Origin of the sequence: Pedobacter sp. (assembly GCF_041645105.1) — a bacterium.
Lineage (GTDB): Bacteria > Bacteroidota > Bacteroidia > Sphingobacteriales > Sphingobacteriaceae > Pedobacter.
In genome coordinates this window covers 1-57,671 of record NZ_JBAZQQ010000001.1, presented here as the reverse complement: position 1 = coordinate 57,671, position 57,671 = coordinate 1, and the positions used below count along the sequence as shown (strand labels likewise).

Genomic DNA, 57,671 nt, shown 5'->3' with positions numbered 1-57,671 from the left:
ATTTGCCTAAATAGGTAAAATCAATAAAATCATTCATTAATTCTGTTTTTCGCCTTTTTGAGAGGTGTATTTTGCTCGTGTTTATCATTCTGTCTAAAATTTAATCTCATTTTAGGTCAATTGGTGATTTTGTTTTGTTGTTTTTGTGTTTTTTATATCTTTTGTTTGTTGTTTTTGGTCTTTTGGCAGAATATTTTTCAATAAATATCTCAATTAGTGTGATTTTTATTTATTTATCAAAAAATAACTCCATTTTTTGCTATAATGTTATGTTGGTTTTGATTTTTGCCATATAAATTACTATAGTTTTATAGTTTTTGCAATTTTTATGTGTAAAAATTATTGATTTTACTGTGTTTTTGTTGGTGTGTTTTGAATTTTACAAAAATAAAACGCTTTATTTGTGGAGTAATTAGACAAACAAACATTATTAACAATAAAAATCAAATATTATGGCAAAAGTTTTATTCAAACAGTGGGGTCCCTTTGCAGTTTTACTTGCAATTGCAATTATTGCACTATTTATTCCCCTGCTTCCGAACTTTGACGAAGGAAAATACAGCGGACCAGACATTGCATTCGTCCTAATTGCATCAGCTTTAGTGTTTTTAATGACTCCAGGCTTAGCATTTTTCTATGGTGGTATGGTTCATCGTAAAAATGTACTCTCTACAATGATCAAAAGTGTGGTTGCTGCAGGAGTTATAACTGTTTTATGGATAGTTGTAGGTTTCAGTCTTGCTTTTGGGGATTCAATCGGAGGTCTTATTGGTAATCCTTTAACATTCCTTTTCTTTCAGGGAGTAAATTCCGGACCAGCATGGGGAACGATTCCTCTTTCATTATTTGCAGTATTTCAACTGATGTTTGCAATCATCACTCCAGGACTGGTAGTTGGTGCAGTTGCAGAACGTATTCGTTTTACTTCTTACATTCTATTTATTGTACTATTTGCATTGTTTGTATACTCGCCGTTAGCACACTGGACATGGCATTCAGATGGTCTACTATTTAAGATGGGAGTACTTGATTTTGCGGGAGGTACTGTGGTACATATTTCTGCTGGTATGGCAGCCTTAGCTGGTGCTTTAGTACTTAAAAGAAGAAAAAGCCATTTGGAACACAAAGAAGTGCCACCTGCTAATATACCATATGTATTAATTGGTACAGGATTACTGTGGTTCGGTTGGTTTGGTTTTAATGCAGGATCAGCATTGGGTGCAAATGCATTGGCTGTTTCAGCATTCTTAACAACTAACATTGCAGCTGGTTCTGCTGGTTTATCCTGGATGTTTTTTGATGTGTCAAGAGGGAAAAAACCATCGGTGTTAGGTTTCTGTATCGGTGCTGTGGTTGGATTGGTAGCAATTACGCCAGGAGCTGGCTTTGTGAGTATTCCTTCTAGTATTTTCATCGGCGTATTTGCTGCTGTAATATCGAACCTTGCCGTTTCATGGAAACAAAAAACTTCATTGGATGATACATTAGATGTGTTCCCTTGTCATGGTGTAGGTGGTATTGTTGGGATGTTGCTTACTGGTGTATTTGCAACTAAAACTGTGAATGCAGCAGGAGTAGACGGCTTATTGTACGGGAATGTAGAATTCTTTTTAACTCAGGTAAAAGGTGCTGCAATAGTTATTGTGTTCAGCTTTGTGATGTCGTTTATCATCTTCAAACTAATTAACCTTGTACAGCCAATTCGCGTTACTTCTGAAGAAGAAGAAGAAGGATTAGATGCTAGTCAGCACAATGAAAAATACTCACAAGGTACCTTGATCGTGGAATCAACCGGTGAGGAGCTTCAGAATGCTTTTTAAGAAATAATGAACAAGGATTAAAGAGTAAGCTAGTCTTTAGTCCTTGATTCTTAATCATTACGCTAACAAAATCAACCTAAACCCAAACCAAACCTAACAGATTATGAAATTAAGATCAGTATTAACTTTAGCATCTTTAACATTGGCCTCTGCTACTTATGCACAAGAGACGACGGAAGCACCGCTTCAAATTTCCGGATCAGTAGATACGTATTTCAAATACGATTTTGCTAAAGCGCCTAATATCAGTACGTATTTTGCAAATGAGCATAATTCGGTTTCTATCGGCATGATTGATCTGGCATTAAAGAAAACTACCGGTAAAGCATCATTTGTTGGGGAATTGTCTTTTGGACCACGAGGACAAGCCCAGTCACTTGTACCGAGTGCTGATGGTGAATCGTTTCATATTCAGAATTTGTATGTAAACTATGCCTTTACTGAGAAGTTTAGTATGACTGCAGGTTTTATGGGGACTTTCATTGGGTACGAAGTGATTTCCCCTGCAGCTAACTTCAACTATTCTACCTCTTACTTATTTGGAGCAGGACCTTTTCAGAATGCCGGTGTTAAAGGTACCTATGCATTCTCTGAAAAGGTCAGCTTAATGTTGGGTTTGTTTAATGAATGGAACACTTATTCCGCATCTCGTGGGGTGTCAAGTGTTGGTGCACAACTAATGGTGTCTCCTGTTGAAGGCTGGACAGCCTATATCAATGGTTTACATGGCCTGGATGCATATGGAAATTATAGTACAATTGTTGACCTGACTACAGCATATCAGGTTGATGAGAAAATTAAAATAGGTTTAAATGCTGCAAATCTTAGCGCTGGTGATGATAAGGTAGGATATACAGGTGTAGCTTTGTATCCACAATATGCCTTTACTCCTTCAGTAGGTCTGGGAATAAGAGCAGAGTATATGAATTTCAAAGGGATTTCAGGAGCCCCGGATGCGAGTGTATTATCTGGAACCTTATCTGCAAATATTAAAGCAGGTGGGTTGACTTTTATTCCAGAGGTTCGTTTTGATAATGATAAAGATTTATCACAGGGTTTTCTTAAAAGTGATGGAATTACAGCTACAAAATCAGCTTCACAATTCTCCCTGGCTGCAGTATACGCATTTTAGTCTCGATTATATTATCTTGAGCCACCGGGATATATCCGGTGGCTCTTTTATATCTTTATGTTATGAAACTTTCAACTCTGATTATTTTATTGTTTTTTACAGCGACAGGATTTGCACAGGAAAAAGCATTGTCTACTGATGACAGGGGTAAGCTCATCTATTATGAAGTGGTGAACTTAAAAGAGGTGTCAGCTGATTCTTTAAAATCCAGAGTAAAAGCTTTTCTAAAAAAAACACCGAAAACATTAAAACTGAAGTCGGCCGATACGGATTCATTGATGTATATCACGGGAAAACTGATCATCAATAAAACAGCGTTGGTTTTGAGTCGCCCATCAGGCGAAGTTCTTTATAACTTTTATGTAGAATCAAAAGACGGCAAATACCGTTTTTGGATGACTGATTTCAATTTTATCTCCTACCAAAGGGATCGGTATGGGAATTTTGTGCCATCCACTGCAGTAGGAATCCCATTAGAGACTAAACCTGGCAAATTGAATTCAGCAGAATGGAATGGCTATGTAAAGGCCACAGCCAAAGAGCTAAATGTTTTTGCCGAACGTTTTAAAGAAGCGATGATGAAAAAAGTCATAACTCCAGCAGTGGTTGCGCCATCGGCTGTTGGCCCTCATCAAAAATGGTAAGTTCTAATGTACCATTTTATCAGCACAAGTTGAGCTGGCAAATGCTTCTGGCTTAGCCTTAAATATAAAACCCATACTTAAAATATACCCCATTGCTTCATTTAAGGCTTTGTTGGATTTGAACATCGGATTGGTGTTGATGTCTGCATGAACTTCCAGATCAACACGATATAAGTCTAATAAGTCGCAAATAGAGTATGCCGTTTCAATTGATTTCTGTACTTCAAACAGCATTCTCTCTTTGATGCTCATTTTATGAGCCGTTTTTTCCTGGTGGATGTACATAAACCCTCCATGGTGTTCTCTTAATAAAACAATTACAGTAGCAAAATCTGTGTAGGCACCCTTTACCTGTGAGTCAGTTCCGATGCAAACTTTAAGCCGGTAACCGTTGTCACTCTCTCTGATGATGGCATTTTCTACTTCTTCTAAAATGGACGAGTGGATAACTTCGCCGCTAAATTTCTTCCAGGTCATACGTTATTGGTGTTAATATTTAAACAACCCGTATACAGGTTTCCTAAAAATAGGTGGATAAAATTAAAAACGTGTTAAGTTGTTATTGTTTAATTGCTAACAAATATCTAGTTGTCAACACTTTAATTTATATTTAAACTCTTTTGATGTAGAGTTGTTACAATAAGGCGGGGGTGCTCCCGTTAAATAAACAGAACCATTAACTAAATATAAGCATTATGAAAGCAGAATTGTTAAATGAATTTACTTTATTGCAACGTAGCCTGGCTTCAGTTGATTATGATGAAATGGTAGAAGAGCAGGTTTATGTACCAATTAAGCGGGTTAATAATAAGATGCATACCTGGATTTCTGAAAGAGGGCACATGCTGATGAACCTGGATGCCCGATTAAACAGTTCTTTGAGGTATCTAAGGAAGAAATATCTAAAATTTTAATGCTCTAATTCCACTATCTTTACCAAATGATGGTAGAAAAGATATTGGAGAAATTAAAGATTACTTCCCTGAATCAAATGCAGCTGGATACATTAGCAGCGGGAAAAAATGGGAGTGATGTAGTTTTGCTGGCACCTACAGGTTCTGGTAAAACACTAGGTTTTTTACTTCCGGTATTAAACAACCTAAATGCGCAGTCTCAAGGTGTACAAGCTTTAATTCTTGTGCCATCCAGGGAGTTAGCCTTACAGATCGAATCTGTGTTCAGACAAATGTCTACCGGATTTAAAGTGAACTGCTGTTATGGGGGCCATCCTGTAAAAACAGAAAGAAATAACTTTGAAGAACCACCTGCGGTATTAATCGGCACACCAGGAAGGATTGCATATCATTTGCGACATGAAAATTTCGACGAGTCGGCCGTTACTACATTAGTGTTGGATGAATTCGATAAAGCATTGGAGTTTGGTTTTCAGGAAGATATGTCTTATATCATTCGTAAGTTACTTTCCTTGAAACAAAGATTCTTAACTTCAGCTACTGCCATGGATGAAATTCCTGATTTTACAGGGATCGGTAAACCAGTAGAGATAAACTATCTGCAAAATGCAGAGGTCGCACCAGATTTAAAGCAAAAAAAAGTAACAACTACTGCAGAGGATAAGTTGGCAACTTTGTTAAAGTTGATCTGTAAAGTTGGCAATAAAAACATGCTGATCTTTTGTAACCATAGGGAGACTGTTGATCGTATTAGTGATTTGTTAATAGATCAGGATCTTGCACATGATATTTTTCATGGTGGTATGGAACAGGATGAACGTGAGCGTGCATTATTGAAATTTAGAAATGGCAGCATCAAAATTTTGATCACGACTGATCTTGCTTCAAGAGGTCTGGATATTCCAGAGGTGGAGTGTATTATTCATTATCAATTGCCCTATACAGAAGATGCCTTTTTGCACCGTAATGGGCGTACCGCACGTATGAATGCAAAAGGTACGGCATATCTGATTATTGCTGATGATGAGAAATATCCATTCTTAAAAGCTGAAATCGAAACAGAAAGTCTTAAAGGTGATTTTAAATTGCCTCGCGATAGTGAGTGGCAGACCTTATACATTGCCGCCGGTAAAAAGGATAAAGTAAACAAGATAGATATTGTAGGCCTGCTCTTGAAAAAAGGAGGCTTGCAAAAGGAAGATGTTGGCTTGATTGAAGTAAAAGATCAGGCTTCTTATGTAGCTGTAAAGCGTAAAATGGTAAATAATATTTTAAAGGCGCTGGCTAACGAGAGAATAAAGAACAAAAAGGTTAAGATTGAAATAGCAATGTAAAATGAGTAATAACGATATTTTTAAAAAACTCCGTGTAGCGTTATCGCTAACAAATGACGATATCATTAAGATAATGGAATTGGTACAATTTAAGGTGAGTAAAAGTGAGCTTGGTGATATTTTCAGAGCTGATGATCATCCCAATTTTAAGAAATGTGGAGATCAGATTTTACGTAATTTTTTAAATGGACTGGTGATTTATAAAAGAGGACCAAGGCCTCCAAAACAAGAAAATCCAGTGCTAAAAGGTTAATCTAGTTCTTCCTTTTTATTTATTCTCAATCGTTCTGAAAGTAAGATTTACTCTGGCTTTGTGCGTTTGTTTGGTAGGGGGGAGTCTGTGCAGCCAATGGCTTTGGGTTTCATCTTTCATTACAAGTAAGCTACCGTGTTCTAAGATTAAGGAGACGGTTTGCTTATTCTCTTTGTGTTTAAAGGCAAACTTTCTTTCTGCGCCAAAACTCATAGATCCAATGGCACCATTTTTTTTCAAGTCTTTTTCACCATCGCTATGCCATGCCATGCCCTCTTCTCCGGTATGATAAAGATTAAGGAGGCATGAGTTGAATTTTTCTCCTAATGTTTTTTCTGCAATTTCTTTCAATTCAAGCAATGCGGCAGTCCAGGGTAACGCTCTTTTCGTGGTATTAGAGTATGTGTATTCAAATTCTTTATCACCGTACCAGGCAACCTTTCTCTTTGTTAATATGTGTTTACCAAAAATGACAGCCTCATCATTTTTCCATTCTATATTGTTCAATAATTCATCCAGATAATGATTGGCAGTTTGAGTTGACATTAATCTGCCATAATAGATTACCGTACCATTGTATGGTAGTAAGTTGCGTTGTTCATCTGTTTCACTGCTGAATAAGTCCATTTTTTTAATTCAGGTCATTTTTGTAAAGTTATTATATTTCTATGATTGACCTTGTTTTAATTATCTAACTTTCGTTAGAACTGCTATGCATTAAGGCGTCAATAAATTGATGATTGAGTCGATTATTTGTATAAAAGGTTAAAGAATTAATTTAAATGTAATTTTATATTTATATAAGTTGTTTTATCTATGTTTGAGAATGATGTTGATACGAGTTTTATGTTGTTCACATCGAGATTTATATGAATATTATGAAAATGACATTAGGGGAGAAATTCAGGCTTTTAAGAGAACGTGCTCAAAAAGATGAAAGGGAGATTTCTGAAATTTTAATGCTATCGTTAACAACATATAAGAGGATAGAGGATGATTTTATTTATCCTAAGGATTATTTGATCAGGAAGGCTGCTGAATTGTATGGTTTGGATTATGATGGTTTTCTGAAAATTGGTGAGGAATAAATTGATATTGGAATTAATTTACTGAGAAAAAGCTTAAAACATTTTAATAAAGCGGTTTAAATTACTTTATTTGAAGACGTAACCAACCAACAATAGTTTTTATGAAGAAAATTCTTTTTTTATGCTTTATTACGCTATTCAGCGTCCAACTTTCTTTTGCTGCTAAGGTAGATACAGTAGTAACCTATAGTGCCGCAATGAAGAAAAATATTAAAGCTGTAGTTATTACTCCTGATGGGTATACGCAGGCTAATAGTATGCCGGTCGTATATTTATTGCATGGTGCTGGAGGTTCATATTCAAATTGGATTTTAAAAGTGCCTGCTCTACAGCAGCATGCTGATGATTATAAGACAATAATTGTATGTCCTGACGGTAATGTAAGTAGTTGGTATTTTGACAGCCCAGTTGATCCGGAATGGAAATACGAAACTTATGTGGCCACTGAGCTTGTCAATTGGATTGATAAAAATTATAAAACAATTAAAGATCGTAAAGGTAGAGCTATCACAGGATTAAGTATGGGCGGGCACGGTGCATTGTATCTTTCCTTCAAACATCAGGATGTTTTTGGAGCAGCAGGAAGTATGAGTGGGGGTGTGGATATTACTGGTTTTCCATTAAACTGGGCTCTAGCAAAAAGATTGGGGGACTATGATAAAAATGCGGCACGATGGAAAGAAAATGCTGTTGTGAATATGACTCATTTGTTGGTTCCCAATAGATTGGCCTTAATCATAGATTGTGGTAAAGATGATTTCTTTTACAATGTAAATATGAAATTACATGAGGAATTGCTTTACAAGAATATTCCGCACGATTTTATCATCAGACCAGGTGCTCACAATTGGGAGTATTGGGACAATGCAGTAAAATATCAACTTCTGTATTTTAACAGTTTCTTTAACCGTAAATAAAGGATTAGTATTCTGTAATCCTTTATTCAACTTATTGATTTGTTACTAAATAGATCAATTTTATAAAGACTACTGATAGATAGTTTTTCTTAACTGTAATGACAAAAAACGATTGCTAAAGTATATTTTTAATTTTATATTGTCCGAATTTAGAAAAATATTATACTTATTTAAAATAAAAACATATATCTTGCACCTTCAAATATGGGGGTTTTGGACTTTATTTCAAGTGTAAGTTGTTTTTTCTTGCTCTTGCTTCCGCTTCACTTGTTTTTTGCGAAACGTGGGGTGAAATTATTAAACCGTTTACTCTCAGTTATTTTTATTTCAAGATTTGGGCAGGTATTAGTCTTCTTGGTAGTAAGCTCTAATGAAAAGGCTATTTATCCTTTTTTTTGCCAGCTTTTTATTCCGGTTTATTATGCTGCCCCTGCTTGTTTTTATCTGTATGCGACTGGCTTTATTGCTGGTCGTACTCGACTTCAGAAATTTGAGTGGTTTCATTTTGTTCCATTTTTTCTGGCAATTGTACATGTATTACCCTGGTCTTTTTCTCCCGCTGTTAAATGGGATGCCATTGTCGCACAAATTCTGGAAAATAAACAGCTTTTTATCACAGAACAGAGCGGACTATTTCCATCCTGGTTTTATTACCTCGGTAGGCCTTTTCTATTGCTGGCTTATTTGGTTGCGACCTGGGTTACTGTTTTGAAGTCAAAGGTTATTGATGAAAAGGTTAGTGCTGATGGTAAAAAATGGATCTACTTTTTTTTAAGGACGGCGACTTTTTTTCAGTTGACAAGCTTTTTCCCTTTGGTCATCTGGAACTCAGAAGAACCTTTGTTTAATGCCTTGTTTATACTGTTTAATTGTGTGGCTCTTCTGGCAATTGTAATTTTTGTCATGCATCAGCCGAAATTATTTTACGGCTACTTGTTTGTAGCTGTGGACATGGAGGATAATGAAACTGTAGTAGGGGATGATAGAGAAGAAGTTAAGAAGCTCGCTAAGCCTGTCGTGTCAGCTAAGAAATTAAATCTCATGCCTGATCAGCTATCAGCCTATTCAGATTTGATGAAATCTTTTATGGAAAATAAAAAGCCATATCTTCAACCTAATTTTCAAATTGTTGATCTGGCTAATGAAATTAATATTCCTGTTCATCAGTGTTCTTTCGTAATCAATAATTTTTTGAAAAGGAATTTTCGCGACTGGATCAACAGCTATCGTATTGATTTTTTTATCAAGGAATATCCCCTTAAATCTAATAGAATGACTATTGAAGCTGTGGCTTATGAATCTGGTTTTAAGAGTCTGACTACATTTTATAATGCCTTTAAGAAGGAAACAGGCTTGATGCCAAAAGCTTTCTTTTCTCAGAAATAGGAGGTATAAATATCCCCGTTTTTATATAACCATTGAATCGTTGAATATTTCAGACTTGTAGATTTAACTGTTGTGATATTTTGGTAGATATATTTGTTCAATTTTCCTCGTATGGGTATTTATAGAGCCTAATTGAGCTTTATGCCGGCGCGTTAAAGATCAAGATCAGATACGAAATTAATAGGTTAGATGATATGATTATTGAAGAATTAAGACAACGGATAATTTTAAAAACAGGGTTATCAAATATTACCCCCCGCGACTGCCATTATATTTCAATGGATATCTATGAATCTTTAAATAGAAATATTAGTGTGACCACTTTAAAACGAGTGTTTGGCTTTGCCAAAAGTAAGTACCTTCCTTCTAAGTATACGATTGCAATCTTAAATGATTATGTCGACCAACCTGTATCAATTTCAATTTCTAGTATACCTGAATCTGAACATATTCGCTCATTTATCTTACCACCAGAAACTTCTTCTTTTCAATTAAGTGATGATATTGGTTTACATCCTCAAATAATGGTACTGGACGCTTTGGATGTTTTGCTCAAAAAGAATCAGGAGAGTTCGCCGCTTATCATTGCAGGAAAATGCTTGGGTATGGTTTATTTTAAAGACCTTATTCGTTTCTTAACCAGCGAGGATAAAATGAATGGAACGCTTTACCATAAATTTAATTTTAGTTTGCAAAGTGCTATAAATTTGCTGCAAACTGGGAATGTTGGGGCAATGCTGTAAAATATTAACTTCTGTATTTTAACAGTTTCTTTAACCCTAAATAAGAGTCTGAAATATTGTTGTAATGCGAAGTAATAGATAATTGCAAAAATTAATATCTTGTAGACCTTAAACATAAATGATGACAACAGATCGCAGAAGTTTTTTAAAAGATTTAGGTTTATTAACCGGTGCAGCGGCATTTGGTTCAATAATTCCATTAGAGGCATTTAGTGCAGGTAAAAAGGAGTTTTTCAAGATATCTCTGGCCGAATGGTCTTTGCACAAAACCTTATTTGCTAAGAAATTGAATAACCTTGATTTTCCTTTGAAAGCCAAAAAGGATTTCGGGATTGATATTGTAGAATACGTTAGTGTTTTTTTCGAGAATAAAGAAAAAGACCCTGCTTATTTAAAAGAGTTGAAAACCAGAACCAAGAATGAGGGCATCCAAAATCACCTTATAATGGTTGACCGAGAAGGTAATTTAGGAGATACTAATGATGCTGCCAGATTAAAAGCTGTTGAAAATCATTATAAATGGGTTGATGCGGCTAAATACCTGGGCTGTAAAACAATACGTGTAAATGCCGGAGGTAAAGGGACTGCCGAACAAGTAAAAGCCGCTGCTATAGATGGTTTAGGAAGACTAACGGAATATGGTAAGAAGCAAAAGATCAATGTGATTGTTGAAAATCATGGTGGCTATTCATCTGATGGTGCATGGTTGGTTGATGTGATTAGACAAGTAAATAGTTCTTATTGTGGAACATTACCTGATTTTGGAAATTTTGCATTAGGTGGTGGAAAAGAATATGACAAATACAAAGGTGTAGAAGAGATGATGCCTTATGCTAAAGGTGTAAGTGCTAAATCAATGAACTTTGCTGCAAATGGTGATGAAAGTGATATTGATTATTATCGTATGTTCGAGATCATTAAAGCTGCAAAGTGGAGCGGACTTGTTGGAATTGAATATTCTGGTAAGGGGCCTGAGGATGAGGGCATCTTAAAGACAAAAGTCTTATTAGAGAAAATATTACAACGTTATAAATAAGAAAAACATAAAAGACCGGTACCGCTTATAAGCAATACCGGTCTTTTGGTATAAATGGAGATTTAAACCAGTTTTTTATATCTGATACGATGAGGTGTTACATCACCAAGGCGTTTTTTGCGGTTTTCTTCATAATCGCTATAATTCCCTTCAAAGAAGTAAACCTGAGATTCACCTTCGAAAGCAAGGATATGTGTACAGATACGATCTAAGAACCATCTGTCGTGGCTAATTACTACTGCACAACCACCGAAATTCTCTAAAGCCTCTTCTAATGCTCTAAGTGTATTTACATCAATATCGTTGGTCGGCTCATCCAGTAATAATACGTTGGCACCTTTTTTCAAGGTAATTGCCAGGTGTACACGGTTACGCTCACCACCTGAAAGAATACCTACTTTCTTTTGCTGATCGCCACCATTAAAGTTGAACTTAGATACATAAGCTCTTCCGTTTACGGCTTTATTACCAAGCTGTATGTTATCGAGGCCATCCGTAATATTTTCATATACTGTTTTTTCAGGATCTAAATCATTGTGCATCTGATCTACATAGCCTAGTGCTACAGTTTCTCCAACGCGGAAAGTACCTGCATCAGGAGTTTCCTGTCCTGTGATTAATCGGAACAAGGTCGTTTTACCGGCACCGTTTGGCCCAATAATTCCAACAATACCAGCTGGAGGTAATGAGAAGCTTAGGTTCTCAAATAAAATCCTGTCGCCATAAGCTTTAGTTACTTCATTGGCTTCGATGACTACATTCCCCAACCTTGGTCCGGCTGGAATAAATAGCTCCAGTTTATCTTCTCTTTCCTTGCCATCCTCAGAAGCCAGTTTGTCGTAGTTTGATAAACGTGCTTTAGATTTTGCATGTCTGGCTTTCGGTGCCATACGCACCCATTCCAACTCACGTTCCAAGGTTTTTTGACGCTTACTTTCAGTTTTTTCTTCTTGTGCAAGGCGTTTTGCTTTTTGGTCTAACCATGAAGAGTAGTTTCCTTTCCACGGAATACCTTCGCCTCTGTCTAACTCAAGAATCCATCCCGCTACATTATCCAGGAAGTACCTATCGTGGGTTACTGCAATAACAGTTCCTTTATAATTCTTTAAAAATTGCTCTAACCAGTCGATACTTTCGGCATCAAGGTGGTTGGTAGGCTCATCTAATAATAATACATCAGGTTCTTGTAACAGTAAACGGCACATAGCAACCCTTCTGCGTTCACCTCCAGACAAGACGCTGATTTTGGTTTCCGGATCAGGACAACGCAATGCGTCCATCGCACGCTCCAGCTTAGAGTCCAATTCCCATGCATTGACAGCGTCAATTTTGTCTTGTAACTCACCCTGACGAGCCATTAATTTATCCATTTTATCTGGATCTGAATAATTCTCTTCTAATCCGAATGCTTCATTAACTTCTTCATACTCTTTTAAGATCGCTGTGATTTCGGCAACACCTTCCTCAACTACTTCTCTAACTGTTTTGCTATCATCTAATATTGGTTCCTGTGCAAGGTAACCTACAGAGTAACCTGGAGAGAAAACTACTTCGCCCTGAAAAGATTTATCAAGACCTGCAATGATTTTTAATAAGGATGATTTACCTGAACCATTTAGACCAATAACACCAATCTTGGCACCGTAAAAGAAGGATAGGTAAATGTTTTTTAAAACTTGTTTCTGAGGGGGGTAAATTTTGCTTACACCCGCCATTGAAAATATTATTTTTTCGTCTGACATATTTATATGATATACTTTACTGCCTAAAAAAGGCATTGATTACTTAAGCTATAATATGGTTGGACATTTTTAATGTCCGGCACGCAAAGATAAGGAAGCAAAGGGCATTAAGCAAGCTCATCACTACCACATCAGGGCCTCTTTAAGTAGATTTGTTTAAATGTGTAATGCTTTCTTTAATTTTAAAGATTGTGTAGTATTGTATAATTAACAAAATCAACTAACCAAATTTATAAAGTATGAGGAATAAATTAGCAGCCTTAGTGCTGTCTGTTACCTTATTGGCCAGTCCGGCCTGGTCTCAAAAGAAAATTTATGATGCGGATATTGTCATTTATGGTGGTACATCTGCTGCAGTAACAGCTGGAGTGCAGGCAGTGAAATTAGGCAAGTCTGTTATTATTGTTTCCCCTGACATACATCTTGGTGGTCTATCTTCTGGTGGACTTGGCTTTACTGATACTGGAAATAAAGAGGTTATTGGTGGATTAGCGAGGGAATTTTATCATCGCATCTATATGCATTACACTACCGATGCTGCATGGAAATGGCAGAAAAAAGAAGGATATGGTAATAAAGGTCAGGGCACGCCGGCAATTGATGGTAATGAAAGGACTATGTGGATTTTTGAACCTCATGTGGCAGAAAAGGTAATGGAAGATTTTGTGAAAGAAAATAAACTTAATGTGCATCGTAATGAATGGCTTGACAGGAAAAAGGGTGTTCATAAGATAAACGGAAAGATATCATCCATTACTACTTTAAGCGGTAAAAAGTTCAATGGTAAGGTATTTATTGATGCAACTTATGAAGGTGACTTGATGGCTGCAGCCAAAGTAAGTTATCACGTTGGAAGGGAAGCCAATAGCGTGTATGGAGAAAGCTGGAATGGTGTTCAGACAGAAGTATTTCATCATGGACATTATTTCTCAAAACAAATAGATCCTTATAAGGTGCCTGGTGATAAGAAAAGTGGATTGCTCACTGGCATCTCTAAAGATGACCCAGGGAAAAAAGGGGAAGGTGACCAAAAATTGCAAGCGTATTGTTTTAGATTATGTTTAACCAACTATCCTGAGAATAGAATTAAGTTTCCAAAACCAGACCGTTACAATCCTGCAGATTATGAGTTGTTGGTTAGGATATTTCAAAGTGGTTGGAAAGAATTATTTGATAAGTTCGATCCCATTCCAAATAGGAAAACTGATACAAATAATCATGGGCCTTTTAGTATGGATTATATTGGTATGAATTACGCTTATCCTGAAGCCTCTTATAAAGAGCGTCAAAAGATTATCAAAGAACATGAAAACTATCAGAAGGGTTTACTGTATTTCATGGCAACAGATAAACGTGTGCCTAAAAATTTACAGGATAGACTGAATAACTGGGGCCTGGCAAAGGACGAGTTCAAGGACAATGGGAACTGGCCACATCAATTGTATATAAGAGAAGCAAGGAGAATGGTGAGTGATTATGTGATGACTGAGCATGAAATTTTAAGTAAAAGAGAAGTACCAAATCCGATTGGTATGGGATCTTATACTTTAGATTCACATAATACACAACGATATGTAACATCAGCAGGTTTTGTTCAGAATGAAGGGGATATTGGTGTTAAAGCGCCTAAGCCATATAGTATAGCTTATGAAGCCATAGTTCCAAAGGAAAAAGAATGTACCAATTTGATGGTACCGGTATGTTTGTCTACGTCTCATATTGCTTTTGGTTCAGTCAGAATGGAACCTGTATTTATGATTTTAGGAGAATCAGCGGCTACAGCGGCTTCATTGGCAATTGATAACGGAGTAGCGGTGCAAAAAGTTTCTTATACACAATTGGAAAAAATGCTATTACAACAAAAGCAAAGGCTCCGCTTATAGCATGATTTTTTGATATGTTAATTAGTTAATAATCAGTAGTTGTAAGAATGTGAGATTGTTTGTTTTTATTGGTAGCTTTATAAGAGAAACATTATTTAGTCTGCCATTTTGTTAGGTATTATTGTTTTAGGCGGCATTTTTGACAGGGATCGGAAAATGAGAGATTATGATTACAATTAGCGTACAAATGGATTTATTTAACCTTTGAAGCCTGTTTACATCTAATCCTAAAGCTAATTAATTTTTCTTTTAATGTGCTTTGGTGTGTTTAAAGTCAGAATCCCGTAAGTTTTCTGATATACTGGCAGTTGTAACACATAAAATTAGGTGTATGGCTTAATTGTTGATAAATTAAAAAAAATGCGGGTGCATATTTATAAAACAATTTTTATAGTTTAGAGCATTCCCGAATTAGAAAGGTATATATGGAAGCTAAATTTTCACCACAAGTCAAAGATGTAATCTCCTTTAGCAGGGAAGAAGCCCTGAGATTAGGTCACGATTACATAGGCGCGGAACATCTATTGTTAGGCCTTATTCGCGAGGGCGATGGTATGGCCATTAAGATATTGAAATCATTGGGTGTAGATACTTCAAAACTTCGTCGGTCAATAGAAGATTCGGTTAGAGGGACATCTAGTGTTACAGTTAATCTTGGCAATATACCCTTAACCAAGCAAGCAGAAAAAGTTTTAAAGATCACTTACCTGGAGGCGAAAATCTTCAAGAGTGATTTGATAGGTACAGAGCATTTACTGCTTTCTATACTTCGTGATGATGATAATATTGCATCACAGATTTTACTACAGTTTAACATCAATTACGAGATATTTAAACAGGAGGTTGAAGTGAATAAAAACGGCTTTAGAGATGAAACGCAAAATAGCGCATCAACCGGTGGTGACGATGATTATCGCGAAGAAGAAGCGTTTAGCAGTCCTAAAAAAGTATCTGACATTAAATCTAAGACTCCGGTATTAGATAATTTTGGAAGAGACTTAACAAAAGCAGCTGAGGAAGGTAGATTGGATCCGATTGTTGGTCGTGAAAAAGAAATTGAGCGTGTATCGCAGATTTTGTCACGTCGGAAAAAGAACAATCCTATTCTGATTGGTGAGCCAGGTGTGGGTAAATCTGCAATAGCAGAAGGATTGGCATTGCGCATTGTTCAACGCAAGGTGTCGAGGGTATTGTTTAACAAACGTGTAGTAACATTAGATCTTGCTTCACTGGTTGCAGGAACTAAATACCGTGGACAGTTTGAAGAGCGTATGAAAGCAGTGATGAACGAATTGGAGAAATCTACAGATGTCATCTTATTCATTGATGAGATTCATACTATTGTTGGTGCAGGTGGTGCTTCGGGATCGTTGGATGCATCAAATATGTTCAAACCTGCATTGGCTAGGGGCGAAATACAATGTATTGGAGCTACAACGCTGGATGAGTATCGTCAGTACATTGAGAAGGATGGAGCTTTGGACCGTCGTTTCCAAAAAGTAATGATTGAACCGGCTTCTCCTGATGAAACCATTGAGATTCTAAACCGTATTAAAGAGAAATATGAGGATCACCATGGTGTAACTTATACCGATGAAGCAATTAATGCCTGTGTGGCCTTAACTTCAAGGTATATTACTGACAGGTTCTTGCCAGATAAAGCAATTGATGCATTGGATGAGGCAGGATCAAGGGTTCACTTAACAAACATCCATGTTCCAGATAATATTATTGCTATCGAGAACAAGATAGAAGAGATCAAAGTAGAAAAAAATAAAGTTGTTAAAAGTCAGAAATACGAAGAAGCTGCTAAATTAAGAGATACTGAAAAGAATCTGTTAGAAGAACTTGATCGTGCTAAAGCAGAATGGGAAGCAGAAACAAAAACAAAACGTTATACTGTTTCTGAAGACAATGTTGCCGAAGTTGTTTCAATGATGACTGGTATTCCTTTACAGCGTGTTGGACAAACAGACAGTGCTAAACTGTTGAATATGTACGATACTGTAGCTACTAAGATTATTGGACAGGATGATGCCATTAAGAAATTAACTAAAGCTATTCAACGTACCAGGGCTGGATTGAAAGATCCTAAAAAACCTATCGGTTCATTTATTTTCCTGGGCCCAACTGGTGTAGGTAAAACAGAATTGGCTAAAGAGCTTGCCCGTTTCATGTTTGATAGTGATGATTCACTGATTCAGATTGATATGAGTGAGTACATGGAGAAATTTGCGGTATCACGTTTAGTAGGTGCGCCTCCGGGATATGTGGGATACGAAGAAGGCGGACAGCTGACTGAAAAAGTACGCAGAAAACCTTATGCAGTAATCCTATTAGACGAGATTGAAAAAGCACATCCTGATGTATTTAATATACTTTTACAGGTATTAGACGAAGGACAGCTTACTGATAGCTTAGGTCGTAAGGTAGACTTTAGAAATACAATTATCATCATGACATCTAACATTGGTGCACGTCAGTTGAAAGATTTTGGACAAGGGGTAGGTTTCTCTACTTCTGCAAAAACGAATCAAGCTGATTCACACTCAAGAGGTGTAATTGAGAATGCTTTGAAACGTGCTTTTGCTCCTGAGTTCTTAAATCGTGTAGATGATGTAGTTGTATTCAATACTTTAGGTAAAGAAGAGATTTTCAAGATTATTGATATCGAATTGAAATCTTTGTTTGGACGTGTTCATAATTTAGGTTATGAAGTTAAGTTAACAGATAAGGCTAAAGAATTTATTTCGGATAAAGGCTTCGATATTAATTTTGGTGCCAGACCACTTAAACGTGCTATTCAGAAATATCTGGAAGATCCAATTGCTGAAGAGATCCTTAAAGGTGAAATTCATGAAGGTGATATTTTGGAAATCGATTACGATAAAGAAAATGATAAGATCGTTGTAGAAAACAGAAGTCCGGGTAAGAAAAAGAAAAAAGAAGAAGGAAGCGTAGAGTAAAATACCGGATCTACAAGAAGAAACCCTGATAAGCGAAAGCTTGTCGGGGTTTTTTTGTTTGATTAAATAAGCATAATTGGCAACTTAGTGTGTTTTTTACACAATTTGTGAAATTATGTTTGGTTAGATTTTGGTTATTAAAATAAATGCCTCTATTTTAGATATTAAATAGGTTAGGAAAATATCATTTATATCAAAAATCATTATTAATGAATTTTAAATTATCATTGGCATTGCCGCTGATTATCTGTGTCTTTCAGACATCGGCACAAGAAAAGCAGGAGGGCTACACTCAGCAGATAAATGGCACAAAACTAAGCTTTGAAATGAAAGCTATTCCGGGTGGTGAGTTTTTAATGGGGAGTAAAAAAGGGAAGGCCGATGAGCTGCCAGTACATAAGGTCAAGCTTGATCCTTTCTGGATGGGTACATATGAAGTAACCTGGGATATATATGAGCCTTTTTTATATAAAGACTATGAGACTACACAAAGCATTGGTGCTGTTCCGGCAAATGTTGATGCAGTAACAAGACCAACAAAGCCATATTTGGATATGACTTTTGGTATGGGTAAGGAAAATCATCCTGCTTTGGCTATGACACATTATAATGCTATTCAATTCTGTAAATGGTTGTATGCACGAACAGGTGTATTTTATCGTTTGCCAACAGAGGCAGAATGGGAATATGCGAGTCGTGCCGGAAATACAACTGAATATTTTTTTGGTGATGATGCTTCGACATTAGGTGAGTATGCCTGGTTTAAAGCAAATAGTGAAGGTAAAACCAGTGAGGTGGGGAAAAAGAAGCCAAACCCATGGGGATTGTTTGATATGTATGGAAATGTGGCTGAATGGACATATGATCAGTATAAAGCAGATTTCTATGCCAGTGTAAAAGGTGACAAAGCAAATAACCCTGTTTCTGTTCCTGAAAAGTTATATGCAAACTCAATCAGAGGGGGATCCTATGAAGATGGACCAAAAGAGTTACGTTCTGCTGCTAGACTGGCATCAGATCCAGTATGGAAACAGCTGGACCCTCAGATACCGAAAAGTAACTGGTGGTTTCCAGAGGCACCATTTATTGGCATGCGGCTGGTTAGACCTGTAAAGGTTCCGTCTCAGGCTGAAATTGATGCTTATTACAATAGAGCTCCAATTGCTGATTATTAACAAGACACACAATTCAAAACCAAATATAGACGAAAATGAACAATGACAATCTTAGTGAAAATAAACGCCGGGAATTCCTAAAAGCTACTGCATTAGTTACAGGAGGTGTTATGTTAAATCAATTTGCATTTGCAGGTGGTCATTCCTCTACTGATGATACCATTAAAATTGCTTTAATTGGTTGCGGTGATAGGGGGACCGGAGCCGCATTTCAGGCTTTGAGTACTAAAGCTAACCTGAAATTGGTAGCCATGGCAGATGCTTTTGAAGATAGGTTAAACAACAGTTATCAGAAATTGTCTGAAAGGTTTAAGGATAAAGTTGATGTGCCAAAGGATCGTAGATTTGTAGGTTTTGATGCTTATGAAAAAGCGATAGCACTAGCTGATGTAGTACTGTTGGTAACTCCTCCAGGATTCAGACCGATGCACTTTGAGGAAGCCGTAAAACAAGGCAAACATGTGTTTATGGAGAAGCCTGTAGCTGTTGATGCACCAGGGGTACGCAAGGTTTTAGCAGCAGCGGAAATTGCGAAACAGAAAAAATTAAATGTAGTTGTCGGTTTACAACGTAGATACCAGACCAATTATAGAGAAACAATTAAACGCATCGAGGATGGCGTAATCGGTGATATCGTTAGTGGACAGGTGTATTGGAACAGTGGTGGTGTTTGGGTTAAAAAACGTCAGCCAAACCAGACTGAAATGGAATATCAAATGCGTAACTGGTATTATTTTAACTGGTTGTGTGGAGATCATATTGTTGAACAGCATGTACACAATATTGACGTTGCCAACTGGATTAAAAATGCTTATCCTGTATCCATACAAGGAACCGGAAGTCGTGCCTGGAGAACAGGGAAGGATTACGGAGAGATTTATGATAACCATGCGGTAGAGCTTACTTATGCTGATGGTTCGGTAATTTATAGTCAATGTCGCCATTTTGAAGGTACTTCAAACCGTGTTGATGAGACATTTCAGGGTACAAAAGGGCGTACATATATGTCTGCAGGACATAACGGTGTACTATGGAATAGCAAAGGGAAAGAAATATTTAGTCACCCGACAAAAGGTAATGCCAACCCTTATCAAACAGAGCATGATGAATTATTTGATGCTATTAGTAAAGGACAATTTAAATTCTGGGATGCGGAACGTGTTGCTAAAAGCTGCTTAACTGCAATTATGGGGAGGTATGCTACGTATTCTGGTCAGATCATTAAATGGGATACTGCATTACAGGCAAATAACAGCTTAATGCCAGATGTTTTAGACTGGAATGCAAAACCAAAGTTATTGCCTGATGAAAACGGTCTTTATCCAGTTGCTATACCAGGTAAAACAAAAGTTCTGTAATTCTGAGTGTTCTATATAACTAAATATCTTTTTTTGTTATTCCCGCTGATCGTTTTTCTTTTTAATGGAAAGAAGAACGATCTGCAGGAGTACAATATTCATGGTTATGCCCAGGGTACAGATTATTCTGTTAAGTACTTTGCTGCAGATAGCATAATTACCAAATATGCTGTAGATAGTATTTTGAGCGTAATAGATTCTTCTATGTCGCTTTATAAGCCTTATTCCCAAATTGTCAGGTTTAATAAGTCGAATGATGGATTAGATCTCGACCCACATTTTGCTGCTGTAATGCGAAAGTCTTTTGAAGTGTTTAAAGCGACAAATGGTAAGTTCGATGTCACCGTTGCGCCATTAGTTCAGGCCTGGGGTTTTGGACCTAAGCGAATTGATAAATTCCCGGATAGTGCTGAAGTTAAGCAAATATTGCACTGTGTTGGTATGAGCAACCTATATTTAAAAGGGAACCGTCTGACAAAATCTAAGCCTTGTATTAGTGTAGACCTGAATGGAATAGCTCAGGGCTATAGTGTTGATGTACTTGCAGACCACTTAATAAAAAAGGGGATTAAATCTTTTGTTGTTGAGATTGGAGGAGAGTTGAGAATGAAAGGCCCGAAGCCTGATGGATCATCTTTGCGAATTGGTATTGAAGGACCTGCATTAACATCTAATGCGGAACCTGTAATCAGACATGTGATCAGCATTAATAAGGGAGCAATTACTACTGCAGGTAATTACAGAAAGTTTCTGCAGAAAGGATCTGGAAAGATAGCACATCTAATAGATCCTAAAACAGGTTATCCTTTAAGCAATGCGCTAATTAGTGTAACGATCTACGCAGAAGATGCCATTACTGCTGATGGTTATGATAGTCCAATTATGGCTATGAATGTTAGGGAAGCACTCGATTTTGTGAAATCGAAAAAAGGCATGGAAGCCTATATTATATATCACAAAAAAGATGGTAGTGTTGCCGATACCCTAACAAAGGGTTTTAAAAAAATGATTGTAAAATAATCATTTTAATTTGTAATCAAACACCAGATAAACTAATGTATGAACAGAATTGAATTTCTTAGAAATAGCTTTACAGCTGCGGGAGCACTTGTAGCAGGATCTTCTCTGGCTGCTGTTGCAGCAGCTGAAAATGGGCTAAAGACAGAAGAATCATTGGCAGGAAAAACATTTAATTTAGATTACGCCCCACATGAGGGAACTTTTAAAAATAATGCTGGTAATGATATTTTAGATCAGATCAGGTTCATGCATGACCAGGGTTTCAGATCTATAGAAGATAATGGGTTTTTAAAAAGACCGGTTGAGTTACAGACAAAAATAGGAGACTTGCTTGCAAAATTAGGCATGAGGATGGGTGTTTTTGTTGTCGACGGTGGAGATAACTGGAAAACATCATTAACGACTGGTAAGAAGGAATTTAAAGATAAGTTTGTTGAAACATGCAAACTTTCGGTGGAGGCTGCAAAAAGGTGTAATGCCAAATGGCTGACAGTAGTTCCTGGCTTTTATGAACGCAAACTACCATACGGCAATCAGTTTGCTAATGTTATTGATGCGATGCGTGCTGGGGCAGAGATCTTTGAACCACATAATCTGATTATGGTATTAGAGACTTTGAGTGATACACCGGAGCTATTTTTGCAGCAAACACATGAAACATATGCTGTTTGTAAAGCAGTGAATAGTCCGTCTTGTAAAATCCTTTATGATATTTATCATATGCAGAAGACTGAAGGACAGTTAATTGTGAATATTGACCGATGCTGGGACGAGATTGCTTATATTCAAATTGGTGATAATCCTGGTCGCAAGGAGCCTACAACAGGAGAAATTAACTATAAGAATCTGTTTAAACACATCTATAACAAAGGATATAAAGGTGTAATGGGGATGGAGCATGGCAATTCGAAACCAGGTAAAGAAGGAGAAATGCGGGTAATTCAGGCTTATCGTGAATGCGATAATTTTTTATCTTAAAACATACTGAGCTGGACTTTAGGTACTTTGAAAAGACTGGAGTCCAGTGTTGGTTTTACTTCATTGAGATGGTTTATTCGGCAGTGAAGCTTAAAGCTATCCTTTATTAATTTTGCAATATTGCCATCACCACGCATCCTATCACCAAATCTGCTATCGTTCACATTACCAGCATGACAGGATTGTATGGCATGCCATACCTTATCAAAGCGATCAGGATAGTTTTTGCGTAGCCAGTCTTCAAATATCCCCCCTATAGCCCCATTCAGTCTAACCACAGTATAACCAGCTGCTGTGGCGCCACAATTGGTTATAGCTTTTAGAATAGCAGGGATTTCATGATCACTTAAGCCTGGAACCAAAGGAGCAACCATAACGCCCACTGGTACACCGGCATTACTTAGTTGCTCTACAATTTTTAAACGTTGTTTTGCCGTTGTAGTTCTCGGTTCCATTTTTTGCCTCAGTTGTTCATTTAGACTGTTTATGGAAACATAAACCATGCATAGATTTAGTTTTGCCATTTCGGTTAGAAGGTCAATGTCTCTTAAGATGAGTGCATTTTTAGTGATCATGCCAATAGGTTGCTTGTATTCCAATGCAATTTCCAACAATTGCCTGGTGATCCTGAATTTCCTTTCTGCTGGCTGATAGCAATCGGTATTGCCAGATAAAGAAATGACTGATGCATCCCATCCTTTGCGTTCCAGAAATTTTTTAAATAGTGCAGGAGCATCTTGTTTTACGATGATCTTTCGTTCGAAATCCAGGCCGGCACTAAAACCCCAGTATTCATGTGCATTTCTTGCATAGCAATAAGTACAGCCATGTTCGCAGCCTTGATAAGGATTTAAAGAATAAGCCATACCTACATCTGGACTGTCTACTTTATTGACTATTGATTTAGATTTTCCAAAGATAAAGGTGGTCTTTTGATCTTCTTCTTCCCATTCGTCAATGCCTTCTTCATGTTCCTTTACATAGTCGTTTTTTGCAAAACGGTTATGAGGATTGAATTGAGCGCCACGACCTTTTACATAATTGTCCGGTTTTTCTTCGTCTAAATTCATTTGCTAAAAATACTAATATTTTTAGCAAATAGCAATGCGGCTATTTAATTTTTTGCGCGAGGGATGTAATCCATAGGTACCATATCGGCTACTTTTTCGTAAGCCCAAAAACCTTCGAAAAGCATAGCTCTTGAATTATTTACGCCACCGTTTTCATAAAAGCGCACACCATTTTCTGTTAAATTTGCAATAGATATCTGATAGTCCGGAATTTCTAATGGCCTGAATACCCAGAATCCTGTTTTTGAATATATTAAGGACTCTCTTTCTTTGGTATAGCTGATGGCAAGGGCACCATTACAGTCCAGTGATTTTAGGTTGTGGTTATAGACAGATAAAAGGCTGGCAGGTGAGATCTCTTTCCGGTCGAGATGATCAATGTATTTAGGCATATCCTGTTGCTTTTGCCAGAAAGCGATCATGACATTGTCTTTAGGCATTGTCGCTTTGCTAATGACCGTTGATTTTGCCGGAGTCTTTAAACGGATAAGATTCTTGTCAATAACACTATCAGGATAACGATAGGGGTTAGGTATTTTTATCATTTTATTTATGATAAATCCTTGCTCTATTGTGTTCCCGGCATATAGGGATCTGAAAAAGTGTTGTGAAGAACCATAATAAGCAGTTTCACGCTTGTCAATATACTTTTTTTGTTTTGCTCCGGACGCCTTCAATTCCTCAAAAAAAGGATGGCCAGAGAAATAAATGATGCGCGTTCTGGAGTTATATTCAAAGTTATCCAGCATATATTTTAGTCTGTAACCCAAGGCCTTATTTTCAACAATTAGAAACTCTGTAGTAGTAATTGTAAGCAGACTTTTGGTAACATCGTAATCAATGTTTAATACCTGTGGATTTAATATTTTACATTGTGCCGCATTGGGGCTTGTACCAATGAAGAACTCTTTAAATTGTTTGATGTATTTAGGACGGTTTGGATCTGCCCTGATGACTACCTCATTTAGGATAGTTGTGCTTTCTTTTAGAAGAAGTTCAACCTGAACAGATTGATCAGAAATAATAATATTTTTTGAATAGGGGAGATAACCAACCATTTGTACAAGTACATTATAATTTCCAGGTTGAAGGTTGTTGATCTTGAATTTTCCTTCTCCATCAGCTACTGTAGAAACCTTGTATCCACTTAGATAAATTCCAGCTCCTGGTAGGGTCTCTTTTTGATCTCTGACAATGCCCGTTATTGAAAACGAATTTTGAGAGAAAGCCAAATGTCCTGTAGATAAAATTAACAATAATAAGAACAGGTATGTCTTCATTGATTGCGAATGTAATATTTAACTAGGAGTATGGCAAGAAGCAAATGAATATGAATCCTATATTTGTATATTCACAGCCTCTTAATTGTAATATTATGCATAAAAAATGCTTATTTCTGGCCATAATATTCATGGCATTTAATACTTCTGCTCAAGTTAAAAAGAAGGAGCAATTGCCTAATGTTATTTACATTATCGCCGATGATTTGGGTTATGGTGATTTAAGCTGTTATGGTGCTCAAAAAATCCAGACGCCTAATTTAGACCTATTGGCGGCGAATGGTATTCGGTTTACAGATGGACATTCTACTTCTGCCACTTGTACACCATCTCGATATGCACTGATGACTGGTGAATACCCATGGCGTAAGGATGGTACAGGGATTTTACCGGGAGATGCTGCCTTAATTATACCTACGGATAAAACAACCTTGCCTAATCTCTTTAAGAAAGCAGGTTATCAGACTGGAATTGTTGGCAAGTGGCATCTTGGACTTGGTGAAACTGTGGCTAAGAATTGGAATGGAGACATTAAACCAGGACCGAATGAAGTTGGTTTTGATTATTCTTTCATTTTTCCGGCAACAGCCGATCGGGTACCAACCGTTTTTTTACAAAACCATAAAATAGTTGCGTTGGATAAAAGAGATCCGATTGAAGTAGATTATGCAAAAAAAATAGGGAATGATCCAACCGGAAAAGAACATCCTGAATTGTTAAAAATGAAATCCTCTCAAGGACATGATCAGACTATTGTGAACGGTATTGGTCGTATAGGTTACATGACAGGTGGTACAATGGCCCGATGGGTAGATGAAGAACTTTCTACTACCTTTTTAACTGAAGCACATGAATTTATTGAGAGAAAGCAGAAACAACCTTTCTTCCTGTATTTTGCTTTAACAGAACCACATGTGCCACGAATGCCAGCCACAAGATTTAAAGGGAAAAGTGGCCTTGGTTTAAGAGGTGATGCTATTTTACAGTTGGATTGGACTGTAGGTGAGATTGTGAAGCAATTGAAAGAACTGGGGATTGATAAGAATACGTTGATCATATTTACCAGTGATAATGGCCCTGTGCTGGATGATGGTTATCAGGATGAAGCTGTAGCTAAACAAAATGGACATATGCCTGCAGGAGCATTTCGGGGTGGAAAATATAGTTCATTTGAAGGGGGGACACGTGTTCCTTTTATCATCAGCTGGCCTGGGCAGATTAAACCTCAAGTGTCTTCAGCTTTGGTAAGTCAGATGGATTTGATTGCTTCATTTTCTAAATTGATTGATCAGCCTGTTCCTGCAGGTGATGCACCGGATAGTGAGAATTTATTAGAAGCTTTTATGGGAAAATCTCAAAATGGGCGATCAGTATTTGTAGAGCAGGGAGTAAGAACACTTTCTATAGTCAAAGACGGGTGGAAATACATTACACCAAATGGTGGTACTCCTTATATGAAAGCTGTTGGAATAGAAACGGGGAATCTACCTACTGCTCAGTTGTATAATCTGAATACAGATCTTGCTGAGAAAAGTAATCTTGCAGATAAAAATCCAACGAAAGTAAAAGAGCTTGCTGCATTATTGGAATCAGTTAAATCAGCTAAGAAATAAATAATTAACCCCACAGCTTTTAAGCTGCGGGGTTTTGTTTATAAAGTTCTTTTGGTTTTATTCTTCTTCCAGACCCATTTTCTTCATCACGATATCGCTTACTCCAGTAGAAGAGTAACCACCATCATGGAAAAGGTTCTGCATAGTAACCATGCGTGTTAAATCAGAGAATAAAGTGATACAATAATCTGCACATGATTCCGCATCAGCATTACCTAGTGGAGCAATAGCATCAGCATAGTCATAAAAATCACCAAACCCTTTAATACCTGAACCAGCAGTAGTTTTGGTTGGGGATTGAGATACTGTGTTGATGCGGACTTTTTTCTCTAATCCATAATGGTAACCAAAGCTGCGTGCAATCGACTCCAACATTGCTTTAATATCAGCCATATCAGTATAAAATGGATAAGTACGTTGGGCAGCCATATAAGTAAGTGCTACCACACTACCACCTTCAGCAATTGCATCAAGCTTTTTAGCAACAGCCAACATCTTATGAAATGACATTGCTGAAACATCAATTCCTTTCATGAAGTAATCGTAATTAGATTCTGTATAAGGGATCTTTTTACGAATGTTTACGCTCATACCTATTGAGTGTAGTACAAAATCTATCTTGCCACCTAATATTTCTTGTGATTGGGTAAACAGGTTGGTCAGTTCATCAACATTAGTTGCGTCAGCAGGAACAATTTGCGATCCCGTCTTTTCTGCCAAAGCGTTAATTTCTCCCATACGCATCGCGATAGGAGCATTTGTTAATACAAATGATGCACCTTCTTCGTGTGCTTTTTCTGCAACTTTCCAGGCAATAGAGTTTTGATCTAATGCTCCGGTAATGATGCCACGTTTACCTTTTAATAAGTTATACATAGTATTTTTGTTTTAATTTTTATAGCCCAGCAGATCTTTGGCGTTTTCCATTGCAGATACACCTGGTTTTTTACCGCTTAACATCTCTGCAATAGCATCAACACGAGCGGTATTGTCTAGTCTGCGGATACCTGTTGTAGTACGTTCTCCCTGTTCATTTTTGTACACAAAATAATGAGCATTCCCTTTAGCTGCAATCTGAGGGAGGTGGGTAATACAGATGACCTGCATGTTTTTTTCCAGTTCGCCAATAACATCACCAACACGTAGTGCTGTTTCTCCAGAAATCCCGGTATCGATCTCATCAAAAATCAAGGTAGGGAGTGAAGTGTGTTTGGCCATGATGGATTTAATAGCCAGCATGAGACGAGAGAGTTCTCCACCTGAGGCAACTTTACCAACAGGAGCAGGTGCTTGTCCGCTATTGGCTGAGAATAATAAAGAAATGAGGTCATTACCGTCTTTGTTGAGCTCTTTTGCTGTCGACTGCTCTATCTTAATTTTTGCATTGGGCATTCCAACCTGCTGCAATACTTTACCCACACTTTTTTCAGTAATCTCAATTGCTTTACTGCGGTTAAGACTAAGTTTTCCTGCGATTTGTTCTAGCTCAGTATTCATCAATTCAAGCTCCTGGATGATGCGCTCAATTTCCTCATCGCCACTTAAAATATTAGCCAGATTTTCTGATAACTGTTCCTGTATGGATAGTAATTCGGGAATAGAATTTACCCTGTGTTTCTGTTGCAAACCATAAATAAGATCTAAACGATTGTTTATAGCTTCAATTCTGGAAGGATTAAAAACTATGTTTTCTTCCAGTGTAGATAATTCCGATGTAATGTCTTTTAATTCTATCAATGAAGAACGTAATCGTTCATTTAATGCCTCATAATCAGCATTAAACTTTTCTATCTGTTGCAGCTGACTGATTACTTCTTTTAAAATAGGCAATACTGCTGCCTCTTCATCACTTAACAAGTTGTATCCTGTTAGTAAGCTCCTTTTAATACTTTCCGCATTATTGAGCATTTGTAATTCTGTTTCCAGCTTCTCCTGTTCATCAGGTTGCAGTTCCGCAGTTTCTAATTCATTAAACTGGAACTGTTCATAGTCTTGTTTGTTTCTGGCTTCAGCAGCTTTTTCCTGTAAATTGGTTAATAGCTGCTGTTGCTGTTTATACTGCTTAAACTTGATGCGATAATCACTGAGTATCTGCTGATGTCCGGCAAGTGTATCAACAACAGATAATTGAAAGGTAGGATCGCTGATTTCTAGTGTAGCATGCTGGGAATGTATGTCAATCAGCCGTTCTCCAACCTGCTTCATAACAGTGAGTGTTACAGGTGTGTCATTAATGAATGCTCTCGATTTGCCATCAGTAGAGATTTCTCTCCTTAAGGTATTTTCCTCATAAAAATCCAGATCATTTTCTTCAAATAATCCTTTTAGCAATTGGTCAGACAGCAGAAACCAACCTTCAATGATACATTTCTTCTCCTGGTTGAAAAAATACTTTGTTTCGGCACGTTGGCCCAATATCAATGATAATGCACCAAGCATGATTGATTTACCAGCTCCGGTCTCGCCGGTGATGATATTTAAACCTTTATCAAGTTCAAGCTCAACGCTGTCTATCAAAGCGTAATTACGGATCGAAAGTTTTTGTAACATATGATGTTGCTAAATTAGGAAAACTTAGTGACGAACAACACAAAAAAAGCCAGAAGATTATTCTTCTGGCTTGTAATTAAATGGTATAGATCGGCTGGGTATGCTATGGTTTATGATCTTGCGCTTCTTTTTCTTTAATTGCTTTTTTTGCCTCTTCAATTTTTAATTGAAATTCCTTGCTGTTTATGTGTTTTTCTATTTTTTCAGCGTTCTTTTCTATTTTTTCAGCATTACGGCGAATGTTTTCCTGTTGCTTTTTCCACTCTTTTGAATTGAAGTACTTGCTGATATTCTCTGCGTTTTTGTTGATTTCAGCTTGTTGTTTTTTCCAATCAGCTGAACTAAAATAACTGCCAATGTTCTCTGCAGAATTTCCAATTTCGGCCATAGATTTCTTCCATTCAGGAGACTTCAGGAAAGCCAGGCTTTTGTTTAATATAGAGTCGACATTAATGTTTATTTCATTGTCCAAATCAATTTTGTAAGTATCATTAAGCATCTGGCTACGTTCTTTTTGAGGTATTTCTTTTACAGACTTATACTCTTTCCTATTGCCTTGTTCATCGATTGTAATGATCCGGTATTTCGATTTCTTCCTTGTTGTATCCTGACCAATATGATGAGGGGGGACTGGTGGCACAGGAATAGAAACCTCAGGAGCATGGGGAGCATTAGGAGGTGTCGGTGGTTGAGGAATGCATATCGCTGTGATGTTATGTCCGGTAGAAGATTTAGGAACTGGGGGGGCTTTTGGTGGAGTTTGAGTTTGCTGAATACTGAAACCTGCAATCTCTGTACGTGTTTGCTTACTGATTTTTGTAATTGTTTTTTCAGCCTTTAAGGGTTTTATCCATGCTAGTGAAATTATTGTGGCAATGGTTAATGTAATGACAAACATTTGTTGTCTTACGTTCATATAATTATTTTTCATATCAGTGATTCTTTTAATACGTTGATATAGATGTTGATTCTTTCCTGAGGCAGCCATAGAGAATGCTGGTGCTGATTTATCTTTCAATAACTCGAGTTTTAGAAGTGCATGAGCATAGGTCATCGGATTTCCAGTGAACTTCAATACGAGATCGTCGCAAGCATGTTCCCGTTCAATGTTTATGAATTTTCCACTTAACCATATAAATGGATTAAAGAATAGCAATGTTTCAATGCCGGTTTTAATGAGATTGAGCAGGTAATCGTTTCTTTTGATATGTGATAGCTCATGAATTAAAATAGCCTCTACCTGGTCCATGTCAAGTTGCGATATCAAACCGATAGGGAAGAGTATGATAGGTTTAAAATATCCGACTACAAGAGGTACATTTATTTTATCAGACAAATAGAATCCGATAGGTTGACGAAATTTTAATTGTAAAATAAGTCTTTTAAATGAAGCATCCCATTCGGCAGGAACAGAGAAGTGAACCGCCTTTTTAAGGTCAAGCATACGCTTATAGCCTATTCCAAGTACCAGTAACTGACATAGTAAACCCATACTGTAAACACCAACAATGTAAGGGAAGAAGAGTTCTGTTTTACTACTAATTAGTTGTGGAAGAGAAGTAATTGATTGATAATATTCAGCAGGGATAAAAAATGTAGTACTATGTTGGTGCGTTGTAGATGTCGGTAGTTTAAAGATGGAAAAAAATGTAAGGCAAAAGCAGATAAATATGAGCGCAATGGCACCAAAAGCAAGGTTATGCTTTATTCTGGATTTCAGTTTAGGGACAGTCATGGCAATTAGCAATAATAATCCATAAATTATAGCTCCCTGCCATAAAGAGTGTAAGATGCTCCAGCCTACTGCTTTAATCAAGTTGTTTAAAATTGGTTCCATAGCTTATCTTTTACTAAGTTGATCCAGGTATTCCTTTATTGCATTTATTTCATCTTTGCTTGTACTATGATTGCCTAATGCTTGCATCACCATACGCGCAGCAGAACCATTAAACACATTATCAATCATTTTATTGACCAGGTGCTGTTGTGTTTTTTCCTGATTTTGCAAAGCATGATAAATATGAGTTTTAGCAGAGGTGTCGCGGGCTACTAAGCCTTTTTCGAGCATAATCTGCATTAATTTCAAAGTGGTGGTGTAGCCAGATTCCTTGCTCTTTTCTAAAATTTCATGAACCTCTCTAACTGTACAGTTCCCTTTTTCCCACAGAATTTGTAAGATTTCGAGTTCACTTTCTGTAGCTTTAAGATGATTTATTTCTGCCATGATATTGTTCTACGAATTGTTTCGTAATCAAATATACGAATCTATTCGTAGATGCAAAATAATTTAACATTTTTTTTAAGATGCTGTAAATAAAAGTTTAGCGGGATGTTTTTAGTGCCTCATATTTATTGAGGTTTGCAGGGTCAATTTCTGAAAGCAAGTTATAGGCTTTTATTTTCTCTTGTTGATCAGTTAATGAGATAATGTTTACCAACTCATCTGCTTTAGTTGCCAGGTACATATTAGGGAATATGGAGCCTACTTTTTGTTTATCCAATTGCTTTAAATCAGATAATAGATTAATAATTTTTCTGGCACCTCTGGCTGGGTCTTCCTGTAAACGGTCTAATCCATTGAGGTGGTAGGCATAAATAAATTGCCTAAGGCTTTCAAAGCCTTTGTTCTGAAGGTTTTCAATAAGCCAATACCTGTTTTTCAAGCCATCGAAGGCCTGCCAACCTTTATTGCCTGCAACCTGGGCAACATTTAAAACATTTTGAGCCTTATTATAATAAGGCGTGCCACCAAGTTTACTATAACTGTCTTTATCCAAACCTATAATGGTATAAGCATAAAAACTAAGCAACGAGCTTAGGTTGGAAATGAAGTTCTGATCAGAGAAGTCAAGCGATTGCCCTTCACTATAATTAAAGTCAAAATCTTTGTCGCTTATATTTAGTAATGTGCTATTGTAAGCTGTATTATATACAGGGCGGCTGGATTGTATTTGTGCTTCAGCTTTATAAGCAGAGTTTCCATCCCAAGCTGTTAACGTGATGACAAAATTGCATTCAATCCTCTCGTTAGCTGTATAAGTTTCGTTACTCCATTTATTATTATTTAAAAAATCTCTGATCGCATTTTGAAGTACCTCTACATTTCTTTTATTGATGTTTGGGACAGTAGGGGCCAAAACCTGTACTCTAGTATTGAGTTCCTGGGCATTTGAAAAGTTATAGCAGAAGAAAAATATCAGAAATAAAAAGGAGTAACGTTTCATGCTTTAGCCAGTTTTAATATTTCATTACAGATATCGACGGCAACTTCAGCTTTTGATTTCATTTCATAAACTGTTTTTTCGGCTGCTTTATTAAAGATAGTGATTTTATTGGTATCCATTTTGAAACCTGCCCCTTTATCATTCAATGAATTTAAAACAATAAGATCCAGGTTTTTCTTTGTTAGTTTAGCTTTGGCATATTCTTCTTCGTGTTCTGTTTCTAATGCGAAGCCTACCAATATTTGTTCAGCAGTTTTTAATTGTCCAAGTGTAGCAAGTATATCTTCTGTCTTTTTTAAATCGAGGCTAAACTCTGTATTTGTTTTTTTTATCTTCTGTTCGGCTTGCTTAACAGGTGTATAATCTGCAACTGCTGCACTCATTATTGTAATTGCCGCTTCTTTGAATTCTGATTTGCAGGCCTTCAACATATCGGCAGCACTAATCACATCGATACGTTTTAACAGCTGACTACTTTTTTCGGAAGTTGGCCCTGTAATCAGGGTTACATCTGCGCCTAAACTTGCAAATTGATCTGCAATAGCAAAGCCCATTTTTCCGGAGGAATGGTTGCCAATAAAACGTACTGGATCAATAGCTTCATAAGTTGGTCCGGCCGTTACCAAAACTTTCTTACCCAATAGGGGAAGGGAGGTTTTAATTTTGTCAGACAGAAAATTTACGATTTCTTCAGGTTCAGCCATTCTGCCTTCGCCATATAGTCCACTAGCTAATTCTCCACTGCCTGGTTGTATAACCTGATTTCCATATGATAATATTTTATCAATATTATTCCTTGTACTTTCGTGTTTCCACATGTCCAGATCCATTGCCGGGGCAACGTATACAGGGCATTTGGCAGATAAATAGACGGCTGTAAGCAGATTGTCGCACAAGCCTCCGGCCATTTTTGCCAGAGTATTAGCACTTGCAGGTGCAATAATAATAAAGTCAGCCCATAAGCCTAACTCTACATGATTGCTCCAAACACCGGTTTCTTCTTCGAAATATTGAGTGTAAACAGGATTCTTACTTAGGGTGGCCAGAGTGAGCGGGGTGATAAAGTTTGCCGCATCGGCCGTAAGAATTACTTTGACGTTTGCACCAGCTTTCACCAATAGCCTAACCAGTATAGCTGATTTATAAGCTGCAATGCTGCCACAAACGCCAAGAATTATTTTTTTATTTTTAAGCATGGTTTTAAGGTATGCAAGAATGCAATTTAATACCTATGCGTATTTTTATTGTTGCTCTTTAGCAGGATTTCTGAAATAGATCTTATCATTCAGGAACTCATCGATTGCTATTAAAGTAGGTTTAGGCAAACGCTCATAGTGCTTGCTGATTTCAATTTGTTCTCTGTTTTCGAAAATCTCTTCCAGGTTATCGTTAGAAGAAGCGAACTCAGCAAGTTTGCCATGTAACTCTTCCTTCATGTTGTTTGAGATCTGATTAGCCCTTTTAGAAATAATAACTAAAGACTCATAAATATTTTTTGTTTTCTGATCTAAATCATTAACATTTCTGGTTACCGTAGTATTCGGTACAGCTGGTTTATTAGTACTCATTATTTGATGGGGGTTTTTGTAGTCTTACTTGTAGTGTCTGATTTGGCATCCTTTGCCAATAACGCTTTATATTTTTCTTGATTCTTAGCAACTTCAGCAAGATATCGTTTTGCATTTTCTATACCTTCTATGCTAGATTTTTTCAAGTCTTTAGCATCTGCCAATAATTTGCTTTCAGGATGGTTTTCTATAAATTCATCTGCATATCCGATAGCTTCATTGAAACGATCTTCCTGACGAGTCTCCAAACTGTTCTTTGCATAAGCAAATTGTGATTTGATGATCAGCAAGTCCATTTCTTCAGCATACTTAATATCTGGATAATCAATTTGTGCATTTTGTAATGCAATAACTGCGGCTTTGTAATTACTTACATCATAACCACCAAGATCATAGTATAACTTGGCATTGGAGTAAGCTTTGTCTTCCAGTTTTGCACGCAATAAACCTATATATTTACTGGCATCTGCAGCACGCTCGCTTTTAGGATAAAAGTTGATGAACAATTGTAAAGCGTCTATTGCTTTGTAAGTATTTTCCTGATCCAGGCTAGGTGCTGGTGAATCAAGATAATAACAATAAGCACTCATATATCTGCATTCTTCAGCATATTTACTGGTAGGGTAAGTATCAGCAAATGATTTAAACTGATATCTTGCAGTTGTATAATCCTTTATCTTGAAAAGTGTTAATGCATAATGATAATTCAACTCCTCAGCTTCAGCCCTACCTCTGTATTTTTGCGAAAGATCTTCAAATAGAATTAATGCTTTTGAATAATTCTTCTTGTTATACAGCCGCATAGCTTCCTGGTATTTTTTGGCTACATCGTTGCTCAGTCTGATTTTTTCAAACTGGCTTTTGCAACCCGCAATAGTTAGGGCTATAATGGTGAAACTTAATAGTAGTACGTGTTTAATTTTAAACATTGTGCAAAGATAAGGTAATAATACGATAACGTCAATTAAAAATAACAGGACGCTAAGCTATGTAAAGGCATTGAAGCTAGCAAGGGCTTAACATAATTTAACATAAAAATATAAAATAACCATTCTCCTCAGAGTCTGGCATCTTTTGTTGAAGGAACAAAAGCGGCTTAAATCTCTTTGGAGAAGGTGATTTTATTTTCAAGCGAGGTGCAGACATACTAGGACAAAAAAACGGATTATCTGTAGAGATAACCCGTTTTTTATAGGTAGATTAAGATGTAATTTAGAATTTATATGTTACGGTAGTCATGAATTGTCTTGGCGGAATTGGGTTCACACTATAGTTTTCATGAATGTAGTAGTTTAGTTCATCGGTGATGTTTGACAGTTTACCGAGGATACTGAATCTTTTGAAAGCATAACCAGCTGATAAGTCGAAAGTTGTGAAACCTTTAATAGGGATAATGCCTGAAGAAGTTCCGGCTTTATTTGTGTTACGCCCACCGTTACGATCACCAGTATAAAATGCTGAAGCACCTAATTTGAAACCTTTTAGGCCACCATTTTGAACAGTATAGAATAAACTTGCATTAGCAGTGTTTTTAGTGGTACCAACTAAACGCTCACCTTCTACTATACCACTAATAGTTGTTGTCTTATTGGGATCAGTTTCTGTCGGTGTTTTCAAAACAGTAAGAGGTAATGTCTCTGTATAACGCATGTAGTTATAACTATACCCAGCAATAAAGTTTAAACCATCTACAAGTGTTGCTGTAACATCTACTTCTACACCATTGCTTTGCGTTTTTCCAGTAAATTCTTTAAGGTTCGCATCTGGGTTAGGTTGCCCACTTGTGTTAACTAGTGCTTGCTGTGCAAATCTATCGTTCATGATTTGGTAAGCGGTAACATTTAATGATAGTCGCCCATCAAGGAAGTCATTTTTAATTCCTGCTTCATATTGATCAATAATAGAAGGACCCATAGGAGCATTAGTTGCTACATCTATTCCACTATTTGAAGTGAAGTTATTGGAATAACTTGCATATAATGAGGTTGATTTAATGGGTTGATAAATCAATGCAAATTTTGGGGAAAAAGCTTTGTCGATTTTTAAATCAGCAGCTCCTTTTGTTTCTTTTCGACTTTCTAAAGTTGTTATAGTTGTTTTAGGTGTTTCCTGGAATGTCCATCTTACACCAGCTAAAACTTTAAACTTGTCGGTAAGGCTAATCAAATCTTGTACAAAACCACCAAATCTGTTTACTGTTGCTGCTGTGTTATTTAGTAGTGTAGTTTGTGGTCTGTTAAAGTTTGAAGCTATGTTGAAGCTATTAGGGTCAAGTAAATTCACCTGATCATAATATTTACCACTTACTGGCCCTAATAAGTTAGGATTAGTAAAGCCTCCAGTAATGATTTTGGATTGGTCACCATCTACACCTATTAAAAGTTGATGTACAATGCCAGCCGTTTTAAAAGTACCATTTAAGTTGATCTGCTCATTATATGTCAATTCTCTTGTTCTGGAGCGCGTTACCGCACGATTCCATTTACCATCAGTTGTGAAAGGGCGCTCACTAGAGAAGTAGTCTCTATCATATGATTGTACACCTGCAATAGCACTCAATTTCCAATGATCATTGAATTTTTGATTTAATGCAGCTTGCAATGTACCTGTATTGGTCTTATTATATGCCCATGCGGTATTTACAAATACATTTCTTCCAAGTGGAGAAATCTGATTTCCTACTGTCCCGATTCCAAAATCTGGAGTGAAATTGCTTTTTAAATAATCAGCTTGTACCAATAGGTCGGTTTTTTCACTGATCTTATATAAGATAGATGGGTTAACATAAATTCTGTCGGATGTTACACCCGCTCTGTAGCTGCCTGCTTTTTCATAAGAGCCGATAGCACGGTAAGCAACTTTATCAGATAGTGGCCCATAAACATCTACAATAGGTTTGTACATGTCATAGCTGCCAACACGCATAGATACTTCGCCTCCTGATTCAAACTTAGGTTTTTTGGTAACCATATTCACAACAGCTCCTCCACTAACACCGCCATATAACAAGGCCGCACTACCTTTAAGTACCTCTACGGATTCTAATGTACTGGCTTCAGGCATACCGCCAATGGTGGTACGGGCACCGTTTTTAAATACGTTATTTGCTCCCAGACTATAACCTCTTGCATAAAAGTTTTCACCCACAGAACCACGATTGGCTCCGAGGGCTACACCGTTAACATTCTTCATTACATCGCTAAGACGGTTCGCTTGCTGATCGGCAATAACTTTTGTACCTATGATCTGGACAGACTGTGGCAGGTCTTTAGGCGCTATAGCTATTTTACCTAAAGTTGTAGGCTTCTGATTTGGACTCTTGTAACCACTTATGGAAACTTCATCAAGTTGTGCAAGGCTTTCGGAAAGTATGAAATCAACAGTAGAGGTTTCTCCTTCTCTTACTGTTACCTTTTGCGACTGAACCTGAAGTCCGACAAATGAAGTTTTTAAAGTATATGTGCCATCTTTTAAATTGATGAAAGTAAAAGAACCGTCTTCATCTGACAATGTTTTTTTATTATTCTCTACTATAAAAATGCTTACAAAAGGAGCTGGTTTTCCATCATTAGTTCTTACTCTACCTTTTATACTCCCTCTTGCAGGTGCAGAGGCTAATTGAGAAAAGGCTTTCTGATTAAACGAAAAGAGCATTGGGATAAGTACGAATGCGTATATGTATTTCATGTATTTATTTAGATTAATTCTATGGGCGCAAAAGTAATATCGAATGGTTTAATTATCAAATTTATTTAGAACTATTTTAAATAGTATTTAAGAGGAAATGATGATCAATATTTAAATGTGCGTCGTACAATGGTGGCCGCATATTTTTAATGCTGGAAAACGATTGCACAGTTTTAAACCATCATATACTTTTTTTATTAATGTATTGTATTTAATCTTGTTAGTGCCAGATATATTAATCTTGTTAGTGCTAGATATAATTGAGTATGTATTAAGTTTGTATTATGCTTAAACGAACAGGGCTATATTGTGTTTTTTTACTGCTGTTATTAACTGTTAAAGGTAATGCGCAAATTAAATGTAAGATTGAGCATTACTCGACTGAAGACGGTTTGTCGCACGATGGGGTAATGAATATCATGAAAGACCGAGATGGTTTTATGTGGTTCGGCACCTGGGACGGTATAAATAGGTTTGACGGCCATAATTTCGTAACCTATAAAACCCGACCTGGAGATAGTTCAAGTCTGAAGATAAACAGGGTTGATAATATAAAAGAAGATAAGTACGGTTATCTATGGCTTGAAGTTTACGATAACCAGGTATACAGGTTTGATAAGAAGAATAAGAAGTTCCTGTCTATTTCCAATATCCTCGAAGAAAAGAAAATTAACAATGTTTTATTCTCCAATATTGTACTTGCTGGAAAAAATGGAGTATGGCTAAGTACGCCTGATAAGGGCATTTTTGCGATCAAAGATGTGCCGACAGGTAAGCCGGAAATAACGAGGTATGAGGCCAATTTAAGAGCTGATTTCAAATTGTTTTCTAACAAGGTTAATTTCATATACGGTGACAGACAGCAAAATGTATGGGTGGGAACACATGGGGGACTTAATTGTTTGTCGGCCAGTGCATCTGATAACTATAAGAATAAAACTATTGATGCCAGTTATGCTGCTGGAATGGCCTATACATGTATTGTTGAAGATCAACAATATGTTTGGTTTGGTACAGGCGACGGGCATTTGGTAAGGTATCAAAAAACTTCAGGCAGTTTCATTAAGGTAAAAATATCTGAAAACAGGATTAACGATTTACACCTTGCTAAAAGTGGAAAGGTGGTGTATGCAACTGCAGTCGGGGAATTGATTACCATAAATAGAGCAAACCTTCAGCGTACTATTGCAATTATATCAGGGAAGTTGCCATTGCTTTCTATATATGAAGATAGATCTGGGTTGTTGTGGATTGAACCTGAGAAAAAGGGAATGGTTAAGTACAATCCCCTTACTCGAAGTTTTAAATATTTTTTTCAGGAAAATGATGCTAATTTCTTCAATACGGCAAAGGAATACAAGGTTTTTGAAGATCATAACAATAGGGTTTGGATGAGTATGAAGAGTGGCGGCTTTGGTTATTATAATCCTATTTCGGATGAAATTGAATATTTTTACAACAAACCTGGATCAGCAAATCATCAATTTTCAAATATTGTTATTTCAAGTTATTTTGATCCCGCAGGGGTAATGTGGCTAAGTACAAGAGATCGGGGGATAGAAAAAATCATTTTTCAAGCTAATGACTTTAAACATGGTTTGTTGGTCTCAGAAACACTTAATAAATCTGACAATGAAATAAGAGGGATATTTAGTGATAGAAATCAACGTTTATGGATCGCTTCAAAATCGGGTAATCTATATGTGTATGACCAGGGGAAAAAGGTTGATAATATTTTTGTAAACAAACCACCAGGAAGTTTAGGCTTGGTTTATAATATGATCCAGGGACGAGATGGGACAATCTGGTTAGGAACAAAAGGAAACGGTTTATATAAGGCAATACCTAATGACAAGAGAGGTTTAACTTATACGCTTACTCACTATAAGGCTGATAAGAAAGATGTCAATAGTTTAAGTAGCGATCTGATTTATTCTGTATTGGAGGATGCTAAAGGAAGGATATGGGTGGCTACGTATCAGTATGGTATCAATTTACTTTTGCAGGATGGAGAAAAGGTGAAGTTTGCAAATATCCGAAACTCTTTTAAAAACTACCCTGTAGGATCCTGGAAAGCAAGACATCTTGCTCAGGATGCAAATGGTAAAATATGGGTAGCTACCACAAATGGACTGGTTATATTCGATCCGGATAAGGGAAATCCTGATGATTATATTTTCAAAAGCTATGGCAAAGTCCCGGGGGATAAAAATAGTCTTGGTAATAATGATGCACAGTATATATATAGGGATAGCAAGGATAGGATGTGGGTTGCGACATCTGGAGGTGGATTAAACAAGGTACTGGAATTTTCCGAAAAAGGACCAAAATTTAAGGTGTATACCAAAGAAGACGGGATGCCTAGTGATTATATTCTGAGTATTATTGAAGACAATACCCATAATTTATGGCTGGGAACGGAAAATGGTATTGCAAAGCTAAATCCTGAACAGGAACGTTTTCGGAATTACGATTCCTATGATGGCTTGCCAAAAACGGGGCTTTCCGAAGGTTCAATTATAAAATTGCCTAATGGTAATTTGTTATTTGGCTGTATAAATGGGTATATTACTTTTAATCCTACAGCGGTTACAGATCAAAAGATCAAAGCTCAAATGGCTTTTACCAATCTTCAGATAAATAACAAGGATGTAATATCTGTTGATAAAAACTCACCTCTGAATATAGATATTAATGACACAAAAAAGATCAAGCTTAAATACAATGAAAATATCATCAGTATAGATTTTACTGCATTAGATTATCGTTCCAGTAATAAGCAAGTGTATGCTTATCGTTTAAAAGGATTTGATCCGGAATGGCATACGGTAAAGAATCAACGTAAAGCTACATATACCAACTTGCCACCAGGCGATTATGTTTTTGAGGTTAAGAGTACGAATACTGATTTGTATGATAGTTTGCCCGTAAAAACTTTATCCATCACAATTGCGCCACCACCATGGCGTACCACATGGGCGTATATTCTATATGCTCTTTTACTTGGTGGATTAATAGAGATTGCACGCAGGATTATATTTACGATGATCAGATTGCGCAATAGAATTACTGTTGAACAACGATTGACAGAACTTAAACTTAGTTTTTTTACCAATATTTCTCATGAATTGCGTACACCTTTAACGCTGATCGTAAACCCAATTGAAGAGATTTCCAGACAGGAGAATTTGTCACCAAAAGGACAAGAATATATTAATGTTGTACGTAGAAATGCTAATCGGATGGTTAGGTTTATTAATCAGCTGTTGGACTTTAGAAAGGTTCAAAGTGGTAAAATGAATCTTAAAATAGCTTATACTGATGTTTTGGCTTTGGTGAAGGATATTGCTGCACATTTCTCTGAGATTGCTAACGAGAAACAAATTGAACTCTTAATTTCTGCAAATGTAAAAGAGCTCTATGCCTGGATTGATGCAGAAAAAATAGATATTGTGTTGTATAACTTATTGTCAAATGCCTTTAAGTTTACACCGTCAGATAAGATCATTACAATTGCAATTGATGATAGCCCTGGTGATGGATTTTTCACTATCAGGGTTGTTGATCAAGGCATTGGTGTCCCAACAGATAAGCTAAATGATATCTTTGAGCTTTATTATGAAATTGATAAAGCGCCTGGAAATACCCTTGAAGGAACTGGAATTGGACTTGCGCTTTGTAAAGAAATAGTGGGCATTCATCATGGTGAAATTGAAGCTAGAAATAATAGTGGAGAAGGATTAACAGTTGAATTGAAATTGCCTTCGGGAATAGAGCATTATAAAAATGGAGAAAGCTTGGTCACCGATTTTGATGTATTGCCTAAATTGATTTCGCCTAATTCTAATGAAGTGTTAGAGAAGCCCGGGGAGATATCCGAGAGAGATAATGAAGCTCTTCCACTTGTCCTTCTTGTAGATGATAACAATGAACTTCGAAAATTTCTGGCAGACCAGCTTGCTGTGTATTATAGAATAATAGAAGCCAGAGATGGAAAAGAAGGCTTTGAGCTGGCTCTTAAATTTATTCCTGATTTAATAATGAGTGATGTGATGATGCCGGAAATGGATGGTATTCAGCTATTGGATAAATTGAAACGCAATGATTCAACCAGTCATATTCCAGTGATTTTGCTTACGGCCAAATCATCCATTGAAAACCAAATAGAAGGATTGAAATATGGTGCCGACTATTATATTACCAAACCTTTTCAAACTGATTTTATTCTTGCATCTATAGAAAACCTTTTGAAACAGCGTAAAAAGGTATTCGAATCGCTTTTGGCCAGTAAGAAAACTATAGAGCTAAGTCCGGGCGAAATCGTGATTACTTCAAGAGATGAGACATTCTTGAAAGATATCATTGATATCGTTGAAAATGGTATGGTAGATGTAGAATTTAACATCGATGCTGTAGCAGAATCTATAGGTATGGGTCGGACAACCTTCTATAAGAAATTCAAAAGTCTGACCAACCGTGCACCTGTAGAATTTGTTCGGGAAATGAGATTAAAAAGAGCTAGACAGTTTCTGGATGCTAATGGTCAGAATATCTCTGAGATCGCCTATGCTGTTGGTTTTAATAGTGCAAAATATTTCAGTACCTGCTTCAAAGAAGAATATGGGATCTCTCCTTCTGAATATTTAAAATCAAAAGCCGCTAAAAACTAAATAGGGCTATAAAATGCTTTTGAAGTAACTTTTTGATATTTTTTGGATGTATTTCGTCAATTATTGAACCTCAAAAAAGCCCCTGTTCAGTAAGTTTGTTAAAACGAATAACCAAATATTAAACCATTCGAACATCTGCTTCTTATTTCATCTGGAAACGAGAGAAATTTTAAGATTCTGAAAAAGTAGAATTGAATAGCATGTTTGGTTGATAAAAAGAAACTAAATATAAACTATGAATAAATTACTACTTCCATTTTTTATGCTGCTACTTATCTGTAGTACAGCATGGGCGCAATCCCGGAAAATTACTGGTAAAGTTACTGATGACAAGGGGCCTTTAATAGGGGTAAGCATTAAGCTTAAGGGGACGACTAGTGTGACTACGACAGATCGTAACGGCGGTTATAGTCTCAGTATTCCTAAAGAAGGTAATGCAGTATTGGTTTTTACCTATGTCGGTTTTATAACCAAAGAGGTGACTGTAGGAAGTCGCACAGAATTAAATGTTAAACTTGAAGACGATACAAAAGGTCTGAACGAGGTAGTCGTAATTGGTTACGGTACAGCTAAAAAAGGAGACTTAACCGGGTCGGTAGGGATAGTGAAAGGGGAAGACCTGGCAAAAGTGCCAGTTGCGAACGTTGCTGAAGCTTTGATTGGCAAGGTAGCCGGACTGCAAGTGGTGGCCACAGAAGGCTCTCCCGATGCCGATATTAAAGTAAGACTTCGTGGGGGTGGTTCTATCTCTCAGGATAACTCGCCGCTTTATATAGTAGATGGCTTTCCGGTTGATAACATTAGCAATATATCTTCTTCAGATATTGCATCTATTACTTTTCTTAAAGACGCTGCATCAACGGCTATTTATGGATCAAGAGCTTCCAATGGTGTAATTGTAATTACAACTAAAGAAGGTAAAGAAGGTAAGGTGAGTGTAACTGCAAACGCTTACGCTGGATTTAGAAACATCACAAAAGAATTAAGTGTACTTAGTCCTTATGAATACGTGCTTTATCAGTACGAATTAGATCAGACAGCAACTTTTCAAAATTATTATGGTGTATTCCAGGATCTGGACATTTATAAATCGATTAAAGGGAGAAACTGGCAGGACGAGGTTTTTGGTCGCAATGCGCCGCAACAGTTTTATAATATAGGTCTGAATGGAGGATCTAAAACTTCCAGATACAATCTCGGACTCACCAGAAATAAGGAAGAAAGTGTAATGCTTGGTTCCGGATATGAACGGAATAACCTAAACTTTAAACTGAATACCGAGATTTCATCTAAGGTAAGTGTAGATTTTAATACGCGCTTATCTTATATGATGATTGATGGTGCAGGGGTAAATACGGGCTCAGGATCTAATACCAGATTAAGAAACTCAATTAAATATGCACCAACCAGGGGCATAAGAGAGTTTGACCAGTCGGTAGTAGATGATGATGATTTTATTGATGCTGAAACAAGTAGTTTGTTGTATGATCCTGTAAAGTCTGTAAATGACGAGTACAAAAAGCAATATCGTTTAGGAACAAATTTCAACGGAGGTTTACGCTGGAAAATTACGGATGCCTTATCATTAAGGTCAGAATTGGGATACGAATTTAAGAATGAACGAACAGATCAGGTTTCGGGACCTGCAACTCCTGATGCTCGTAATTATGGCGCACAACCAGTGGGAAAAATAAGCACCATGAATGGCGGTAGTTACAGGATTTCAAATTATCTGACCTATAACAAGACCAAGTTTATAAATGAAGATCACAGTTTAAATATTGTGGCAGGGCAGGAGATTATTTCAAAATGGGATAAGTCAGTAAATAACCAATCCCGGTTCTTTCCAATAAATATGACATCAGAAGAGGTTTTGGCAAGTATGGCGTATGGTACACCGATCCCAACGGTTACTTATATTTCGCCTGAAACTAACCTGTCCTCATTCTTTGGACGTGCCAATTATTCATATTTGAATAAGTACTTGATGACAGCAACATTCAGAGCAGATGGATCCAGCAAATTTTCAAAAGAGAATCGATGGTCATACTTTCCTTCTGTAGCTGTAGCCTGGAAAATTTCAGAAGAAGGATTCTTAAAAGAGCAGTCGGACTGGCTAGATCAGTGGAAATTAAGAGTGAGTTATGGTAGTACAGGAAATGATAGGATTAATAGTGGTATGTGGGCGTTAAATTATAGTTCAAGTAACGAAAACAAACCTTATTATCCTGGGGAAAAAGAAGCAAATCAATTAATTCCCGGCAACGCCTTGTTTAACCCTGCTTTGAAATGGGAAACTACCATCAACAGAAATATAGGTACAGATATTAGCTTATTTAAAGGTAAAATCAACGCAACAATTGATGCTTATTGGAATACAACTAAAGATTTACTCGTACAAGCACCTGTATCTCCAAATTCAGGGTTCCAATATCAGTTCCAGAACTTTGGTAGTACCTCTAACCGGGGAATCGAGTTAAGTATTGACGGCTATATCATCCAAAGGAAAGACTTTTCTTTGCAAGGATCATTTAATATTGGTTTCAACAAGAATAAAGTAGATGAGTTCAGAAATGGGGATGTAAATTATAAAACTTATACCTCTGGATGGAATGGTACGGCACAGCCACTTGATGATTACTTAATACAACAAGGGCAACCAGTAGGGCAGATGTATGGCTATATCACTGAAGGAATGTATGGATTTAATGATTTTAACTGGAATGCAACAACACGTAAATGGGATATTGCTTCAGGTGTAGCCGACAATAGTGGAATAATCTCGGCAAATTATTTTGGACCGGGAACTTTAAAGTTTAAAGATGTTAATGGTGATGGATTTATTACCGCTGAGGATAAGGTGGTATTAGGTAATGCAAATCCTAAACATACAGGAGGTTTTACACTTACCGGAACTTATAAAGCATTTGATTTATCAGCAGCATTTAACTGGACTGTAGGCAATAAGATTTATAATGCGAATAAGCTGGATTTCTCTTCTTATCTGCTTTCCAGAAAGTACCAGAATATATTAGGAGAGATGAGTCTGGCAAACAGGTTTACGACTATTGATCCGGTAACTGGTTTTAACGTGGCTACAGGAGCCAATGGTAATCCAGCCAGATTAATGGAGCTGAATCAAAATGCTTCTTTGTGGAGCCCTATAATGACACAAACACCTTTGCATTCATGGGCAGTAGAAGATGGCTCTTTCTTAAGGTTAAATACACTTACCCTAGGTTTTACCATACCCAAAAAGGTTTCTGCTAAATTGGGTATGAGTAGTTTGAGGTTTTATGTGACAGGTTATAATCTGTTTATCATTACCAATTATACGGGCTTTGACCCGGAAGTTGATACCAGAAGAAACCCTCCAGTTACACCTGGTGTAGACTATTCTGCTTATCCAAAGAGCCGATCATTTATTGGCGGACTTAATGTAGCATTTTAATATAATTAGCGATGAAAAAGACAACACTTATAATCTATATAGCTGTTTTAGCCCTGGCAGCAAGCTCTTGTAAAAAAGGCTTTTTAGATAGTTCATCTCCATCAGAATTTACTTCAGATGTAGTGTACAATTCAACCACCTATGCAAGCTACGCCTTAACAGGGATTTATTCTTTGTTAACGCAAGATCAAATGTATTCGGCAAGGTTATCTTTAAACTATGCGACTAACTCCGATATTGAAATTGTAGGGGCTGATGCAGGCAGTTACAAAGAAAATACAAATAGAGGTCTTTCTAATTACCTGGGAACGCCAGATAATAACTCTATTGCCAGAGAATGGTCTTTGATTTATAAAATGATAGAAAGATCAAATCTGTTCATCGATGGAGTAAAAAAGAGTCCTTTAATGTCTACAAAAGACTCGACTCTGATGAAAGGTTATATGGGAGAAGCATTGACACTTAGAGCACTTGCTTATTTTGAGCTGGTAAAAAACTGGGGTGATGTACCCTATAAATCTGAGCCTTCTAAAGCAGATCTTTCCAATGTATATCTGCCTGCAACTGATAGGGATGTGATTTATGATCATCTGTTAGCAGATTTAAGTGAAGCAGAGCAATATGTGCCATGGGTAAGAACAGGAAACTATTCTTCTACAGAAATGGTAACCAAGGGTTTTGTTAAAGGTCTGACTGCTAGAATTGCACTTTTTAGAGGAGGTTATTCTATCCGTAATAAACCTGGATTCCCAACTGAAAGAGGATCAGATTGGAGAAAGTATTATGAGTTGGCAAATCGTCAATGTAAGGAAATCAAACTTAGGGGAGTACATCAGTTAAATACTAATTATATAGATGTATGGAAAAAGTTGGGGCGTTTTGAACAAGACGCAGCATTTAACGAAAATATGTTCGAAGTAGCGCACGGACTGAGCAGGAGTGGAGAAATGGGGTATTCTATAGGGATCAGATTCTACACAAATGCGAAATATGGCTTTGGAAATAATGCCAACGTAGTCAATACGACAGCTTACTATTTTTACTCTTTTGATCAGAAAGACATTAGGAGAGATAATACCATCGCTTACTATACTTATAGCAATGGTGCTGCAGATATTAAGGAAGTATTTCAGACCAACCCTATGTCCTATAATTTTGCTAAATGGGACCAACGCTTTATGGGCGAGAGCTGGAGTGTGTTAAATAAAGCTGCGGCAGGGAAATTTGGATATGGTATCAATTGGGCGGTAATGCGTTATTCTGATGTTTTATTGATGTTGGCTGAAACTGAGAATGCTTTAAATGGTGTGCCTACTGCTGAAGCTAAACTTGCATTAAAAGAAGTTAGGCGCAGAGCATTTGCTGAGGCTGATCGCCCTTTAAAAGTGGATGCTTATGTAGATGCATTGGGTGATGAAATTTCTTTCTTTAATGCTATTGTAAATGAAAGGGCCTGGGAGTTTGGTGGTGAAGCAATCAGAAAGTTTGACTTGATCAGATGGAATCTGCTGGTTTCAAAAATAGAAGAACAAAGGGTAGAGTTTAAAAAACTGTTGGCGGGTACTGCACCCTATCAGTCAGTTCCAAAAGCATTGTTTTATAAGTATGAATCTAATAATGAGATCCTGGATAAACCAGGTATTAATTTCTATCAGGATAAAGGAACAGTAGATATTCCAGGTTATACAAAGGTAAATTGGATGTCTGGATATTCAGCAAATGATATTACCAGTTACACGGAGCGAATCAATCTTTTTAGTAGCGGACTGAATGCAAATGGTGTTCAAAACAGGCATTTGTATCCAATACCAAATTCTGTAATCAGTGATTCTCAGGGTAAATTAAAAAATTCATACGGTTTCTAATTATGCTAAATAGCTGTAAAATGAAAAAACATAGTTTAAATAAAATATTTACGACAGCAATCCTATTCTTACTAATTGGGTTGACTATTACTTCCTGTCGGAAGATGAATGAATGGGAAGTGGACGAAAGTTACAATAGATTGTTTAGACCTTCTGAAGTTCTGGCATCTGTAGATGGCGTTACTGCAAAATTAACATTTAAAGGTAAACCAGGTGTAAACAGTTACATTGTTGAATTGAGTAAGGATAGTTTAAAATTCACTGAAATTGTTAAGTCTTATAATGCAACAGTGATAAAAGATGGAAGCGGATTTTCCTTTGCTATTCCAGATCTGCTTGAACCAAATACCCAATATTCAGCCCGAATAAAAGGTACAGATAGTACAGGGGGCAAACCGGAATCGGAATGGGCAATGGTTGCTTTCAAAACAAAGACGGAACAGATCATGTATCCAGTTGATATAGCCGACCTTACTACAACAACTGCAAAACTGAAATGGAAAATTCCTAATCAGGTGTCGCATATAATGATTGGGTCAACTAGATACGATATTAAGACAGAAGAAGCGACTTTAGGAGAAAAAGTAATTAGCAATCTAACTCCGGCAACAGCTTATACCGCTACATTGTATTTCAATACATCTATAAGGGGGACGAATGGCTTTACAACTATATCTTCATTACCAACTGGGCCAAATGTAATTAACGTTGGACCTGCAGATGATTTGGCTACGATGATTCAGTCGGCCGCCAATGGAACTATTTTTGTCCTTTTCCAAGGTTCAAAATATAATTCTGATAATCCGGTAATTATTCCTTCAGGGATCTCTTTAACTATCTATGGTGAGGACGGCCCTAATAAGCCTATTGTGGCCTTTAATGGAATTACTTTGCCTGCTGTTACAGGAACATTGAAGTTTGAGAATATTGATTTTACTGGTTATGCTAATGGAGATCCAAATCAAGCTAAACGTAATTATATTTTCAATCAGGGGGCAACAAATACAACTGCAGAAATAAACTTTGAAAACTGTTCTATAAGAAACTTTGTAAACAGTCCGATGCGTGTACAAAGTGCCAACGTAATCACTATAGATAAATTTACCGTTAATAACTGCTTGGTTTATGATATTGGTGATAATAATTCTAATGGAACTTATGCCTTTATACATGCAACAGGTGCTGCAAATAGCAGAATAAATAACATTTCTATTAAGAATAGTACTTTCTATAAAATTGGTTATGCACTTATTGTACATGGCACCACTCCATCACAATCTGTTGCAATAGAGAATTGTACATTTAACAACACGACAGGTAACGGACGTATTTTTATAGATTATAATAGTCAAACGATTGGAAGCTTCTCATTTAACAATAATATTTTTGGGAAAACACTTTCCCCAGCAGTTACTGCAAAAGGGATACGTTATGCAGGTACAAATCTAATTGCTAATAATTGTTTCACGACTTCTGATGCTGCGATTACAGGAAATGCCTTTACTGCTACTGGTTATAGTGGACTGAGTACACAGCTATTTGCAGATCCGGACAATGGCAACTTTAAGATTATTGATAATGCATTTACTGGTAAGGAAACAGCTGGAGATCCACGCTGGAGATAATTAAAATGCAAGGGTTGTCCGAATTGGACAACCCTCTTTTCTAAGCAAATAGTTACAGATTTTTATAGACGTTTATTTATGCGTGTATAGGATGGTATTGCTTAAAATTTATGGAAGAAGTAATAATAATCAGACCTAAAAAAATATAAATAGATGATGAATTCAGCTACCATTATAAAGCTGTTAATGATTTCAACAATGGCTTTTACTTCATGTGAAAAGCAAGAGAAATTTGCAGGACCAGGAATATATATTGATCCAACGTTAAAACCAGAGGAGCCTGGTCAGGTTACTGAAAATGCCTTGGCATTTCCTGGAGTTGAAGGCTATGGAAAGGCTGCTTCAGGTGGTCGTGGTGGTAAGGTTATTAAAGTGACCAACCTTAACGATGCTGGTGTAGGAAGTTTGAGGGCCGCAATAGAAGCAACTGGCGCACGAATTATAGTTTTTGAAATATCTGGCAACATAAAATTGAGCAGACGTTTGCAAATCAAAAATGGAGATATAACCATTGCCGGACAAACTGCTCCTGGTGATGGGATTTGCATTCAGGATTATGAGATGAATATAGATGCTGATAATGTAATTATTCGCTTTATGAGGTTCAGAATGGGTGACTTGACTGAAAATGAGCAGGATGCTTTATGGGGACGTTATCATCAGAATATTGTAATTGACCATTGTTCCATGAGTTGGTCAATAGATGAATGTTCTTCTTTTTATGCCAATAAGAATTTTACGATGCAATGGTGTATCCTTTCGGAAAGTTTAAATAAATCATTCCATGGTAAAGATGATCATGGTTATGGGGCAATATGGGGAGGCTCTAATGTTACTTTTCATCATAACCTGTTAGCGCATCACAACAGTAGAAATGCTCGCTTTGATGGGGGGCACAGGACAGGGACAGGAAGTAGTCCATTTGGAATTGACAAAGTAGATTATCGCAATAATGTGATCTATAATTGGGGAGGAAACAGTGCTTATGGTGGAGAAAATGGAGAATACAATCTGGTAGCTAATTATTATAAACCAGGGCCTGGGACTGCTAGTAACAGAAGGAGTCGGATTATGGAAATATCAATGGAGGCGGATCTGACAAAGTATGGCCCCGGTTTCGGTAAGTTTTATGCATCTGGTAATTATGTTGATGGTAATGCGACTGTAACTGCAGACAACTGGAGTGGGGGAATGGATAAGGGAACAGGGCTGGGAGATGCTAATTATGCATTGGCAAAAATGACAAATCCATTTGTATCAGAATCCATAACAGCTCATACTGCATTGCAGGCTTATAACGCGGTCCTGTTATATGGAGGAGCAAGCCATAAAAGGGATGCTGTAGATACCCGGATTTTGAAGGAGCTTAAAGATGGAACAGCCACCTATAATGGTTCTAAAACTGGTAAAAGAGGGATAATAGATTCGCAGACAGATGTTGGAGGATGGCCAGTTTTAAATGCGACTGCTCCCCTTATAGATACAGATGGAGATGGAATGCCTGATAGTTGGGAGGTAGAAAAAGGACTAAACCCTAAGGTAGCAGATGCAAATGGCCATGATTTAAGTACTGGATATACCAATATTGAGGTATACATTAACGGCCTGGTGAAAAATATAACTGATAACCAATATAAATTATAAACCTAAAACTATGAGATATTTAATATGTTTTGTTCTGCTCTTTAGTATGGTGTCTTGCGAGAAAGTGGAAAAATACCAGTTACCTGAATATATACCTCCGCCAGCTCCTGTAGTTGTTCCAGATAAAATTGATAAGACAGTTGCAAAGGATGGTACTGGAGATTACACTACAATACAGGCAGCAATTGATGCGGCCCCTAATAATGGTACAGAATATTATGTAATTGCTATTAAAAATGGCACTTACAAAGAGGTACTAACTATTCCTAAAAACAAAAACTATATTTATTTTAAAGGAGAAAACAGTGAAAAGACAGTTCTGACTTTCGATAATTATGCTTCAAAACTAAATGCATCGGGAGCAGAATATGGCACTTCGGGTTCGGCATCTGTATTTATTAACGGAAATTACTTTAAGGCAGAGAATCTGACTTTTGAAAATAGTGCTGGAATAGATGCTGGACAGGCTTTGGCCATTAATATTGGTGGTAATTATGCTGCATTTAATAAATGTCGATTTTTAGGCTTTCAGGATACTTATTATGCTGGCAACAATACTATACAATATTTAAAGGAATGCTATCTTGCTGGTACAGTAGATTTTATGTTTGGTGGCTCAACAGCCTTGTTTGATAAATGCACCATCCATAGTATAAGAAGTGGTTATGTAACTGCTGCATCAACCCCAGAGGGTCAAAAATATGGATATGTTTATTTAAACTGCAAATTAACAGGTGTATCAGGAATAGCAACTGTTCATCTGGGCAGGCCATGGCGTCCTAATGCTAACGTTGTATTTATAACTTGCGAAATGGGCTCTCATATTAAGCCTGAGGGTTGGAACAATTGGGGGAACGTAGCTAATGAAACTACCGCATTTTATGCAGAATACAAAAGTACGGGTGATGGCTATAAACCAGGACAAAGACAACCATGGTCTAAGCAGCTGACTGACGAACAAGCAAAAGAATATACATTAGAAAAAATATTAGGTAACTGGAAACCATTTTAAATTATTTTTTACTTATCCGTGCAATCGTTTGCACGGATTTAATCTATTCATCCTTCTTGAAAATATTTTCAAGTTCGTATGATTGTTTAACCAAATTATATTCAATATGAGCACATGTAAGAAGTTCAAATATCTTCTGGTCTTTTGCCTTTCTTTATTAATGGCCTTTACTACTCCGGCGAAGAAAGTAAAAGTTTATCTGGTAGGTGATTCCACTATATCTATAAAGCCGGTTTCCAAATATCCTGAAACAGGATGGGGAATGCCATTCGCTTATTTCTTTGATGAATCCGTAGAGGTTGATAACCGGGCACAGAATGGTAGAAGTACTAAATCTTTTATAAATGAAGGGCATTGGAAAGCCGTAACGGATAGCTTAAAAAAAGGTGATTATGTTTTTATTCAATTTGGGCATAATGATGAGGCTAAAGCTAAAAGTACTTATACAACAGAGCAAGAATTTAAAAGCTATCTGGAAAAGTACGTTAATGAAACTTTAAAAGCAGGCTCATTTCCAGTATTGATCACTCCTGTAGCCCGTCGCAGATTTGATTCGGAAGGAAAAGTTAAGGAAAGTCACGAGCTATATTCGGCAATTGTTAGAAATGTTGCCAGTGCCTTGAAGGTTCCGATGATAGATCTGGATAGGAGGAGCATGGCTTTGATGCAGGAAATGGGAGCAGAAAATTCCAAATTGTTATTTAACCAACTTATACCAGGACAACATCCTAATTATCCAGCCGGTATGAACGATAATACTCATTTTAATGAATATGGTGCCCGAAGAATTGCTGAACTGGTTTTATCGGAGCTGAAAAAATTGAATCTCGAACTTGCCAGCAGAATTGTAAAACGATGACGGTTAAAAAAATGAATCTTATGACCATTAAAAAAATACTATTGAGCATAATTGTCTTGTTTATTGTTTTCAGCTTTACCAATTGCGAAAAAAAGAAGAAAATTGATTATGCACCAACTAAGGACGAAGATAAAAATCCTCCTGGCCCCAGTGGACCTCAGCCGATTTCAGAATCTGCACTTGCTTTTCCGGGTGCGGAAGGTTTTGGAAGGAATACAACAGGAGGCAGAGGGGGCAAGGTGATTAAAGTAACCAATCTTAACGATGCCGGTGCAGGTAGTTTAAGGGCAGCTATAGATGCAACGGGACCAAGGATTGTAGTATTTGAGATTTCAGGAACTATAGCTTTGAAAAGCAGACTTGTTATCAGAAATAAAGACATCACAATTGCAGGACAAACGGCCCCCGGAGATGGGATTTGCCTAAGAAACTATGAGGTAAATGTTGGCGCAGATAATGTCATAATTAGATATATGCGTTTTAGAATGGGAGATTCAGAGCAACAAGAGGGAGATGCTTTGGGTGGAAGGTTCCAGAAAAATATTATTATTGATCATTGTTCCATGAGCTGGTCTACAGATGAGTGTGTGTCGTTTTATGCTAATGAAAACTTCACTTTGCAATGGTGCCTGATTACCGAAAGTTTGAGGAATTCCGTACATGGTAAAGGTGCTCATGGTTATGGTGGGGTTTGGGGTGGTAAATATGCTTCTTTCCACCACAATCTTATGGCCAATCATGATAGTCGTAATCCCAGATTCGGAGAAGAAGCAGGTAAGGCTTTTGCATTAACGGATCTGGTTGATGTTAGAAATAATGTTTTTTACAATTGGGGACCTACCAATAATGCTTACGGTGGTGAGGGAATGAATATCAATGTCATCAATAACTATTATAAACCAGGGCCTGCAACGACTAAGAAAGAACGCATTCTTTCTATAGATAAAAATAAAATTGAGGGTACTGAAGTGTATGACATTTGGGGTAAGTTTTATATTAATGGAAATTATGTGAATGAAGGTACACAGGCAACAAATGATAACTGGGCATTCGGTGTATACAACCAGTTTCATGGAAGTTACGGTACAGTTTCAAGTGCAGATAAGGTAGCAATGAAATTAAATGCTCCGTTGGCAATTGATAATAATGTAAAAACCCATACTGCTTTAGAAGCTTATGATAAAGTACTGGATTATGCTGGTGCTGTATTAAAAAGAGATGCGGTAGATACAAGAACAGTTTTACATACACGCAATAAGACCTTTTATAAACCTGGATCGAATGGTAGTACAAATGGAATTATAGATACACCCGCTGATGTGGATGGTTGGCCAGCATTACAAAGTTTACCTGCTTTGTTAGATACTGATGGTGATGGAATGCCTGACGAATGGGAAAAAGCAAAAGGACTTGATCCTAAGGTTGCGAATGCAGCTGGACGTAACTTAAGTACTGCTTATGATAATATAGAAGTGTATATCAATGGTTTGGTAGCTTTAATTTTAGATAATCAATTGAAATAATGAAATATTTAGTTTTTTGTAGCTGTTTTTTAGTCAGTGTATTGGGGGCCAATGCTCAATCTGTTCCTGCAAAGTATGTTTCGAAAGTATGGGTTGCCGATCAAGGCAATGGGACTTACAAGAACCCTATTCTTGATGCTGATTATTCTGATCCGGATGCCATAAGGGTAGGCAATGACTTTTATATGGTAGCTTCTAGTTTCGATGCAGTGCCTGGATTGCCAGTTTTGCATTCCAAAGATTTAGTGAATTGGACATTAATTAATCATGCTTTAAAAAGGCAACCTCCGTTTGACCATTTTTCTAAAACACAGCATGGAAACGGGGTATGGGCACCAGCCATTCGCTTTCATAAAGGTGAATTTTATATTTATTATCCAGATCCAGATTTTGGGATTTATGTAACAAAAGCTAAAAATCCAGCCGATGAATGGTCTGAACCAATATTGATAGAAGGTGGAAAGGGCTTGATTGATCCCTGTCCGTTTTGGGATGATAACGGAAAAGCATATCTGGCTTACGCTTATGCAGGAAGTCGCGCTGGAATAAAAAGTGTGATTGCTGTGAAGCAATTAAATCCTGAAGGTACTAAGACTATAGATGCAGGAGTATTGGTTTATGATGGTCATGAAACGGATCCGACAATTGAAGGTCCAAAGTTTTATAAGCGTAATGGTTATTATTACATATTTGCACCCGCGGGAGGAGTTTCTACAGGATGGCAACTGGTATTGCGTTCAAAAAATATATATGGTACTTATGAACGTAAGGTGGTAATGGATCAGGGGAAGAGTACTGTTAATGGCCCGCACCAGGGGGCCTGGCTAAATACACAGACGGGAGAAGATTGGTTTCTTCACTTTCAGGATAAGGATGAATATGGTAGGGTAGTCCATTTGCAACCTATGAAATGGGTTAATGACTGGCCAGTAATAGGGGTTGATAAAGATGGAGATGGAGTTGGTGAGCCGGTAATGACTTATAAGAAACCTAATGTGGGTAGGACTTATCCGATTCAAACCCCGGTAGAAAGCGATGAGTTCAATGAAAGGATATTGGGTTTGCAATGGCAATGGCAGGCAAATCCGAAAGCCACATGGGCATTTATGAACACAAATAAAGGTTCATTACGTTTGTTTTCAGATCAGATACCTGAAAATGCGAAGAGTTTATGGGACGTTCCCAATATATTGATGCAAAAATTCCCTACAGAAGAATTTACGGCTACAACAAAGTTGAACTTTTCACCAAATCCTAAGCTTGAGAATGAAAAAACAGGGCTAATAGTGATGGGGTTGAGTTATGCCAGCTTGAGTATTAAAAGTAAAAAAGATGGTAATTATCTTGTTTATGCTGTTTGTAAAGGAGCAGAAAAAGGTAATTCGGAAGTAGAGAAAATTATTGCTAAAATTGATATTTCAACACTTTATTTACGCGTAACTGTAGGTAAAGGTGCAAAGTGTAGATTTGCTTATAGTACCGATGGAACTAAATTTATAGATGCAGGAACAGATTTTCAGGCGGAACCCGGAAAATGGATAGGTGCAAAAATGGGCCTTTTCTGTATCAGAGAGACAAAGACTAATGATTCTGGATATGCTGATTTTGATTGGTTCCGAGTTGACTCTGTTAAATAAAGGATGTAGTATATAATACATATATATAGTATGAAATTTTTATTAAGAACATTGTTTCTGATGATGTGTTGCTTAGTGCCTTGGTTCTCTGGACTCTTTGCACAAGTAACAACACTTAAGGAGATAACAGTAGCACAAGATGGGACCGGCAATTTTAAAACGATACAGGAGGCAGTGAACGCTGTTCGTGATCTTGGCGAAGCGAGGGTGAAAATATTGATTAAAAAGGGTAGTTATAAGGAAAAACTTGTCATTCCATCCTGGAAGGCCAATATTTCTTTAATAGGGGAGGATAAAGAGAAGACCGTTATAACTAACGATGATTATTCTGGAAAGCTTTATCCGAAGGGTAATGATGTTTTTGGTAAAGATAAGTTCTCGACTTTCACTTCTTATACGGTACTAATACAAGGGAATGGCATAGAAATAGAAAACTTAACTATTGCCAATACTTCCGGGCCAGTAGGGCAGGCGGTGGCCCTTCATGTTGAAGGTGATCGATTTGTAATTAAAAATAGTAATTTATTGGGTTTTCAGGATACGCTTTATGCAGCAAGTTCACAAAGCAGACAGTTTTATAAGGACTGCTATATCGAAGGTACTACAGATTTTATTTTTGGCGAAGCTACTGCCGCGTTTCAAAATTGTACAATTAATAGTTTGTCGAACTCTTATGTTACGGCTGCGGCAACGCGATCTGGACAAAAGTTTGGTTTCGTTTTTTTAAACTGCAGGCTTGTTGCATTAAACCCTCTTAATAATTCTACTGTAAATAGTACTACTCAAAAAGTAAATAAGGTTTTTTTGGGTAGGCCATGGAGGCCTTATGCCAAAACAGTATTTATAAATTGTGAGTTGGGTGCGCACATTACGCCCGAAGGCTGGAATCCCTGGAAAGGCGACGCAATGTTTCCTGATAAGGAGAAAACAGCCTATTATGCTGAATTTGGTAGTAAAGGATCAGGTGCGGTGCTGACTTCACGTGTTCCATGGTCCAAACAGTTGAGCGCAAAGGATGCTAAAGTTTATATAATAAAAAATGTTTTAGCTGGAGCAGATAACTGGGAACCATAACAACACTAAGTCTTATTTTGACTTTTAAAGGCATTTAACCTCTAATACTCAATTTTAATTTTAGATAGGCCCTTGTAGTTTGATACTGCAAGGGCTTTTTTGGTTGCTTTCAGTTCTATCTGAATAAGATCTCTCACTGGATGTTTTTCCAGTCTTTAACGCTATTCTGTCAGCTTTAGGGATATCAGACGTGTTCATAACTACAAGATAATTACAGTCTGATCACTATCTGAAAACTAGATTGCGCTACCCTTGAGCTACCCTTGCGATAGGGTTAGGCTACCTTAGGGGTATTTCAACGGTAGCGCAAGGGTAGTTTAAGGGTAGCTCAAGGGTAGCGCAACCCTGTAATCATCCTGTTGTTATCCTGTAATTAAGTAGTCCTTATTGTCTTATTTGGTTTGTTTTCGATCCATTTACCATCCCTGTTCAATGGCTGTTTAATTTTTCTACTTGTGGATTAGCGAGTTATGAAATAAATGCAAATAATAGTGGATATATGTTTGTGGGTTTATAATATTTTCCTACTTTTGCATCCCGCTTCGGAGGAAGGGAAACAGAGAAAAGGATATAGAGAAGGGTGATTTGAGTAGTTGAGCGTAGAGATTGGTAATCTTTTAAAAGTGTTGAAGAGCACTAAAAAAATAAAAAGAAAAAAGTTTTAAAAAACTTTGCAACTACCAAAAAGATTTCTACCTTTGCAATCCCAAACAGAACGGGTTTATCAGACGGAGTTTGATAATAAGAATAACAAGATTGAAACGTTGAAGTAATCGAAACTGAAACCAGGAACATTAAGACCTGGACGAAACAGAGAGCGCGAAACGAAGATATATACAGAAGACCCGCGAGGCGATTCGAGAAGTTCATTAAAGAGATGTCATTTATAAAGCGTAGCGAGGTACGATAGTACGATTTCAAAGTACATGA

General features: G+C 37.1%; 43 protein-coding genes (1 of these 43 running past the window's edge). 29 read left to right on the top strand and 14 right to left on the bottom strand.

All coding sequences use genetic code 11. From position 1 onward, the window contains the following. The 4 genes from WC623_RS00215 to WC623_RS00200 form a co-directional block, all read left to right on the top strand. Positions 1-14, top strand: the final stretch of a protein-coding gene (locus WC623_RS00215) for a TIGR01212 family radical SAM protein (RefSeq protein ID WP_349784732.1). Its footprint begins 937 nt before the window's first position; only the last 14 of its 951 coding nucleotides appear in the window; the start codon falls outside the window, past its left edge; its stop codon occupies positions 12-14. Positions 15-452: 438 nt separating this feature from the next. Further along, the gene (locus WC623_RS00210) at positions 453-1,820 is read left to right on the top strand and encodes an ammonium transporter (protein WP_372847532.1); all 1,368 of its coding nucleotides are present in this window, start codon (positions 453-455) and stop codon (positions 1,818-1,820) included. A 103-nt stretch (positions 1,821-1,923) separates the two neighbouring features. Then, positions 1,924-2,952 (top strand): porin, encoded by a 1,029-nt coding sequence (locus WC623_RS00205; protein ID WP_372847531.1) that lies wholly within the window; start codon positions 1,924-1,926, stop codon positions 2,950-2,952. 62 nt (positions 2,953-3,014) lie between these two features. Continuing rightward, positions 3,015-3,596 carry a DUF4468 domain-containing protein gene (locus tag WC623_RS00200; RefSeq protein WP_372847530.1) on the top strand — a complete coding sequence of 194 codons (582 nt, stop codon included), beginning with the start codon at positions 3,015-3,017 and terminating at the stop codon, positions 3,594-3,596. A gap of 3 nt (positions 3,597-3,599) precedes the next feature. On the opposite strand, the gene WC623_RS00195 is transcribed toward WC623_RS00200, so the two are convergent. Continuing rightward, positions 3,600-4,073 (bottom strand): ribonuclease H-like YkuK family protein, encoded by a 474-nt coding sequence (locus WC623_RS00195; protein ID WP_372847529.1) that lies wholly within the window; start codon positions 4,071-4,073, stop codon positions 3,600-3,602. A 218-nt stretch (positions 4,074-4,291) separates the two neighbouring features. On the opposite strand from WC623_RS00195, the gene WC623_RS00190 reads away from it, so the two are divergent. The 3 genes from WC623_RS00190 to WC623_RS00180 are packed head-to-tail and all read left to right on the top strand — an operon-like array spanning position 4,292 to position 6,097. Further along, positions 4,292-4,510, top strand: a complete 219-nt coding sequence (locus WC623_RS00190) for a hypothetical protein (protein ID WP_372847528.1) — start codon at positions 4,292-4,294, stop codon at positions 4,508-4,510. Between the two features lie 26 nt (positions 4,511-4,536). Beyond that, positions 4,537-5,844 carry a DEAD/DEAH box helicase gene (locus WC623_RS00185; protein ID WP_372847527.1) on the top strand — a complete coding sequence of 436 codons (1,308 nt, stop codon included), beginning with the start codon at positions 4,537-4,539 and terminating at the stop codon, positions 5,842-5,844. Position 5,845: 1 nt separating this feature from the next. Further along, positions 5,846-6,097, top strand: coding sequence for a DUF1456 family protein (locus WC623_RS00180; RefSeq protein ID WP_372847526.1), 252 nt, complete (start codon positions 5,846-5,848; stop codon positions 6,095-6,097). A 15-nt stretch (positions 6,098-6,112) separates the two neighbouring features. Here the strand turns inward: WC623_RS00180 and WC623_RS00175 are convergent, their stop codons facing one another. Beyond that, on the bottom strand, positions 6,113-6,724 hold the full coding sequence (locus WC623_RS00175; protein WP_372847525.1) for an alpha-ketoglutarate-dependent dioxygenase AlkB: 612 nt from the start codon (positions 6,722-6,724) through the stop codon (positions 6,113-6,115). A 251-nt stretch (positions 6,725-6,975) separates the two neighbouring features. Here WC623_RS00175 and WC623_RS00170 point away from each other — a divergent pair, with 251 nt between their 5' ends. The 5 genes from WC623_RS00170 (at position 6,976) to WC623_RS00150 (ending at position 11,267) form a co-directional block, all read left to right on the top strand. Continuing rightward, positions 6,976-7,185: a hypothetical protein gene (locus WC623_RS00170; RefSeq protein ID WP_372847524.1), complete on the top strand. Its 210-nt coding sequence runs from the start codon at positions 6,976-6,978 to the stop codon at positions 7,183-7,185. Between the two features lie 101 nt (positions 7,186-7,286). After that, the gene (locus WC623_RS00165) at positions 7,287-8,102 is read left to right on the top strand and encodes an alpha/beta hydrolase (RefSeq protein ID WP_372847523.1); all 816 of its coding nucleotides are present in this window, start codon (positions 7,287-7,289) and stop codon (positions 8,100-8,102) included. Positions 8,103-8,390: 288 nt separating this feature from the next. Continuing rightward, positions 8,391-9,488: a helix-turn-helix domain-containing protein gene (locus WC623_RS00160; protein ID WP_372847522.1), complete on the top strand. Its 1,098-nt coding sequence runs from the start codon at positions 8,391-8,393 to the stop codon at positions 9,486-9,488. Positions 9,489-9,682: 194 nt separating this feature from the next. Then, the gene (locus WC623_RS00155) at positions 9,683-10,231 is read left to right on the top strand and encodes a hypothetical protein (protein ID WP_372847521.1); all 549 of its coding nucleotides are present in this window, start codon (positions 9,683-9,685) and stop codon (positions 10,229-10,231) included. A gap of 118 nt (positions 10,232-10,349) precedes the next feature. Continuing rightward, positions 10,350-11,267 (top strand): sugar phosphate isomerase/epimerase family protein, encoded by a 918-nt coding sequence (locus WC623_RS00150; RefSeq protein ID WP_372847520.1) that lies wholly within the window; start codon positions 10,350-10,352, stop codon positions 11,265-11,267. A gap of 62 nt (positions 11,268-11,329) precedes the next feature. Here WC623_RS00150 and ettA read toward each other — a convergent pair whose 3' ends face one another. Beyond that, positions 11,330-13,009, bottom strand: a complete 1,680-nt coding sequence (gene ettA / locus WC623_RS00145; RefSeq protein WP_372847519.1) for an energy-dependent translational throttle protein EttA — start codon at positions 13,007-13,009, stop codon at positions 11,330-11,332. A 239-nt stretch (positions 13,010-13,248) separates the two neighbouring features. On the opposite strand from ettA, the gene WC623_RS00140 reads away from it, so the two are divergent. From WC623_RS00140 to WC623_RS00115, 6 genes are all read left to right on the top strand, one after another. Continuing rightward, entirely contained in the window at positions 13,249-14,892 is a 1,644-nt protein-coding gene (locus WC623_RS00140; RefSeq protein WP_372847518.1) for an FAD-dependent oxidoreductase, read from the top strand. A 425-nt stretch (positions 14,893-15,317) separates the two neighbouring features. Then, the gene (locus tag WC623_RS00135) at positions 15,318-17,858 is read left to right on the top strand and encodes an ATP-dependent Clp protease ATP-binding subunit (protein ID WP_372847517.1); all 2,541 of its coding nucleotides are present in this window, start codon (positions 15,318-15,320) and stop codon (positions 17,856-17,858) included. 209 nt (positions 17,859-18,067) lie between these two features. Then, a complete protein-coding gene (locus tag WC623_RS00130) occupies positions 18,068-19,033 on the top strand; it encodes a formylglycine-generating enzyme family protein (RefSeq protein ID WP_372847516.1) in 966 nt (321 codons plus the stop codon). Positions 19,034-19,068: 35 nt separating this feature from the next. Further along, positions 19,069-20,391 (top strand): Gfo/Idh/MocA family protein, encoded by a 1,323-nt coding sequence (locus WC623_RS00125; protein ID WP_372847515.1) that lies wholly within the window; start codon positions 19,069-19,071, stop codon positions 20,389-20,391. A 33-nt stretch (positions 20,392-20,424) separates the two neighbouring features. Then, positions 20,425-21,411 carry an FAD:protein FMN transferase gene (locus WC623_RS00120; RefSeq protein WP_372847514.1) on the top strand — a complete coding sequence of 329 codons (987 nt, stop codon included), beginning with the start codon at positions 20,425-20,427 and terminating at the stop codon, positions 21,409-21,411. 39 nt (positions 21,412-21,450) lie between these two features. Continuing rightward, entirely contained in the window at positions 21,451-22,389 is a 939-nt protein-coding gene (locus tag WC623_RS00115; RefSeq protein ID WP_372847513.1) for a hydroxypyruvate isomerase family protein, read from the top strand. Here WC623_RS00115 and WC623_RS00110 read toward each other — a convergent pair. Next, positions 22,386-23,459, bottom strand: coding sequence for a PA0069 family radical SAM protein (locus WC623_RS00110; RefSeq protein ID WP_372847512.1), 1,074 nt, complete (start codon positions 23,457-23,459; stop codon positions 22,386-22,388). The two genes, WC623_RS00115 and WC623_RS00110, sit on opposite strands and share 4 nt — an antisense overlap. A gap of 44 nt (positions 23,460-23,503) precedes the next feature. Beyond that, on the bottom strand, positions 23,504-24,739 hold the full coding sequence (locus WC623_RS00105) for a carboxypeptidase-like regulatory domain-containing protein (RefSeq protein WP_372847511.1): 1,236 nt from the start codon (positions 24,737-24,739) through the stop codon (positions 23,504-23,506). A 95-nt stretch (positions 24,740-24,834) separates the two neighbouring features. Here WC623_RS00105 and WC623_RS00100 point away from each other — a divergent pair, with 95 nt between their 5' ends. Continuing rightward, complete coding sequence (locus tag WC623_RS00100; RefSeq protein WP_372847510.1) at positions 24,835-26,352, top strand: arylsulfatase; 1,518 nt, start codon at positions 24,835-24,837, stop codon at positions 26,350-26,352. A 57-nt stretch (positions 26,353-26,409) separates the two neighbouring features. Here WC623_RS00100 and WC623_RS00095 read toward each other — a convergent pair whose 3' ends face one another. The 9 genes from WC623_RS00095 to WC623_RS00055 form a co-directional block, all read right to left on the bottom strand. After that, entirely contained in the window at positions 26,410-27,228 is an 819-nt protein-coding gene (locus tag WC623_RS00095) for an enoyl-ACP reductase (RefSeq protein ID WP_372847509.1), read from the bottom strand. A gap of 12 nt (positions 27,229-27,240) precedes the next feature. Next, on the bottom strand, positions 27,241-28,902 hold the full coding sequence (recN, locus tag WC623_RS00090) for a DNA repair protein RecN (RefSeq protein ID WP_372847508.1): 1,662 nt from the start codon (positions 28,900-28,902) through the stop codon (positions 27,241-27,243). Positions 28,903-29,005: 103 nt separating this feature from the next. Next, entirely contained in the window at positions 29,006-30,739 is a 1,734-nt protein-coding gene (locus WC623_RS00085; protein WP_372847507.1) for a M56 family metallopeptidase, read from the bottom strand. 3 nt (positions 30,740-30,742) lie between these two features. Next, positions 30,743-31,126: a BlaI/MecI/CopY family transcriptional regulator gene (locus WC623_RS00080; RefSeq protein ID WP_372847506.1), complete on the bottom strand. Its 384-nt coding sequence runs from the start codon at positions 31,124-31,126 to the stop codon at positions 30,743-30,745. A gap of 97 nt (positions 31,127-31,223) precedes the next feature. Beyond that, a complete protein-coding gene (locus tag WC623_RS00075; protein WP_372847505.1) occupies positions 31,224-32,126 on the bottom strand; it encodes a DUF4835 family protein in 903 nt (300 codons plus the stop codon). Further along, positions 32,123-33,322, bottom strand: a complete 1,200-nt coding sequence (coaBC, locus tag WC623_RS00070; protein ID WP_372847504.1) for a bifunctional phosphopantothenoylcysteine decarboxylase/phosphopantothenate--cysteine ligase CoaBC — start codon at positions 33,320-33,322, stop codon at positions 32,123-32,125. The genes WC623_RS00075 and coaBC overlap by 4 nt, the downstream gene beginning before the upstream one ends. Positions 33,323-33,367: 45 nt before the next feature. After that, positions 33,368-33,694: a DNA-directed RNA polymerase subunit omega gene (locus tag WC623_RS00065; protein ID WP_372847503.1), complete on the bottom strand. Its 327-nt coding sequence runs from the start codon at positions 33,692-33,694 to the stop codon at positions 33,368-33,370. Further along, complete coding sequence (locus WC623_RS00060; protein WP_372847502.1) at positions 33,694-34,623, bottom strand: outer membrane protein assembly factor BamD; 930 nt, start codon at positions 34,621-34,623, stop codon at positions 33,694-33,696. The genes WC623_RS00065 and WC623_RS00060 overlap by 1 nt, the downstream gene beginning before the upstream one ends. A gap of 283 nt (positions 34,624-34,906) precedes the next feature. Next, positions 34,907-37,381 (bottom strand): TonB-dependent siderophore receptor, encoded by a 2,475-nt coding sequence (locus WC623_RS00055; RefSeq protein ID WP_372847501.1) that lies wholly within the window; start codon positions 37,379-37,381, stop codon positions 34,907-34,909. A 284-nt stretch (positions 37,382-37,665) separates the two neighbouring features. On the opposite strand from WC623_RS00055, the gene WC623_RS00050 reads away from it, so the two are divergent. The 10 genes from WC623_RS00050 (at position 37,666) to WC623_RS00005 (ending at position 56,741) form a co-directional block, all read left to right on the top strand. After that, positions 37,666-42,051 (top strand): two-component regulator propeller domain-containing protein, encoded by a 4,386-nt coding sequence (locus WC623_RS00050; protein ID WP_372847500.1) that lies wholly within the window; start codon positions 37,666-37,668, stop codon positions 42,049-42,051. A 235-nt stretch (positions 42,052-42,286) separates the two neighbouring features. After that, positions 42,287-45,502 (top strand): SusC/RagA family TonB-linked outer membrane protein, encoded by a 3,216-nt coding sequence (locus WC623_RS00045; protein WP_372847499.1) that lies wholly within the window; start codon positions 42,287-42,289, stop codon positions 45,500-45,502. An 11-nt stretch (positions 45,503-45,513) separates the two neighbouring features. Next, complete coding sequence (locus tag WC623_RS00040; protein ID WP_372847498.1) at positions 45,514-47,367, top strand: RagB/SusD family nutrient uptake outer membrane protein; 1,854 nt, start codon at positions 45,514-45,516, stop codon at positions 47,365-47,367. A 20-nt stretch (positions 47,368-47,387) separates the two neighbouring features. Continuing rightward, a complete protein-coding gene (locus WC623_RS00035; RefSeq protein ID WP_372847497.1) occupies positions 47,388-48,992 on the top strand; it encodes a DUF5123 domain-containing protein in 1,605 nt (534 codons plus the stop codon). 153 nt (positions 48,993-49,145) lie between these two features. Next, complete coding sequence (locus WC623_RS00030; protein ID WP_372847496.1) at positions 49,146-50,636, top strand: pectate lyase; 1,491 nt, start codon at positions 49,146-49,148, stop codon at positions 50,634-50,636. Between the two features lie 10 nt (positions 50,637-50,646). Then, positions 50,647-51,648 carry a pectinesterase family protein gene (locus WC623_RS00025; RefSeq protein WP_372847495.1) on the top strand — a complete coding sequence of 334 codons (1,002 nt, stop codon included), beginning with the start codon at positions 50,647-50,649 and terminating at the stop codon, positions 51,646-51,648. 106 nt (positions 51,649-51,754) lie between these two features. Then, on the top strand, positions 51,755-52,507 hold the full coding sequence (locus WC623_RS00020; RefSeq protein WP_372847494.1) for a rhamnogalacturonan acetylesterase: 753 nt from the start codon (positions 51,755-51,757) through the stop codon (positions 52,505-52,507). 20 nt (positions 52,508-52,527) lie between these two features. After that, entirely contained in the window at positions 52,528-54,030 is a 1,503-nt protein-coding gene (locus WC623_RS00015; protein WP_372847493.1) for a pectate lyase, read from the top strand. After that, positions 54,030-55,667 (top strand): glycoside hydrolase 43 family protein, encoded by a 1,638-nt coding sequence (locus tag WC623_RS00010; protein WP_372847492.1) that lies wholly within the window; start codon positions 54,030-54,032, stop codon positions 55,665-55,667. Before WC623_RS00015 ends, WC623_RS00010 begins: the two co-directional genes overlap by 1 nt. A gap of 30 nt (positions 55,668-55,697) precedes the next feature. After that, positions 55,698-56,741, top strand: coding sequence for a pectinesterase family protein (locus tag WC623_RS00005; RefSeq protein ID WP_372847491.1), 1,044 nt, complete (start codon positions 55,698-55,700; stop codon positions 56,739-56,741). Positions 56,742-57,671: the final 930 nt, after the last annotated feature.

Coding starts and splice junctions, on each gene's coding strand:
- WC623_RS00005 (WP_372847491.1), top strand. CDS start 55,698: ATGAAATTTTTATTAAGAACATTGTTTCTGATGATGTGTTGCTTAGTG.
- WC623_RS00110 (WP_372847512.1), bottom strand. CDS start 23,459: ATGAATTTAGACGAAGAAAAACCGGACAATTATGTAAAAGGTCGTGGC.
- WC623_RS00175 (WP_372847525.1), bottom strand. CDS start 6,724: ATGGACTTATTCAGCAGTGAAACAGATGAACAACGCAACTTACTACCA.
- WC623_RS00150 (WP_372847520.1), top strand. CDS start 10,350: ATGATGACAACAGATCGCAGAAGTTTTTTAAAAGATTTAGGTTTATTA.
- WC623_RS00035 (WP_372847497.1), top strand. CDS start 47,388: ATGAAAAAACATAGTTTAAATAAAATATTTACGACAGCAATCCTATTC.
- WC623_RS00165 (WP_372847523.1), top strand. CDS start 7,287: ATGAAGAAAATTCTTTTTTTATGCTTTATTACGCTATTCAGCGTCCAA.
- WC623_RS00200 (WP_372847530.1), top strand. CDS start 3,015: ATGAAACTTTCAACTCTGATTATTTTATTGTTTTTTACAGCGACAGGA.
- WC623_RS00065 (WP_372847503.1), bottom strand. CDS start 33,694: ATGAGTACTAATAAACCAGCTGTACCGAATACTACGGTAACCAGAAAT.
- recN (WP_372847508.1), bottom strand. CDS start 28,902: ATGTTACAAAAACTTTCGATCCGTAATTACGCTTTGATAGACAGCGTT.
- WC623_RS00080 (WP_372847506.1), bottom strand. CDS start 31,126: ATGGCAGAAATAAATCATCTTAAAGCTACAGAAAGTGAACTCGAAATC.
- WC623_RS00185 (WP_372847527.1), top strand. CDS start 4,537: ATGATGGTAGAAAAGATATTGGAGAAATTAAAGATTACTTCCCTGAAT.
- WC623_RS00210 (WP_372847532.1), top strand. CDS start 453: ATGGCAAAAGTTTTATTCAAACAGTGGGGTCCCTTTGCAGTTTTACTT.
- WC623_RS00060 (WP_372847502.1), bottom strand. CDS start 34,623: ATGTTTAAAATTAAACACGTACTACTATTAAGTTTCACCATTATAGCC.
- WC623_RS00180 (WP_372847526.1), top strand. CDS start 5,846: ATGAGTAATAACGATATTTTTAAAAAACTCCGTGTAGCGTTATCGCTA.
- WC623_RS00115 (WP_372847513.1), top strand. CDS start 21,451: ATGAACAGAATTGAATTTCTTAGAAATAGCTTTACAGCTGCGGGAGCA.
- WC623_RS00020 (WP_372847494.1), top strand. CDS start 51,755: ATGAGCACATGTAAGAAGTTCAAATATCTTCTGGTCTTTTGCCTTTCT.
- ettA (WP_372847519.1), bottom strand. CDS start 13,009: ATGTCAGACGAAAAAATAATATTTTCAATGGCGGGTGTAAGCAAAATT.
- WC623_RS00010 (WP_372847492.1), top strand. CDS start 54,030: ATGAAATATTTAGTTTTTTGTAGCTGTTTTTTAGTCAGTGTATTGGGG.
- WC623_RS00055 (WP_372847501.1), bottom strand. CDS start 37,381: ATGAAATACATATACGCATTCGTACTTATCCCAATGCTCTTTTCGTTT.
- WC623_RS00135 (WP_372847517.1), top strand. CDS start 15,318: ATGGAAGCTAAATTTTCACCACAAGTCAAAGATGTAATCTCCTTTAGC.
- WC623_RS00015 (WP_372847493.1), top strand. CDS start 52,528: ATGACCATTAAAAAAATACTATTGAGCATAATTGTCTTGTTTATTGTT.
- WC623_RS00085 (WP_372847507.1), bottom strand. CDS start 30,739: ATGGAACCAATTTTAAACAACTTGATTAAAGCAGTAGGCTGGAGCATC.
- WC623_RS00030 (WP_372847496.1), top strand. CDS start 49,146: ATGATGAATTCAGCTACCATTATAAAGCTGTTAATGATTTCAACAATG.
- WC623_RS00075 (WP_372847505.1), bottom strand. CDS start 32,126: ATGAAACGTTACTCCTTTTTATTTCTGATATTTTTCTTCTGCTATAAC.
- WC623_RS00040 (WP_372847498.1), top strand. CDS start 45,514: ATGAAAAAGACAACACTTATAATCTATATAGCTGTTTTAGCCCTGGCA.
- WC623_RS00190 (WP_372847528.1), top strand. CDS start 4,292: ATGAAAGCAGAATTGTTAAATGAATTTACTTTATTGCAACGTAGCCTG.
- WC623_RS00025 (WP_372847495.1), top strand. CDS start 50,647: ATGAGATATTTAATATGTTTTGTTCTGCTCTTTAGTATGGTGTCTTGC.
- WC623_RS00155 (WP_372847521.1), top strand. CDS start 9,683: ATGATTATTGAAGAATTAAGACAACGGATAATTTTAAAAACAGGGTTA.
- WC623_RS00140 (WP_372847518.1), top strand. CDS start 13,249: ATGAGGAATAAATTAGCAGCCTTAGTGCTGTCTGTTACCTTATTGGCC.
- coaBC (WP_372847504.1), bottom strand. CDS start 33,322: ATGCTTAAAAATAAAAAAATAATTCTTGGCGTTTGTGGCAGCATTGCA.
- WC623_RS00050 (WP_372847500.1), top strand. CDS start 37,666: ATGCTTAAACGAACAGGGCTATATTGTGTTTTTTTACTGCTGTTATTA.
- WC623_RS00205 (WP_372847531.1), top strand. CDS start 1,924: ATGAAATTAAGATCAGTATTAACTTTAGCATCTTTAACATTGGCCTCT.
- WC623_RS00130 (WP_372847516.1), top strand. CDS start 18,068: ATGAATTTTAAATTATCATTGGCATTGCCGCTGATTATCTGTGTCTTT.
- WC623_RS00095 (WP_372847509.1), bottom strand. CDS start 27,228: ATGTATAACTTATTAAAAGGTAAACGTGGCATCATTACCGGAGCATTA.
- WC623_RS00195 (WP_372847529.1), bottom strand. CDS start 4,073: ATGACCTGGAAGAAATTTAGCGGCGAAGTTATCCACTCGTCCATTTTA.
- WC623_RS00045 (WP_372847499.1), top strand. CDS start 42,287: ATGAATAAATTACTACTTCCATTTTTTATGCTGCTACTTATCTGTAGT.
- WC623_RS00125 (WP_372847515.1), top strand. CDS start 19,069: ATGAACAATGACAATCTTAGTGAAAATAAACGCCGGGAATTCCTAAAA.
- WC623_RS00170 (WP_372847524.1), top strand. CDS start 6,976: ATGAAAATGACATTAGGGGAGAAATTCAGGCTTTTAAGAGAACGTGCT.
- WC623_RS00105 (WP_372847511.1), bottom strand. CDS start 24,739: ATGAAGACATACCTGTTCTTATTATTGTTAATTTTATCTACAGGACAT.
- WC623_RS00100 (WP_372847510.1), top strand. CDS start 24,835: ATGCATAAAAAATGCTTATTTCTGGCCATAATATTCATGGCATTTAAT.